This is a genomic window from Mycobacterium sp. UNC410CL29Cvi84 (assembly GCF_000686745.1).
GTDB classification, from domain to species: Bacteria; Actinomycetota; Actinomycetes; order Mycobacteriales; family Mycobacteriaceae; genus Mycobacterium; species Mycobacterium mucogenicum_B.
Genome location: NZ_JMLM01000013.1, coordinates 1 through 55,394, shown reverse-complemented (window position 1 = coordinate 55,394; position 55,394 = coordinate 1). Strand labels below are relative to the sequence as shown.

Annotated in this window: 60 protein-coding genes (1 of these 60 running past the window's edge); 40 read left to right on the top strand and 20 right to left on the bottom strand. The window is 68.8% G+C overall.

Annotated features, from left to right (window positions below; genetic code table 11):
* A protein-coding gene (locus BR47_RS30890) for a DUF5994 family protein (protein WP_020101216.1) crosses the window boundary here: on the top strand, positions 1-437 show its 3' portion. 115 nt of this gene lie to the left of the window's left edge; only the last 437 of its 552 coding nucleotides appear in the window; the start codon falls outside the window, past its left edge; its stop codon occupies positions 435-437.
* 36 nt (positions 438-473) lie between these two features.
* On the opposite strand, the gene BR47_RS0119045 is transcribed toward BR47_RS30890, so the two are convergent.
* Entirely contained in the window at positions 474-2,105 is a 1,632-nt protein-coding gene (locus tag BR47_RS0119045; RefSeq protein WP_029120484.1) for a monocarboxylic acid transporter, read from the bottom strand.
* Positions 2,102-2,446 (bottom strand): DUF485 domain-containing protein, encoded by a 345-nt coding sequence (locus BR47_RS0119040; RefSeq protein WP_029120483.1) that lies wholly within the window; start codon positions 2,444-2,446, stop codon positions 2,102-2,104. Before BR47_RS0119040 ends, BR47_RS0119045 begins: the two co-directional genes overlap by 4 nt.
* A 155-nt stretch (positions 2,447-2,601) precedes the next feature.
* Here BR47_RS0119040 and BR47_RS0119035 point away from each other — a divergent pair, with 155 nt between their 5' ends.
* Complete coding sequence (locus BR47_RS0119035; protein WP_029120482.1) at positions 2,602-2,994, top strand: carboxymuconolactone decarboxylase family protein; 393 nt, start codon at positions 2,602-2,604, stop codon at positions 2,992-2,994.
* Here the strand turns inward: BR47_RS0119035 and BR47_RS0119030 are convergent.
* On the bottom strand, positions 2,991-3,371 hold the full coding sequence (locus BR47_RS0119030) for a nitroreductase family deazaflavin-dependent oxidoreductase (protein ID WP_029105164.1): 381 nt from the start codon (positions 3,369-3,371) through the stop codon (positions 2,991-2,993). The genes BR47_RS0119035 and BR47_RS0119030 overlap by 4 nt on opposite strands.
* A 127-nt stretch (positions 3,372-3,498) precedes the next feature.
* Here BR47_RS0119030 and BR47_RS0119025 point away from each other — a divergent pair, with 127 nt between their 5' ends.
* The 9 genes from BR47_RS0119025 (at position 3,499) to BR47_RS0118985 (ending at position 12,417) form a co-directional block, all read left to right on the top strand.
* Positions 3,499-4,827 carry an aspartate aminotransferase family protein gene (locus tag BR47_RS0119025; protein ID WP_051634887.1) on the top strand — a complete coding sequence of 443 codons (1,329 nt, stop codon included), beginning with the start codon at positions 3,499-3,501 and terminating at the stop codon, positions 4,825-4,827.
* 16 nt (positions 4,828-4,843) lie between these two features.
* Positions 4,844-5,230, top strand: a complete 387-nt coding sequence (locus tag BR47_RS0119020; protein ID WP_029120480.1) for a pyridoxamine 5'-phosphate oxidase family protein — start codon at positions 4,844-4,846, stop codon at positions 5,228-5,230.
* Positions 5,231-5,475: 245 nt separating this feature from the next.
* The gene (hemL, locus tag BR47_RS0119015; protein ID WP_029120479.1) at positions 5,476-6,780 is read left to right on the top strand and encodes a glutamate-1-semialdehyde 2,1-aminomutase; all 1,305 of its coding nucleotides are present in this window, start codon (positions 5,476-5,478) and stop codon (positions 6,778-6,780) included.
* A complete protein-coding gene (locus tag BR47_RS0119010) occupies positions 6,777-7,385 on the top strand; it encodes a histidine phosphatase family protein (protein ID WP_020101224.1) in 609 nt (202 codons plus the stop codon). Before hemL ends, BR47_RS0119010 begins: the two co-directional genes overlap by 4 nt.
* A gap of 29 nt (positions 7,386-7,414) precedes the next feature.
* Positions 7,415-7,993, top strand: a complete 579-nt coding sequence (locus tag BR47_RS0119005; protein WP_036420539.1) for a TlpA disulfide reductase family protein — start codon at positions 7,415-7,417, stop codon at positions 7,991-7,993.
* A complete protein-coding gene (locus BR47_RS0119000) occupies positions 7,990-8,760 on the top strand; it encodes a cytochrome c biogenesis CcdA family protein (protein WP_029120478.1) in 771 nt (256 codons plus the stop codon). The genes BR47_RS0119005 and BR47_RS0119000 overlap by 4 nt, the downstream gene beginning before the upstream one ends.
* A 107-nt stretch (positions 8,761-8,867) precedes the next feature.
* Positions 8,868-10,364, top strand: a complete 1,497-nt coding sequence (locus BR47_RS0118995) for a cytochrome c biogenesis protein ResB (RefSeq protein WP_051634895.1) — start codon at positions 8,868-8,870, stop codon at positions 10,362-10,364.
* Positions 10,361-11,353, top strand: coding sequence for a c-type cytochrome biogenesis protein CcsB (gene ccsB / locus BR47_RS0118990; protein ID WP_029120476.1), 993 nt, complete (start codon positions 10,361-10,363; stop codon positions 11,351-11,353). The genes BR47_RS0118995 and ccsB overlap by 4 nt, the downstream gene beginning before the upstream one ends.
* On the top strand, positions 11,350-12,417 hold the full coding sequence (locus BR47_RS0118985) for a nucleotide-binding protein (protein ID WP_141772269.1): 1,068 nt from the start codon (positions 11,350-11,352) through the stop codon (positions 12,415-12,417). The genes ccsB and BR47_RS0118985 overlap by 4 nt, the downstream gene beginning before the upstream one ends.
* A gap of 7 nt (positions 12,418-12,424) precedes the next feature.
* Here BR47_RS0118985 and BR47_RS33550 read toward each other — a convergent pair whose 3' ends face one another.
* Positions 12,425-12,568 carry a hypothetical protein gene (locus BR47_RS33550; protein WP_020101230.1) on the bottom strand — a complete coding sequence of 48 codons (144 nt, stop codon included), beginning with the start codon at positions 12,566-12,568 and terminating at the stop codon, positions 12,425-12,427.
* A gap of 76 nt (positions 12,569-12,644) precedes the next feature.
* Between BR47_RS33550 and BR47_RS0118975 the strand changes: the two genes are divergently transcribed.
* Positions 12,645-12,935: a DUF4229 domain-containing protein gene (locus tag BR47_RS0118975; protein ID WP_020101231.1), complete on the top strand. Its 291-nt coding sequence runs from the start codon at positions 12,645-12,647 to the stop codon at positions 12,933-12,935.
* A 13-nt stretch (positions 12,936-12,948) separates the two neighbouring features.
* Here the strand turns inward: BR47_RS0118975 and BR47_RS0118970 are convergent, their stop codons facing one another.
* The gene (locus tag BR47_RS0118970) at positions 12,949-13,824 is read right to left on the bottom strand and encodes a 1,4-dihydroxy-2-naphthoate polyprenyltransferase (protein ID WP_029105166.1); all 876 of its coding nucleotides are present in this window, start codon (positions 13,822-13,824) and stop codon (positions 12,949-12,951) included.
* A gap of 35 nt (positions 13,825-13,859) precedes the next feature.
* Here BR47_RS0118970 and BR47_RS30885 point away from each other — a divergent pair, with 35 nt between their 5' ends.
* From BR47_RS30885 to BR47_RS0118955, 3 genes are read left to right on the top strand one after another with little or no spacing between them, the layout of a single operon-like run.
* Positions 13,860-14,168 carry a hypothetical protein gene (locus tag BR47_RS30885; protein WP_020101233.1) on the top strand — a complete coding sequence of 103 codons (309 nt, stop codon included), beginning with the start codon at positions 13,860-13,862 and terminating at the stop codon, positions 14,166-14,168.
* Positions 14,169-14,175: 7 nt separating this feature from the next.
* Positions 14,176-14,952, top strand: a complete 777-nt coding sequence (locus BR47_RS0118960) for an S-methyl-5'-thioadenosine phosphorylase (RefSeq protein ID WP_020101234.1) — start codon at positions 14,176-14,178, stop codon at positions 14,950-14,952.
* 49 nt (positions 14,953-15,001) lie between these two features.
* A complete protein-coding gene (locus tag BR47_RS0118955) occupies positions 15,002-16,117 on the top strand; it encodes an NAD(P)H-dependent flavin oxidoreductase (protein WP_020101235.1) in 1,116 nt (371 codons plus the stop codon).
* Positions 16,118-16,173: 56 nt separating this feature from the next.
* Here the strand turns inward: BR47_RS0118955 and BR47_RS30880 are convergent, their stop codons facing one another.
* The 3 genes from BR47_RS30880 to BR47_RS0118940 form a co-directional block, all read right to left on the bottom strand.
* Positions 16,174-17,868, bottom strand: coding sequence for a DUF4407 domain-containing protein (locus BR47_RS30880; RefSeq protein WP_051634886.1), 1,695 nt, complete (start codon positions 17,866-17,868; stop codon positions 16,174-16,176).
* A gap of 133 nt (positions 17,869-18,001) precedes the next feature.
* Positions 18,002-19,099: an o-succinylbenzoate--CoA ligase gene (gene menE, locus BR47_RS0118945; protein ID WP_218137127.1), complete on the bottom strand. Its 1,098-nt coding sequence runs from the start codon at positions 19,097-19,099 to the stop codon at positions 18,002-18,004.
* A 47-nt stretch (positions 19,100-19,146) separates the two neighbouring features.
* The gene (locus BR47_RS0118940; protein WP_020101238.1) at positions 19,147-19,470 is read right to left on the bottom strand and encodes a DUF3349 domain-containing protein; all 324 of its coding nucleotides are present in this window, start codon (positions 19,468-19,470) and stop codon (positions 19,147-19,149) included.
* Positions 19,471-19,740: 270 nt separating this feature from the next.
* On the opposite strand from BR47_RS0118940, the gene BR47_RS0118935 reads away from it, so the two are divergent.
* Genes BR47_RS0118935 through BR47_RS0118925 form a run of 3 tightly spaced genes read left to right on the top strand, consistent with a single transcriptional unit; the run spans position 19,741 to position 21,621 of the window.
* Positions 19,741-20,988, top strand: coding sequence for an inorganic phosphate transporter (locus tag BR47_RS0118935; RefSeq protein WP_029120474.1), 1,248 nt, complete (start codon positions 19,741-19,743; stop codon positions 20,986-20,988).
* A 32-nt stretch (positions 20,989-21,020) separates the two neighbouring features.
* Entirely contained in the window at positions 21,021-21,302 is a 282-nt protein-coding gene (locus BR47_RS0118930) for a hypothetical protein (protein ID WP_020101240.1), read from the top strand.
* 10 nt (positions 21,303-21,312) lie between these two features.
* The gene (locus BR47_RS0118925) at positions 21,313-21,621 is read left to right on the top strand and encodes a DUF3349 domain-containing protein (RefSeq protein WP_020101241.1); all 309 of its coding nucleotides are present in this window, start codon (positions 21,313-21,315) and stop codon (positions 21,619-21,621) included.
* Positions 21,622-21,658: 37 nt separating this feature from the next.
* On the opposite strand, the gene BR47_RS0118920 is transcribed toward BR47_RS0118925, so the two are convergent.
* The 5 genes from BR47_RS0118920 to BR47_RS0118900 all read right to left on the bottom strand — a co-directional run bounded on the left by BR47_RS0118920 (position 21,659) and on the right by BR47_RS0118900 (position 25,143).
* On the bottom strand, positions 21,659-22,048 hold the full coding sequence (locus tag BR47_RS0118920) for a VOC family protein (protein WP_029120473.1): 390 nt from the start codon (positions 22,046-22,048) through the stop codon (positions 21,659-21,661).
* 4 nt (positions 22,049-22,052) lie between these two features.
* The gene (locus BR47_RS0118915; protein WP_029120472.1) at positions 22,053-22,925 is read right to left on the bottom strand and encodes an SDR family oxidoreductase; all 873 of its coding nucleotides are present in this window, start codon (positions 22,923-22,925) and stop codon (positions 22,053-22,055) included.
* A gap of 23 nt (positions 22,926-22,948) precedes the next feature.
* Positions 22,949-23,608 carry a 5,6-dimethylbenzimidazole synthase gene (gene bluB, locus BR47_RS0118910; RefSeq protein WP_029120471.1) on the bottom strand — a complete coding sequence of 220 codons (660 nt, stop codon included), beginning with the start codon at positions 23,606-23,608 and terminating at the stop codon, positions 22,949-22,951.
* Positions 23,609-23,627: 19 nt separating this feature from the next.
* Positions 23,628-24,095: a hypothetical protein gene (locus BR47_RS0118905; protein WP_020101245.1), complete on the bottom strand. Its 468-nt coding sequence runs from the start codon at positions 24,093-24,095 to the stop codon at positions 23,628-23,630.
* Between the two features lie 130 nt (positions 24,096-24,225).
* Positions 24,226-25,143: a 1,4-dihydroxy-2-naphthoyl-CoA synthase gene (locus BR47_RS0118900; RefSeq protein ID WP_029120470.1), complete on the bottom strand. Its 918-nt coding sequence runs from the start codon at positions 25,141-25,143 to the stop codon at positions 24,226-24,228.
* Between the two features lie 101 nt (positions 25,144-25,244).
* Here BR47_RS0118900 and BR47_RS0118895 point away from each other — a divergent pair, with 101 nt between their 5' ends.
* Entirely contained in the window at positions 25,245-25,520 is a 276-nt protein-coding gene (locus tag BR47_RS0118895) for a hypothetical protein (protein ID WP_029105169.1), read from the top strand.
* Between the two features lie 73 nt (positions 25,521-25,593).
* Here BR47_RS0118895 and BR47_RS0118890 read toward each other — a convergent pair whose 3' ends face one another.
* Positions 25,594-26,046, bottom strand: a complete 453-nt coding sequence (locus BR47_RS0118890; protein ID WP_020101248.1) for a nitroreductase family deazaflavin-dependent oxidoreductase — start codon at positions 26,044-26,046, stop codon at positions 25,594-25,596.
* Positions 26,047-26,116: 70 nt separating this feature from the next.
* Between BR47_RS0118890 and BR47_RS0118885 the strand changes: the two genes are divergently transcribed.
* Positions 26,117-26,845: a hypothetical protein gene (locus BR47_RS0118885; RefSeq protein WP_141772267.1), complete on the top strand. Its 729-nt coding sequence runs from the start codon at positions 26,117-26,119 to the stop codon at positions 26,843-26,845.
* Here the strand turns inward: BR47_RS0118885 and BR47_RS0118880 are convergent, their stop codons facing one another.
* Positions 26,846-28,114, bottom strand: a complete 1,269-nt coding sequence (locus BR47_RS0118880; protein WP_029120469.1) for a CynX/NimT family MFS transporter — start codon at positions 28,112-28,114, stop codon at positions 26,846-26,848.
* Between the two features lie 47 nt (positions 28,115-28,161).
* Between BR47_RS0118880 and BR47_RS0118875 the strand changes: the two genes are divergently transcribed.
* A complete protein-coding gene (locus BR47_RS0118875; protein WP_020101251.1) occupies positions 28,162-28,833 on the top strand; it encodes a FadR/GntR family transcriptional regulator in 672 nt (223 codons plus the stop codon).
* A 401-nt stretch (positions 28,834-29,234) separates the two neighbouring features.
* Here the strand turns inward: BR47_RS0118875 and fadD8 are convergent, their stop codons facing one another.
* Entirely contained in the window at positions 29,235-30,836 is a 1,602-nt protein-coding gene (gene fadD8, locus BR47_RS0118870; RefSeq protein WP_029120468.1) for a fatty-acid--CoA ligase FadD8, read from the bottom strand.
* A gap of 61 nt (positions 30,837-30,897) precedes the next feature.
* On the opposite strand from fadD8, the gene BR47_RS0118865 reads away from it, so the two are divergent.
* Genes BR47_RS0118865 through BR47_RS0118855 form a run of 3 tightly spaced genes read left to right on the top strand, consistent with a single transcriptional unit; the run spans position 30,898 to position 35,110 of the window.
* Positions 30,898-32,508: an amidohydrolase gene (locus tag BR47_RS0118865; RefSeq protein ID WP_020101253.1), complete on the top strand. Its 1,611-nt coding sequence runs from the start codon at positions 30,898-30,900 to the stop codon at positions 32,506-32,508.
* Positions 32,509-32,537: 29 nt separating this feature from the next.
* Positions 32,538-34,112, top strand: coding sequence for a long-chain-fatty-acid--CoA ligase (locus tag BR47_RS0118860; protein ID WP_029120467.1), 1,575 nt, complete (start codon positions 32,538-32,540; stop codon positions 34,110-34,112).
* 14 nt (positions 34,113-34,126) lie between these two features.
* Positions 34,127-35,110, top strand: a complete 984-nt coding sequence (locus BR47_RS0118855; protein ID WP_029120466.1) for an o-succinylbenzoate synthase — start codon at positions 34,127-34,129, stop codon at positions 35,108-35,110.
* On the opposite strand, the gene BR47_RS0118850 is transcribed toward BR47_RS0118855, so the two are convergent.
* Positions 35,103-35,912, bottom strand: a complete 810-nt coding sequence (locus BR47_RS0118850; RefSeq protein WP_029120465.1) for a class I SAM-dependent methyltransferase — start codon at positions 35,910-35,912, stop codon at positions 35,103-35,105. The two genes, BR47_RS0118855 and BR47_RS0118850, sit on opposite strands and share 8 nt — an antisense overlap.
* Positions 35,913-36,071: 159 nt before the next feature.
* Between BR47_RS0118850 and BR47_RS0118845 the strand changes: the two genes are divergently transcribed.
* The 12 genes from BR47_RS0118845 (at position 36,072) to BR47_RS0118790 (ending at position 50,064) form a co-directional block, all read left to right on the top strand.
* Positions 36,072-37,511, top strand: a complete 1,440-nt coding sequence (locus BR47_RS0118845) for a PPE domain-containing protein (protein ID WP_036427596.1) — start codon at positions 36,072-36,074, stop codon at positions 37,509-37,511.
* Positions 37,512-37,659: 148 nt separating this feature from the next.
* Entirely contained in the window at positions 37,660-38,529 is an 870-nt protein-coding gene (gene scoE / locus BR47_RS0118840) for a (3R)-3-[(carboxymethyl)amino]fatty acid oxygenase/decarboxylase (RefSeq protein WP_029120463.1), read from the top strand.
* Positions 38,526-39,071 carry an FcoT family thioesterase gene (locus BR47_RS0118835; RefSeq protein WP_029120462.1) on the top strand — a complete coding sequence of 182 codons (546 nt, stop codon included), beginning with the start codon at positions 38,526-38,528 and terminating at the stop codon, positions 39,069-39,071. Before scoE ends, BR47_RS0118835 begins: the two co-directional genes overlap by 4 nt.
* On the top strand, positions 39,068-40,576 hold the full coding sequence (gene fadD10, locus BR47_RS0118830; protein WP_029120461.1) for a fatty acid--CoA ligase FadD10: 1,509 nt from the start codon (positions 39,068-39,070) through the stop codon (positions 40,574-40,576). Before BR47_RS0118835 ends, fadD10 begins: the two co-directional genes overlap by 4 nt.
* A complete protein-coding gene (gene mmaB / locus BR47_RS0118825) occupies positions 40,569-40,814 on the top strand; it encodes an acyl carrier protein MmaB (RefSeq protein ID WP_020101261.1) in 246 nt (81 codons plus the stop codon). Before fadD10 ends, mmaB begins: the two co-directional genes overlap by 8 nt.
* A complete protein-coding gene (locus BR47_RS0118820) occupies positions 40,801-44,919 on the top strand; it encodes an AMP-binding protein (protein WP_036427587.1) in 4,119 nt (1,372 codons plus the stop codon). Before mmaB ends, BR47_RS0118820 begins: the two co-directional genes overlap by 14 nt.
* Positions 44,916-45,242 (top strand): heavy-metal-associated domain-containing protein, encoded by a 327-nt coding sequence (locus BR47_RS0118815; RefSeq protein WP_081831343.1) that lies wholly within the window; start codon positions 44,916-44,918, stop codon positions 45,240-45,242. Before BR47_RS0118820 ends, BR47_RS0118815 begins: the two co-directional genes overlap by 4 nt.
* Positions 45,243-45,319: 77 nt before the next feature.
* A complete protein-coding gene (locus tag BR47_RS0118810; RefSeq protein WP_029120458.1) occupies positions 45,320-46,288 on the top strand; it encodes a GlxA family transcriptional regulator in 969 nt (322 codons plus the stop codon).
* A gap of 9 nt (positions 46,289-46,297) precedes the next feature.
* On the top strand, positions 46,298-47,011 hold the full coding sequence (locus tag BR47_RS0118805) for a DJ-1/PfpI family protein (protein WP_029120457.1): 714 nt from the start codon (positions 46,298-46,300) through the stop codon (positions 47,009-47,011).
* Positions 47,012-47,089: 78 nt separating this feature from the next.
* Positions 47,090-47,893, top strand: coding sequence for an alpha/beta fold hydrolase (locus BR47_RS0118800; RefSeq protein WP_029120456.1), 804 nt, complete (start codon positions 47,090-47,092; stop codon positions 47,891-47,893).
* A gap of 21 nt (positions 47,894-47,914) precedes the next feature.
* A complete protein-coding gene (gene menD / locus BR47_RS0118795) occupies positions 47,915-49,564 on the top strand; it encodes a 2-succinyl-5-enolpyruvyl-6-hydroxy-3-cyclohexene-1-carboxylic-acid synthase (RefSeq protein WP_029120455.1) in 1,650 nt (549 codons plus the stop codon).
* Positions 49,561-50,064: a DUF3592 domain-containing protein gene (locus tag BR47_RS0118790; protein ID WP_051634885.1), complete on the top strand. Its 504-nt coding sequence runs from the start codon at positions 49,561-49,563 to the stop codon at positions 50,062-50,064. Before menD ends, BR47_RS0118790 begins: the two co-directional genes overlap by 4 nt.
* On the opposite strand, the gene BR47_RS0118785 is transcribed toward BR47_RS0118790, so the two are convergent.
* Positions 50,061-50,744, bottom strand: a complete 684-nt coding sequence (locus BR47_RS0118785; RefSeq protein WP_029120453.1) for a DsbA family protein — start codon at positions 50,742-50,744, stop codon at positions 50,061-50,063. The two genes, BR47_RS0118790 and BR47_RS0118785, sit on opposite strands and share 4 nt — an antisense overlap.
* A gap of 122 nt (positions 50,745-50,866) precedes the next feature.
* Here BR47_RS0118785 and BR47_RS0118780 point away from each other — a divergent pair, with 122 nt between their 5' ends.
* Positions 50,867-51,994, top strand: coding sequence for a glycosyltransferase family 4 protein (locus tag BR47_RS0118780; protein ID WP_029105176.1), 1,128 nt, complete (start codon positions 50,867-50,869; stop codon positions 51,992-51,994).
* 172 nt (positions 51,995-52,166) lie between these two features.
* Here BR47_RS0118780 and BR47_RS0118775 read toward each other — a convergent pair whose 3' ends face one another.
* Together BR47_RS0118775 and BR47_RS0118770 are read right to left on the bottom strand one after the other, a co-directional pair.
* On the bottom strand, positions 52,167-52,442 hold the full coding sequence (locus BR47_RS0118775; RefSeq protein WP_020101271.1) for a hypothetical protein: 276 nt from the start codon (positions 52,440-52,442) through the stop codon (positions 52,167-52,169).
* 14 nt (positions 52,443-52,456) lie between these two features.
* Positions 52,457-53,281: an SDR family oxidoreductase gene (locus tag BR47_RS0118770; protein WP_029120452.1), complete on the bottom strand. Its 825-nt coding sequence runs from the start codon at positions 53,279-53,281 to the stop codon at positions 52,457-52,459.
* Between the two features lie 84 nt (positions 53,282-53,365).
* Between BR47_RS0118770 and BR47_RS0118765 the strand changes: the two genes are divergently transcribed.
* The 3 genes from BR47_RS0118765 to BR47_RS30875 all read left to right on the top strand — a co-directional run.
* Positions 53,366-54,052, top strand: coding sequence for a demethylmenaquinone methyltransferase (locus BR47_RS0118765; protein WP_029120451.1), 687 nt, complete (start codon positions 53,366-53,368; stop codon positions 54,050-54,052).
* A complete protein-coding gene (locus tag BR47_RS0118760; protein WP_029120450.1) occupies positions 54,049-54,981 on the top strand; it encodes a CobW family GTP-binding protein in 933 nt (310 codons plus the stop codon). Before BR47_RS0118765 ends, BR47_RS0118760 begins: the two co-directional genes overlap by 4 nt.
* A 189-nt stretch (positions 54,982-55,170) precedes the next feature.
* A partial coding sequence (locus tag BR47_RS30875; protein ID WP_036427585.1) for a transposase family protein occupies positions 55,171-55,394 on the top strand: 224 nt, incomplete at its 3' end.

Here is a 55,394-nt window from a genome sequence, read left to right as displayed (position 1 = left end):
GGCCGCGCAGCGATGACCTGACCCACGAGCTGCCGGATTTGTTGGCGGTGCTGTCGGTGCGGCTGGGCCGCATTGACCGCGTGTCCTATCGCCTGAACTCCTGGGCGAATGCGCCTCGCAAGCTCACCACCGGTGGCCGCGCGGTACGTCTGGACGGGTACCGGCTTCAGCCGCGCAACACCATCGAAGTTCGCGGCCTCGACGACGACCGCGATCGGCTGATACTGCTGGTGATCCCGCCGCGCACCGACCCCGGCGACGCCCACGCCACCATGATGACCGCAGCCCAATCCGGCAACGCCGGCACGGTCGACGGGCTGCTCATGATCAGCCCACGAGACCGCGCCACGCGGACACAGGCGTCCAACGCTCAAGAGCGTTGGGAGTCAGAAGGCGGAACGACGACATCTCCGCGGTCCCAGCGGGCCCTCGCCTGACACCTGAACCATCAGTCCGTGAGCGGCGGTCGAAGGTCAGTGCGCGACGGGCTTCTCCGCGCCCACCCCGGTCAGTGACCGCACTTCCATCTCGGCGGCCAGTTCGGGATCCCCGGTGTCCGACGATGTCAGCGTGCCGATGATGCCGAGCACGAATGCCAGCGGGATGGACACGATGCCCGGGTTGGCCAGCGGGAAATACGCGAAGTCCGCACCCGGGATCATCGCGGTCTTGCTGCCCGACACGGCGGGGGAGAACACGATCAGCACGATGGTCGAGATCAGGCCGCCGTACATGCTCCACAGCGCACCGCGGGTGTTGAACCGCTTCCAGTACAGCGAGTACAGGATCGTCGGCAGGTTGGCCGCGGCCGCCACGGCGAACGCCAGGGCCACCAGGAACGCCACGTTCTGACCGTTGGCGAGGATGCCGAGCCCGATCGCGAACACGCCCAGCACCACTGCGGTGATCCGGGAGACCCGGACCTGCTCCTCCTCGGTCACCTTGTGGGACTTGAGAACTGACGCGTAGATGTCATGCGCGAAGGATGCCGAAGCCGTGATGGTCAGGCCCGCCACGACCGCGAGGATCGTCGCGAACGCCACCGCCGAGATGACGCCCAGCAGGATCACCCCGCCGAGTTCGAATGCCAGCAGCGGCGCCGCGGAGTTCACGCCGCCGGCTGCCTTGAGGATGCGGTCCGGGCCGACGAGGGCGGCGGCGCCATAGCCGAGCACCAACGTGAACAGGTAGAAGGCGCCGATCAGCGCGATGGCCCAAACGACCGACCGCCGCGCCTCTTTCGCGGTCGGCACGGTGTAGAAGCGCATCAGCACGTGCGGCAGGCCCGCGGTGCCCAGCACCAGCGCCAGCGCCAGTGAGACGAAGTTGATCTTCGAGGTGAGCGAACCGCCGTACTGCGCGCCGGGCGCCAGGACGTCGCGGCTGGAGACGCCTTTGGTGGTGGCGTGCGAGATGGCCGACTGCGCCGAACCGAGGATGTCGGAGAAATTGAACCCGAACTTGCCGAGCACCATGACCGTCATCAGGGCGGCGCCGGTGATCAGCAGCACGGCCTTGATGATCTGCACCCACGTGGTGCCCTTCATACCGCCGACCAGCACGTAGACAATCATCAGCACGCCGACGACGGCGATGACGATCGATTGGCCGCCCCGGCTCTTCACGTCGAGCAGCAGCGCGACCAGACCGCCCGCCCCCGCCATCTGGGCCAGCAGGTAGAACAGCGACACCGTCAGCGTCGAGGTGGCTGCGGCCAACCGGACCGGCCGCTGCTTGAGCCGGAAGCTCAGCACGTCGGCCATGGTGAATCTGCCGGTGTTGCGCAGCAATTCGGCGACCAGCAGCAGCGCGACGAGCCAGGCGACCAGGAAGCCGATGGAGTACAGGAAGCCGTCATAGCCGTAGACGGCGATGGCGCCGGCGATGCCGAGGAAGCTCGCGGCCGACAGGTAATCGCCGGCGATGGCGATGCCGTTCTGCGGGCCGGAGAAGCCGCGGCCGCCGGTGAAGAACTCGTCGGCGGTGGCGTTGCGCTTGCTGGCCTTGATGACCACGACCATCGTGACGACGACGAACACGCTGAAGATGCCGATGTTGGCGACGGGGTTGCCGACGGTGGCGGCGGCGAGCACGGTGGTGTTCATCGGGCGCCCTCGAGTTCTTCACGGATGGCGGCAGCGCGCGGGTCGAGCTCGCGGTTGGCGAAGCGCACGTACAGCCCGGTGATCACGAACGTCGTCAGGAACTGGCCCAACCCGATCAGCAGCCCGATGTTGATGTTGCCGAACACCCGGATGGCCATGAAGTCATGCGCGAAGGCGCCGAGCGCGACGTAGAGGCCGTACCACACCAGGAAGAACGCGGTCATCGGAAACACGAAGCGGCGCAGTCTGGTTCGCAGTTCCTGGAACTCGGGGCTGGCCTGCATGGCGAGGAACTGCTCCCCGGTGGGGGCAACCCTCTCGGGACGGTCGGTTTCGGGCACCGAGGGCACTCCTGACAATTGACTGTGAGCAGATAGCGCAGAACCTAATTGAGAGCTGGGTCACTCGCGAGCGGTATCGCGTTCTGTTCACCGAATTCGGTCCCGGCGGCGCTGCGCTACGGTCTGCCGCAGCCATATCGAGAGAAAGGCCAGAGATGACCAGCGAGCCTGCTTCGGCATTCGACGCCGGAATCACCACCCGCCGTCAGGTGATGGGCGACGAGTTCGTCGACCGCGCCCTGGCCCGCACCAGTGGCACCGAGTCGGAGCCGATCCAGCGCTTCGTCACCGAGCATGTCTGGGATGCCGTGTGGAACCGGCCGGGCCTGAGCCGTCGCGACCGCAGCCTGCTCAACCTCGGCATGCTGACGGCCCTGCGCGTCCACGAGGAGCTGGCAGGCCACGTCCGGGGCGGCCTCAACAACGGCCTCACCCGTGACGAGATCGTCGAGGCTATCATCCACGCCACGGGTTACTGCGGCGCGCCCGCGGCGCTGAGCGCGATGCGCGTGGTGCAGCAGGTGCTCGACGAGACGCGGCCGGACTAAGCCCGGCGCAACAGCACGGCCTGCTCAAAAGGCAAGCGCGGAAACACTTTACGCAGCGCTCCGGTGATGAGCGGGGCGGCTTCTTCCTTGCTCACCACGCGCGGGTCGACGACGTCGTACGTCTGGCCGCGCCGGATCAGTTTGCCGCCGCCGGCCTTGGTGATGTTCTTGAGCCAGTCGCGGTCGGGGCCGTAGGTCAGCAGGACGGCGAAGCCCTCGTCGGTGGTGAACACCGTCAGCGGCGTGCGGAACGGCTTGCCGGACTTACGTCCGACGTGCTCGAGGATGCCGAACGTCGGCGCGCGGCCGGCCCACAGCCGTTGGATGGGGTTCGTGACCCGGCGGTTGAAGCGCGCGACCGACTGCGGAATCTGCATGTCCCCATCGTGCGCCATCGTGGTTGGGGTGGCCAGGGGAGCGAGTAAAGTTACCGACCGGTAGCGGCGACGATGCGGTGTCGCACACCAGCCTGTAACCCGCTGATTCATCTTCGAGGAGGAATGCATGCCTGCGCCCGCCAACGCTGACGCCCGCCGGATCTATGACCTGGAGCGCAGCCGCGTATTCCACTCGTGGTCGGCCCAGGGAAAGCTCGACCCGATGGTCTTCACCGGCGCCGAGGGCAGCTACCTCATCGACGGTGACGGCAACCGTCTCCTCGATTTCTCGAGCCAGCTCGTCTACACCAACATCGGCCACCAGCACCCCAAGGTCGTCGCCGCCATCGCCGAGCAGGCCGCCAAGCTGTGCACCATCGCGCCGCAGCACGCCAACGAGGCCCGCGCCACGGCTGCCGACCTGATCTGCCAGGTCGCGCCCGAGGGCTTCAACCGGGTGTTCTTCACCAACGGCGGCGCCGACGCCGTCGAGCACGCCATCCGCATGGCGCGCGTGTACACCGGCCGCTACAAGACGCTGTCGACGTACCGCAGCTACCACGGCGGCACCGCGCTGACGGTCAACCTGACCGGCGACGTCCGCCGCTGGGGCAACGACTACGGCACCGAAGGCACTACCCACTTCTTCGGGCCCTTCCTGTACCGCAGCCAGTTCAATTCGCTGACGCAGGAGGAAGAGTCCGAGCGCGCCCTGGCGCACCTGCGGTCCGTCATCGAGTTCGAGGGCCCGTCGGCGTTCGCCGCGATCATCCTCGAGTCGGTGCCCGGCACCGTCGGCATCATGCCGCCGCCGCCCGGCTACCTGCAGGGCGTGCGCGAGCTGTGCGACCAGTACGGCATCGTGATGATCCTCGACGAGGTCATGGCCGGCTTCGGCCGCACCGGCAAGTGGTTCGCGCTGGACAACTATGGCGTCACCCCCGACCTCATCACCTTCGCCAAGGGCGTCAACTCCGGCTACGTCCCGCTCGGCGGCGTCATCGTCAGCGACAAGATCCTCGAGCGCTTCCTGGAGCAGCCGTACGGCGGCGGGCTCACCTACTCGGGCCACCCGCTGGCGTGTGCGGCATCCGTCGCGACCATCACCGCGATGCACGACGAGAAGATCGTCGAGAACGCCGAACTGATCGGCACCGATGTCTTCGGTCCGGGCCTGGCGGCGCTGGCCGAGAAGCACGACATCATCGGCGACGTCCGTGGTCTGGGCGTGTTCTGGGCGGTCGAGCTGGTCAAGGACCGCGCCACCAAGGAGCCCCTGGCTCCGTACGGCGGGTCGTCGCCCGAGATGGGTGCCATCAACGCGCGGGCCAAGCAGAACGGCCTGCTGCTGTTCATGAATTACAACCGCTTCCACCTGGTGCCGCCGTGCAACATCAGCATCGACGACGCCAAGCGCGGGCTGGACATTCTGGACGATGCGCTGAGTGCCGTATAGCCATACGCTTTGGCGCATGGCCTACCTCAAGCCGCCGTGGTTCGTCGTCCATGTCTTCAACCCGATTGCGCGGCTGACCGGCATCGGCGGGAGCCAGACCCTGACGGTCACCCGCAGCTCCAACCATGTGCCGCAGCGCATCCCGGTCGTCGTACCGGAGGTGGACAGGGTGAAGTACCTGGTGTCGACGCGCGGTGAGTCGGCGTGGGTGAAGAACGTCCGGGAGAACCCGGTGGTGGCGCTCGGCAAGGCGAACTACCTGGCCAGCGAGATTCCGGTCGCGGACCGGGCGCCGATCATCGCGGCGTACCGGCCGCTTGCCGGCAAGGTCGTCGAGCAGTACTGGCGCGAGCTGCCCGACGACGCCGACCACCCGGTCTTCAAGCTGACGCCGCAGAACTAGGGCGGGTGCTGGGCCTCTCCGGACATGTTCGATCCGAAGCCGTCAGCTTTCCTTGACGTCAAGGAAAGTTGACGACTCCTGGCGAAAGGTGTCGGGGGAGAGCCGCGCGGACGTGACGGATGTGGTTCGTGAGGTCTCGTGGGCCTACCCACGGCCGGGGATTGGCGCGACCTCCCACCGCCGCGTGAGCCGGCTCCTACACCCTGTAGTTGGTCCATTCGCGCGCGGCTGGGACACTGGTGGCCATGCGCTCTACCGACGTCTCCGCGAAACTGTTCGCCGATGCGTCGACCGTGATCCCCGGCGGGGTCAACTCGCCTGTGCGGGCCTTCAGCTCGGTCGGCGGTACCCCTCGCTTCATCACCTCGGCCAACGGCTACTGGCTCACCGACGCCGACGGCAACCGGTATGTCGACCTGGTGTGCTCGTGGGGCCCGATGATCCTGGGCCACGCCCACCCCGCCGTGGTCGAGGCCGTGCAGACCACCGCGGTCAACGGCTTGTCGTTCGGCGCCCCGACGCCCGCCGAGACGGAGCTGGCGCGCGAGATCATCGACCGCGTCGCGCCCGTCGAGCGCATCCGCTTCGTGAACTCCGGCACCGAAGCCACCATGAGCGCCATCCGGCTGGCCCGCGGCTTCACCGGCCGGCCCAAGATCATCAAGTTCTCCGGCTGCTACCACGGTCACAGCGACGCGCTGCTGGCCGACGCCGGCTCCGGCGTCGCGACGCTGGGCCTGCCGTCTTCGCCGGGCGTCACCGGGGCGGCCGCCGCCGACACCATCGTGCTGCCCTACAACGACCTCGACGCAGTCCGTGAGGCGTTCGCCGCGGCCGGCAATGAGATCGCCTGCGTGATCACCGAGGCCAGCCCCGGCAACATGGGCACCGTCCCGCCGGCCGCGGGCTACAACGCCGCGCTGCGGCAGATCACCGCCGAGCACGGCGCGCTGCTCATCATCGACGAGGTGATGACGGGCTTCCGCGTGAGCCGTGGCGGCTGGTACGGCCTCGATCCGGTCGATGCCGACCTGTTCACCTTCGGCAAGGTGATGAGCGGCGGCCTGCCCGCCGCCGCGTTCGGTGGTCGCGCCGAGGTGATGGAACGGCTGGCTCCGCTCGGCCCGGTGTACCAGGCCGGGACGCTGTCCGGGAACCCGGTCGCGATGGCCGCGGGTCTGGCCACGCTGCGCGCCGCCGACGACGCCGTCTACCGCGCCCTCGACGTCAACGCCGACCGGCTGTCCGGGCTGCTGACCGGCGCGCTCACCGAAGCCTCTGTCGCGCACCGCATTTCGCGCGCAGGGAACTTCCTGACGGTGTTCTTCGGCGATGCGCCCGTCAGCGACTTCGCATCGGCCAAGGCCACCGAGACCTGGCGCTACCCGGCGTTCTTCCACGCCCTGCTGGACGCCGGGGTCTACCCGCCGTGCAGTGCCTTCGAAACCTGGTTCGTCTCGGCCGCACTCGACGACGCTGCGTTCGACCGGATCGCCGACGCGCTGCCCGCCGCCGCGCAGGCCGCCGCCCAAGCTCAGGAGCCCGCATGACCGACAAGACGATCGTGCACGTGATGCGTCACGGCGAGGTCCACAACCCCGACAAGATCCTGTACGGCCGCAAGCCTGATTTCCACCTCTCCGAGCGTGGGCAGGCGCAGGCCGCGGCGGTCGCCGGTTGGCTGGCCGAGCGCGACATCGTCTACGTCGTCGCGTCGCCGCTGGAGCGCGCGCAGGAGACCGCGACGCCCATCGCGGCCCGGCACGGCCTGCCCATCGACACCGATCCCGAGCTCATCGAGTCGACGAATGTGTTTGAGGGACAGCGGGTCTCGCCGGGTGACGGCGCGCTGCGCGACCCGCGCAATTGGTGGCATCTGCGCGACCCGAAGACCCCGTCGTGGGGCGAGCCGTACAAGCACATCGCGGCGCGCATGACGGCCGCCGTGGACCGGGCGCGGGTCAAGGGCATGGGGCACGAGGCGGTGTGCGTCAGCCATCAGCTGCCGGTGGAGACGCTGCGTCGCGCCATGCTCGGCAAGAACCTGCACCACTTCCCGACCAAGCGCATGTGCAACCTGGCGTCGGTGACGTCGTTCTACTTCCATGGCGACCAGATGGTCGGCTGGGGATACTCGGAGCTGGCCGGACAGTGACTTCGCTGGTGGCCCGCGCCGGGGCAGTGATGGCGGCCGTCCTGACGACGGCCGTGCTGCTCGTCGGCTGCTCCACCGGTGACGACGCCGTCGCGCAGGGCGGCACCTTCGAGTTCGTGGCGCCGGGCGGCAAGACCGACATCTTCTACGACCCGCCGGCGAGCCGTGGCAAGCCGGGCGCGGTGCGCGGTCCGTCGCTGACGGATCCGTCGAAAACCCTGTCCCTGGATGACTTTTCAGATCAGGTCGTGGTGATCAACGTCTGGGGTCAGTGGTGTGGCCCGTGCCGCTCGGAGATCGCCGAGCTCGAGAAGGTGTACGAGCAGACCAAGGCGCAGGGCGTCGCGTTCCTCGGCATCGACGTGCGTGACAACAACCGACAGGCCGCCGTCGACTTCGTCGTCGACCACAAGGTGACGTTCCCGTCCATCTATGACCCGGCGATGCGCACCATGATCGCGTTCGGCGGCAAGTACCCGACGACGGTCATCCCGTCGACGCTGGTGCTGGACCGTCAGCACCGGGTGGCCGCCGTGTTCCTGCGGGAACTGCTGGCCGACGACCTCAAGCCTGTCGTCGAGCGGCTTGCCAAAGAGGGCAGGGCATGACCTCCTTCGCCGAAACCGCAGCGGCCGGACCGCTTTTGGTGGCCCTCGGGGTGAGCGTGCTGGCCGGGCTGGTGTCCTTCGCCTCGCCGTGCGTGGTGCCGCTGGTGCCCGGGTACCTGTCGTATCTGGCCGCGGTGGTCGGTGTCGACGATGCGGAGGGGACGACCAAGGTCCGCACCGCCCGCTGGCGGGTGGCCGGCGCGGCGGCGTTGTTCGTCGCTGGCTTCACCGTGGTGTTCCTTCTGGGGGCGGTCGCGGTGCTCGGTCTGACCACGACCCTCATCGCCAATCAGCTTCTGCTGCAACGCATCGGCGGCGTCATCACGGTGCTGATGGGCCTGGTGTTCATCGGGCTGGTGCCCGCCCTGCAGCGTCAGGTGCGGTTCACGCCGCGCCAGGTGTCGACGGTCGTCGGCGCCCCCTTGCTGGGCGCGGTGTTCGGGCTGGGCTGGACCCCGTGCCTGGGGCCGACGCTGACGGGCGTCATCGCGGTGGCCTCGGCCAGTGACGGCGCCAGCGTCGCCCGTGGCATCGCGCTGGTGATCGCGTACTGCCTGGGTCTCGGAATTCCGTTCGTGCTCTTGGCGTTCGGGTCGGCCCGCGCCGTGCAGGGTCTGGGCTGGCTGCGCCGGCACACCCGCGCCATTCAGATCTTCGGCGGTCTGCTGCTGATCGTCGTCGGCACCGCGCTGGTCACCGGCGTGTGGAACGACTTCACGTCCTGGGTGCGCGACGCCTTCGTCAGCAACGTGAGGCTCCCGATATGACCGACGTTTCCGCGCCCGACGCCGTGTCGGGCGGCGAGACCCGCCGCCCCGGCCCGATCTCTCGGGTGGTCGCGCTGTTCCGCAACACCTGGCGGACGCTGACGTCGATGGGCACCGCCCTGGTGCTGCTGTTCCTGCTGGCCCTCGGCGCCATCCCGGGCGCGCTGCTACCGCAGCGTTCGCTCAACGCCGGAAAGGTCGACGAATACCTGGCGCAGCACCCGACGATCGGGCCGTGGCTCGACAAGGTGCAGGCCTTCTCGGTGTTCTCGAGCTTCTGGTTCACCTCGATCTACGTGCTGCTGTTCATCTCGCTCGTGGGCTGCCTGACGCCGCGCATGATCGAGCACATCCGCAGCCTGCGTGCCGTGCCGGTGCCCGCGCCGCGGAACCTGGCGCGGCTGCCCAAGCACGCAGAAGCCACCGTGCCGGGTGAGCTGGACGCCGTCGCCGACCGGATGGCGGGGCGGCTCAAGGGCTGGCGCCAGACCACCCGAACGCTCGACGACGGCACTCGCGAGATTTCGGCCGAGAAGGGCTACCTGCGCGAGTTCGGCAACATCGTCTTTCACTTCTCGCTGCTGGGCCTGCTGGTGGCCATCGCGTTCGGCAAGATGTTCGGCTACGAGGGCAACGTCATCGTCATCGCCGACGGCGGGCCGGGGTTCTGCTCGGCCTCACCGGCCGCGTTCGACTCGTTCCGCGCCGGCAACGTCGTCGACGGCACCTCGCTGCACCCCAGCTGCCTGCGGGTCCACGACTTCGACGCCCGGTACCTGCCGAGCGGGCAGGCCACGGCGTTCGCCGCGAACATCGATTACCAGGACGGCGCCGACCTGGTCAGCGGTACCTGGCGGCCGTACCGGCTGGAGGTCAACCACCCGCTGCGGATCGGCGGCGAGCGCATCTACCTGCAGGGCCACGGCTACGCGCCGACCTTCACCGTCACGTTCCCGAACGGCCAGACCCGCACCTCGACGGTGCAGTGGAAGCCCGAGAACGCGCTGACGCTGCTGTCGTCGGGCGTCGCACGCATCGACCCGCCGGGCGGCAGCTACCCCGACGACCGCGAGCGGCGCAAGCACCAGATCGCCATCCAGGGCCTGTTCGCGCCGACCGCCGAACTCGACGGCAAGCTGCTGTCCTCGAGCTTCCCGGCGATGAACGCGCCCGCCGTGGCCATCGACATCTACCGCGGCGACACCGGGCTCGACAGCGGCCGCCCGCAGTCGCTGTTCTCGCTCGACCCCCGGCTGATCGACCAGAAGCGGCTCACCAAGCAGGCCCGTGTCAACCTCAAGGCCGGCGAGCAGACCAAGCTGGACGACGGCACCGTCATCAAGTTCGACGGCGCGGTGCCGTTCATCAACGTGCAGGTGTCGCATGACCCGGCGCAGGTGTGGGTGCTGGTGTTCGCGCTGACCATGATGGCCGGCCTGTTGGTGTCGCTGGTGGTGCGCCGGCGCCGCGTTTGGATTCGGATCGTGTCGGCCGGGCCGGGTACCGTCAACGTCGAGCTCGGCGGCCTGGCCCGCACGGACAACTCGGGGTGGGGCGACGAGTTCGAAAAGCTCACAGAGCGGTTGATTGAGGACAAGCGATGAATACAGAGCACATCGACATCGACCTGGCCCGGTACTCGGACTGGGCATTCACCACGTCGGTGGTCGTGCTGGTCGGTGCGCTGCTGCTGCTCGCGGTCGAGCTGGCGTACAGCCGCGGCCGCAAGGCCGATGAGCGCTCGCGCGAAGAGCAGATGGTGGGGGCAGCGGTCCGCAGTGCTGTCGGCGCCGACAGCATGACGCCGGGCGTCGTGGTCGAGGACCCGACGCGCACCACGGACGAGCGCATCGGCCGGGTCGGTCTGGCCCTCGTGTACGTCGGCATCGCGATGCTGTTCGCGTGCATCGTGCTGCGCGGCCTGGCCACCACGCGCGTGCCGTGGGGCAACATGTACGAGTTCATCAACCTGACCAGCTTCTGCGGGTTGATCGCGGCCGCGGTCGTGCTGCGCAAGCCGCAGTTCCGCGCGCTGTGGGTGTTCGTCCTGGTGCCCGAGCTGATCCTGCTGTCGGTGTCGGGGAAGTGGCTGTACACCAACGCCGCGCCGGTGATGCCCGCACTGCAGTCGTACTGGCTGCCCATCCACGTCTCGGTGGTCAGCCTCGGTTCCGGCGTCTTCCTGGTCGCCGGTGTCGCCAGCATCCTGTTCCTGCTGAAGATGTCGCCGCTGGCGCATCAGGACAACGGTTTCGGCCGGATGATCGAGCGCCTGCCGGATGCCCAGACCCTGGACCGCATCGCCTACCGGACCACCATCTTCGCGTTCCCGATCTTCGGGTTCGGCGTCATCTTCGGGGCCATCTGGGCCGAGGAGGCGTGGGGCCGTTATTGGGGCTGGGACCCCAAGGAGACGGTGTCGTTCGTCGCGTGGGTCGTCTACGCCGCGTATCTGCACGCCCGGTCCACCGCCGGCTGGCGTGACAAGAAGGCCGCGTGGATCAACGTCGTCGGCTTCGTCGCGATGGTGTTCAACCTGTTCTTCATCAACCTGGTGACCGTCGGCCTGCACTCGTACGCAGGGGTCGGTTGAGTTTGACCTCGTTCCGCGCCCAGGGCCGGTTCAAGGACCCGGCTGATCCCGTCGCTGTCGCCACGCCCACCGCGGCGCCGGAGGCCCGCATCGTCATCGCACATGCGGTGACACCTGTTCTGGCGCCGACACCCGCGAAGCCGCGGAGCCTGGACCCCGCCACGGTCGCGCTGCTGAGCCGCCCGAGCCGCGCACCGTCGACCGGCTGGCGCAAGGCGCTGTACTACGCGACGGGAACCCTGCTCAATCCCGGCGACAGCCCCAAGACCCTGCACCGCAACCGGTTGACCGCACAGATCAACCGACCGCTGCGGGACTGCTACCGGATCGCGGTGCTGTCCCTCAAGGGCGGCGTCGGGAAGACGACCATCACCGCGACGCTGGGGGCGACGTTCGCGTCGATCCGCGGCGACCGCGTCATCGCGGTGGATGCCAACCCGGACCGCGGCACGCTCAGCCAGAAGGTGCCGCTGGAGACGCCGGCGACGGTCCGTCATCTCCTGCGGGACGCCGAGGGCATCTCCAGCTACAGTGACGTCCGCAACTACACCTCGCGGGGTGAGAGCCAGCTCGAGGTGCTGGCGTCGGAGAGTGATCCGGCGGTGTCGGAGGCGTTCAGCTCCGAGGATTACGCCCGCACGCTGGCGGTGCTGGAGCCGTACTACCGCCTGGTGCTGACGGACTGCGGCACCGGCATGCTGCATTCGGCGATGGGCGCGGTGCTCACGCATGCCGACGTGCTGGTCGTGATCAGCTCAGGCTCGGTCGACGGCGCACGCAGCGCCGCGGCGACCCTCGACTGGCTCGATGCCCACGGTCATCAGGAGTTGGTGCGCAACGCCGTCGCGGTGGTCAACGCGGTGCGTCCGCGCTCCGGCAAGGTCGATCTGCGCAAGGTGGTCGACCATTTCGGTCGCCGCTGCCGCGCCGTGCAGGTGGTGCCGTTCGATCCGCACCTGGAGGAGGGTGCCGAGATCAGTCTGGACCGGCTCCGGCCGGACACCAGGGATGCGTTGCTGGAATTGGCCGTGGCAGTCGCCGACGGATTTCCGCTGTCGCTGTAGAGAGTCGCTACGAGCCGAGCCGGCGCAGGAATTCCGGATCGTCGTCCGGGCCGATGACACGCGTGGTCGGCCGCGCGGCCGTCGCGCGAGTGGCACGCCAGCCGACGTAGGCCAACAGAGCCAGCAGCGTGATCAGGAGCAGGAACTGCACGTAAAACCTCCTTTATTCGAATATACGCGTCCGTCGGTAAACTCGTGCGGTGTCTGATGCGCCAGCTACCCCGTCCATGCCACGTTTGCTGCTCGACGTCTTTCTCTACGCGCTCGCCCGGCTGCTGCTGGTAGCGGTGATTGCCGGCGCGATCTTCGGCGTCGTCGCGTTGCTGGGTATCCGTGATTTCCCGGCCATGGTGGCGCTGCTGTTCGCGCTGGTTCTCGGCATGCCGCTGGGCATCTGGCTGTTCGCTCCGCTGCGCCGCCGGGCCACCGCCGGGATCGCCGCCGTCGACGAGCGTCGCCGCGCCGAGCGCGAGCAGTTGCAGGCTCGGCTGCACGGCGAGGATTCCGCCGGCGACTGACGCCGCCCGGGCGCTAGGGCTTGATCGCCACCAGCACCGCGGTGATCAGGGCGGACCACACCAGCATCGTCAGCCCGGTGTCCTTGAGCACGGGGATCAGCTCGCGGCCGCCGAGGCCTGAGCGCACCGGCTTGGCCGCGCGGACCGCCAGCGGCGCCGCCGCGAAGCCGACGAGGCACCACGGGGTCGCGAGCGTCAGGACCGCGGTCAGCACGAACGGCAGCAACGTCAGCACCTGGAACAGCTTTCGGGTGCGGGCATCGCCGAGCCGCACCGCCAGCGTGATCTTGCCCGACACCTGATCGGTCGGGATGTCGCGAAGGTTGTTGGCCACCAATACCGCCGACGACAGCGCCCCGACTGCGATGGCGAGGACGAGCCCGATCCAGTCGACCCGCAGGGCCTGCGTGTACTGCGTGCCGAGCACAGCGACCAGCCCGAAGAACACGAACACCGCGACCTCGCCGAGCCCGCGATAGCCGTACGGGTTGGTGCCGCCGGTGTAGAGCCAGGCGCCGGCGATGCACGCCGCGCCGACGGCGATCAGCCACGGCTGGCTGACCAGGGCCAGCGCCAGGCCGGCACCGGCGCCGATCGACAGGCTGATCACGGCCGCCGCCAGCACCGCCTGTGGGGAGGCCAACTTGGCGCCGACCAGGCGGACCGGCCCGGACCGGTCGTCATCGGTGCCGCGGATGCCGTCGGAGTAGTCGTTGGCGTAGTTGACGCCGATGATCAGCGAGATCGAAACCACAAGGGCCAGAGCCGCTTTCCACCACACCTCACCGCCGACCCACGCGGCGGCGCCGGTGCCTGCCAGCACGGGAGCGACGGCATTCGGGAGGGTGCGCGGTCGGGCGCCCTCTATCCACTGCGAAAGACTGGCCACGCGCGCAATCGTCCCACGCCCCTACACTTATCGGCATGAAGGATCGGCTCAGCAAGAACGAGATTCGCAAAGATGTCGTGCAGGAATCCGTCGAAGCCGTCGCAGGCACCGTCGGCGAGGTCATGAACATCGTCGTCACCGCCGTCAAGGACGTGGCGAGCTCCATCGGTGCCCTGGCCACCGACGCATTCGAGATCCGTGACGGCGCCCGGCGGGCCCGCGCGCAGCTGGAACAGGACGAGGCCGAGGATATCGAGGACGACGACGTGGCGGCGCCCGCGCCGACGCCCGTCACGGCCGTGACGCCGGAGACGACGGAAGCTCCCAAGACCGACGCCGAATAGTCGTTGGATGCTGGGAGTCATCGGCGGTAGCGGTTTCTACACGTTCTTCGGGGACGACGCGCGCACCGTCACCGTCGACACGCCCTACGGCGCGCCGAGCGCGCCGGTGACCATCGGGGCCGTCGGCGGACACGAGGTGGCGTTCCTGCCACGGCACGGGCTCAAGCACGAGTACTCGCCGCACACGGTGCCGTACCGGGCCAACATGTGGGCGCTGCGCAAGCTCGGGGTGCGCCGGATTTTCGCCCCGTGCGCCGTCGGCAGCCTCACCGCGGACCTCGGACCCGGTGCCGTGGTCGTGCCGGACCAGCTGGTGGACCGCACCCGCAGCCGTGAGGACACCTACTTCGACGCCGGCGGCATCCACGTCGGCTTCGCCGATCCGTACTGCCCGACGCTGCGCGCCGTCGCGGCCGAGCAACCGGGCGTCATCGACGGCGGCACCATGGTGGTCATCCAGGGGCCCCGGTTCTCCACCCGCGCCGAGAGCCAGTGGTTCGCGACCCAGGGGTTCACGCTGGTGAACATGACCGGCTACCCCGAGGCCGTGCTGGCCCGGGAACTCGAGATGTGTTATGCGGCAATCGCTTTGGTGACCGATCTGGACGCGGGCATCGAGGCCGGGGCCGGCGTCACCACCGTCGACGTGTTCGCGGAGTTCGAGCGGAACACCCCGATGTTCAAGGCCCTGGTGCAGCAGGCCCTCGCGACCGTCCCGGCCGAACGGACCTGCACTCACTGTCTGGCCCACGCCGGGGTGAAGCTGCCGTTTGAGCTGCCCTGACCGGGTCGGCTATTGACACCCGTCAAGTCGGGGTGGCAAAACTGACGGGGTGACTTCCCGCATCTGCGAACAGCTCGGCATCGACTTTCCGCTCTTCGCCTTCAGCCATTGCCGCGACGTGGTCGCCGCCGTCACCAACGCCGGTGGTTTCGGCGTGCTGGGCGCGACGGCGTACACCCCCGAGCAGCTCGACCGGGAACTCGCCTGGATCGACGATCACGTCGGCGGCCGGCCCTACGGTGCGGACATCATCGTCCCGGCGAAATTCGAGGGCAAGGGCGAGAACCTGTCCGACGGCCAGCTGGCCGACCGAATCCCTTCGGAATACCGGGAATTCGTCACCCAACTGCTGATCGACCATGGCATCGAGCCCGAGGGACGGGTCCGTACCGGCGGGTCGGTGCTGTCCGGCAACACCGGGCACGACCTGCTCGACGTGGCGTTGAGCCACCCCATCAAACTGATCGCCAATGCCCTTGGGGTGCCGCCGGATTACATGATCGAGGCGGGCCGCGAGCGGGGGATTCCGGTGGCCGCGCTGGTCGGTGCCAAGGAGCACGCCGTCAAGCAGGTGGCAGCCGGGGTCGACCTCATCGTCGCGCAGGGCACCGAGGCCGGTGGGCACTGCGGTGAGGTCTCGACGCTTGTCGTGGTACCGGAAGTGATTGAGGCCATTGATGATTCGGTTCCCGTGCTGGCGGCGGGCGGCATCGTCACCGGTCGGCAGATGGCCGCGGCGGTCGCGCTGGGCGCCGCTGGGGCCTGGACCGGTTCGGTGTGGCTGACCACCGAGGAGGCCGAGACCGCGCCGGCCACCAAGCAGAAGATGCTGGCCGCCACGTCACGTGACACCGTGCGGTCGGCGGGCCGCACCGGAAAGCCCGCACGCCAGCTGGTTTCGGATTGGACGGATGCCTGGGCGCCGAAAGACGGTGGCCGCAAGCCACTTCCGCTGCCGCTGCAGAACATGCTGAGCGAGCCGGTGATCCGGCGCATCGACCGACTGGCCGCCCAAGGGCATCCGGGCGCCCAGCAGCTGGCGACCTACTTCGTCGGCCAGGGCGTCGGCCTGATGAACAAGGTCAAGCCCGCCCGCGAGGTAGTCCGCGAGTTCATCGAGGACTACCTCGCCGCCACCGAGCGCCTGAACCGCTCGCTGCCCTAGGGATTTGTGCACGATTTTCCGCGCGAGGCGCGGAAAATCGTGCACAAATCCCCGGGTTACGGCTCGATGGCGCGGCGGCCTTCCTTGAGCTGACGGCGCTCGTCGGCGGCGTCGATGATCGTGGTGTCGGTGCCGTCGAGCGCGGTGTACGGGTCGGCGCTCCGCAGCGGCGTGGTCGGTGCGAACGTCGCGTTCATCTGCGGTGCGGCCCACTGGGGTTCGACGCGCGGGTGGACGCCCTGGCCCGCTCCGAGCGCCTGGCCCTGGTCCGCGGCGCGCGGGCCCGACGACTGCTCGTGCTCGTTCTCGGTCACCGTCGTCCGGGACGTCCGGCGCAGCGTGAAGGTGATCTCCTCGAACTCTTCGATGACCTTCTGCGCCGAGCGCAGCTGCTGCACCGACGTGTCGATGACGCGGTCCACCACCGGTGCGACGGGCGCCATCAGCGGACGCAGCAGGCGAGCGGCGACCTTGGTGAGGTCGGGCAGTTGCGGCAGCGCCAGGCCGCCGGCGGGCTGGGAGGTCGCCTGCACCGGCAGGTTGTCGGCCGGCTGGTCGGCGATCGGGACCAGTTCGGCCGTGGCGGCCGGTTCGGCCGGAGCGTCGGCCGCTTCGGGCTCCGGCGCGGGGCCGGCGTTCAAGGAACGTCGCTGCGGGTCCGGGAACGCCATGAGTTCGTCCCAGTCCGAGTACATGGGCTGCGGCTGCGAATCGGACGGCCGCAGCACCTCGGCGGTGGGGGCCGCGAGCGCGGGCTGCGCCGGCTCACCGGTAAGGGCCTCCGCCACGCGCTGGCGGTGGTATTCGCGATTGATCTCGGCGTCGGTTTCGAGCGCGAGCTTCATAGCGGCCAACTGGTGTTCGGCCTTCAGAATCTCGGCTTCGGCCCGCACCTCGGCCTGCTTGACGGCGATGGCGGTCTCGGCGCGCAGCTCGGCCCGCAGCCGGGACTCGTCGTGACGCTCGCGCAGCGTCCGGTCCTGCCGGGCATGCAGCAGCATCGGCAGCAGGTACAGCAGGACGCAGACGCCGACGACGGCGATGCGCGCCACCAGCGCGGCGGGCGTCTCGATGGTGTAGCCGTTCATCGCGACCCACCGCGCGCCGAAGCCACGGTCCGCGTCGGCGCCGGCCGCATCGCGTGCCGCTGAGACGGCGTGCTCGGCGCCGGCGATCCGCGCGTCGAGAGTCGGGGCCTGCTCGCCCCGGGCCGCCAGCGCGGCATCGAGCTCACGCTGGTCGTGCTCGAGGATGTCCTGGGTGTTCTGGGTGATCTGGCCGTCGCCGGGCACGCCGGTGACCGGCTGCTGGGCGCACGACGGCGTCGGGTGGTATTCGCAGCGGGCCACGACCTGGGCGTCGTCACGACGCTGCCGGGCGGAGTCGACGGCCGCGTCGAGCGCGCCGCGACCGGCACGCAGCGCGTCCAGCTGGCCCTGCGCGGTGGCCACCGCGGGCGTGGCCGCGGCGCGGGCTGCGGCCTGGGCGTCCATGCGCTGGGTGATGGCATTGCTGAACAGCGTCATCGCGGCGAGTTCGCCGACCAGGAGGCCGATCGCGACGGCCAGGGCGACCCGGACGGCGGTGCCGCGGGCGCTGGCGACGGTGCTGCGGATGGCCACGACCACCAGCGCACCGAAAATCAGGGTCACGGGCAGCACGACGGCCAGTGGCAGACCGGTGGACGGGGTTGCGACGGCGGCGGCCACGAGCCAGGCCAGCACGCCTCCTGACCAGGTCAGGGCGGTCACCGCAGGATGGTTGTCAGACTGTCTGTGGGCAGGCATGGAAACTCCAACTCTTCCGGTCCGCGTTCCAGGGTCCCAGAGAGCCGGGCCCGCCACCGAATCAAGCGCCGATGCTGTGACCGGCATCACGGGCCGATCAGGCGTTTTTCTGGTACTGCAGCGTCAGCGCCCGCCGATCCAGCTTGCCGATCCCGCGGCGGGGGAGTTCGGCGACCACGTGCACCTCACGTGGGGCGGCGGTGGCGGCCAGCGTGGCGCTGACGTGTTCTCGCAGGTCAGCGACGGTGGGTGCGTCCGCGCCTGGGTGGAGTACGACGGCGACGGCCACCCGTTGGCCCAGCCGTTCGTCGGGCACGCCGAACACGGCGCATTCGGCGATGGCCGGATGGCCGGCCAGGGCCGACTCGACGAGCGCGGGCAGCACCTTCAGGCCACCGGTGGCGATGGCGTCGTCGATGCGGCCCAGTACCCGCAGCACGCCCGAATCATCCACTGCGCCAATGTCATCGGTGACGAACCAGCCATCCACAAACGGCGACGGGTCGACGGGGTTTCGGTAACCCGACGCTAGCGTGGGACCGCCCAACGAGATTCGGCCGGTGTCGTCGATGCGCAGCCGGACGCCGTTCAGTGGTGTGCCGTCATAGACGCAGCCGCCGCTGGTTTCGCTCATCCCGTAGGTGCGGACCACGGAAATGCCTGCGGCCGTGGCTTTTTCGCCGAGCCCCGGCGGCATGGGGCCGCCGCCGATCAAGACGGCGTCCAGTTCGGCCAGCGCCTCGGTCGCGGCGGGATCGGCCAGGATCTTCGCCAGCTGTACTGAAACCAGGGACGTGTAGCGCCGGCCGGGACCCAAAGCGTTTACGGCAGAAGGTAGTTCACTGACATCGAAGCCCGGGTCCAGCGCGATGGGCGTGGTGCCGGCCCGCAGGCTGCGCACCAGGACCTGCACTCCGGCGACGTGGTAGGCGGGCAGGGCCAGCAGCCAGCGGCCGGGGCCGCCGAGCCGGTCGTGCGTGGCGTCGGCGCTGGCATGCAGCGCGGCGGCGGAAAGCAAGGCGCCCTTGGGGATTCCGGTGGAACCCGACGTCGAGACCACCAGGGCCACGTCGTCGTCGACGGACTCTCCGGCCCGCAACGTTTCCGTCAGCAACGTGGCCTGGCGGTCATCGTCGGCCGGCACCGGCAGCAGCGTGCCGCGGCCGTCGAGGGCCTGGGCCAGCGCGGGGATCAAGGCGAGGGCCGCGTCGCCGGATCCGACGGCGACCGGGTGCAGAACAGCTATGCCACGCCTCCGTCGCCGGGCTCGCCTTCGGCCGGGTCGCGGGGGTCGTCGAGGGGCCAGCCTTTGGCGGCCAGCCGCGCACGCACGCGCTCGACGTCCTCGCCGCGGGGGAGTTCATCGGTGATGCGCGTGATCAGTACGCCGATGTCGATGTCATCGAATTCGCCACGATTCATCAGCCCGCGTGCGACAGACTTGACCTCGTCGTTGGTCAGGCGCCGCGACAGCAGCGCCAACAGCGGCACGCGGTCGGTGGCGGGGATGCCGTCGGGGTATCCGGCCTGCAGCCACGCCACGATCTTGGTGAGAAAAATGTTCATGACGTCACCTCCTCCAGGTCCGGGACGTCCAGCGTCGTCCCTATCGATTGCCGCAATCCTGCGCCCCGAAACGGTAGACGCGGGCCGCGGGCACACCGACACGGTAGTCCTCACGTCCTTGAACAGCGCGTTGGCGGTGGAACCGCGCCTCACGAGCCGATGAACACTCAGTGAACACATTGAACAGAACTGGAAAGAGCCAGGTCGTCATCAGATTTCGGGGTGGCTGTAACTCGCAAAAAACGGCGCTGTTACACCAGAATGAGCGCCATGAGCGCAGAGCTAGTCATCCTGGTGCTGTTGATCGCAACAGCACTGGCATTTGACTTCACGAATGGATTTCACGATACCGGTAATGCCATGGCGACCTCGATCGCCACAGGCGCGCTGAAGCCCAAGACCGCCGTGCTGCTGGCCGGCGTCCTGAACTTGGTCGGCGCGTTCCTGTCAGTCGAGGTCGCCGTCACCGTCACCACCTCGGTGCTGAAGATTCAGGACAGTAAGTCCGGGCACCTACTGAAGTCCATCGACGCATCGACCGGACTCACCATCATCTTCGCCGGCCTCATCGGCGGCATCCTGTGGAACCTCCTCACCTGGCTGTTCGGCATCCCTTCCAGCTCGTCGCACGCGCTCTTCGGCGGACTGATCGGTGCCGGCCTGGCCGCGCTCGGCACCGCGGGCATCAACTGGACCGGTGTCATCCAGAAGGTGCTGATCCCCGCCGTCGCCGCCCCGTTCATCGCGGGCCTCGTGGCCGCCGTCGGAACCTGGCTGGTCTACCGGATCACGCGCAACGTCATCAAGAAGCGCCGGGAAGAAGGCTTCCGTTGGGGCCAGATCGCGACCGCATCGCTCGTCGCGCTGTCCCACGGCACCAACGACGCGCAGAAGACCATGGGTGTCATCGCCCTGGCCCTCATCACCACCGGCCACCTGACCGGCGACGTGAAGAAGGACGGCCTGCCGTTCTGGATCATCGCCTCCTGCGCCCTGGCCATCGGTCTGGGCACCTACATCGGCGGCTGGCGCGTCATCCGCACCCTGGGCAAGGGCCTCGTCGAGATCGAGTCCCCGCAGGGCCTGGCCGCCGAGGCGTCCTCGGCCGCGATCATCCTGAGCTCCAGCGCCGCCGGCATGGCGCTGTCGACCACCCACGTCGCCACCGGTTCGATCCTGGGCAGTGGCGTCGGCAAGCCGGGAGCCTCGGTCCGCTGGGCCGTCGCCGGACGTATGGCCATGGCCTGGCTGATCACGCTGCCGGCCGCGGCGCTGGTCGGTGCGCTGTCGTACTGGCTGTCCTACGGACTGAAGTCCGCCACCGGTTCCGCGCTGGTCGGCGACGGCACGATCTTCGTCATCCTGGTCGCGCTGTCGGGCTTCATGTACTGGCGTGCGCAGCAGCAGAAGGTCGACCACAACAACGTCAACGCCGACTGGGACGCGTCGACCAACTCCGTGGTGCCCGCCGACGTCCGTGACGCCGCTGCCAAGTCGCCCGAATCCGCCGGCGTCTGATTCCCCGCGAACCGAACCAGAAGGAATCACTGATGAATTACGTGGAAGCCATCTTCAAGGTGCTCGTCGTGGGGCTGGTCCTCGGCGCCGGCCTGCCCGCGATCTTCGCGACTGGTCTGGTCGCCTACTCCAACGGAGCCGGCGGCGAGCACTCCGACGGGACGGTCGCGGCGCCCAACCCGGTCCTCAAGTACCTCGGTCTGGCGCTGTTCGTGTTGGTCGGAGCAGTGGTCCTGGCCGCGATCCTGTGGATCACCCGGTCGACGATCATCCACCACACCGGCGTCGACCTGTTCCCCTTCCTGAAGAAGTGAGCCCCCGAAAATGACCGAATCCAACGGATTGTTCGAAAACGTCCTGAAGTGGCTGCGGGCGGGATATCCCGACGGCGTGCCGCCGAAGGACTACTACCCGGTGCTCGCCCTGCTGAAGCGGTCGCTCACGGAGGACGAGGTCGTCGAGGCGGCGCGGTCCATCCTGCGCACCAACGACGGCGAGAGCCCCGTCACCGAGGCCGAGATTCAGGCCGCGATCGCGAACGTCACCAACCAGGAACCCAGCGCTGACGACATCCACCAGGTATCCGCGCGGCTGGCCTCGGTTGGCTGGCCGCTGGCGACGCCGGCTCGCTGACGCGCCGCAGCACACCCCACCCGCGACACCCGGAGTGCTAACTCCGGGTGTCGCGTCGTAGTGGGTGGGTGTCGGGCACCTGGACGAAGATCAAGGTGACCTGATCGGGATCGGTGACATGCAGTTCGTGCAGGCCCCACGGCTCCTGTTGTGCCGCACGGGAGATCGGCACCCCGCGGGCCTCGAGCTCGGCCTGCGTCTGGTAGACATCCCGCACCTGCAGCCACAGCGCCCCCGGGAACGGCGCCGTCGGGCCGTCGTCGGGACGGCCGTGGCCGGCGAGCTCGATGAGTGACTGCCCGGCGTAAAACACTGTGCCGGCACCGTATTCGCGGGCGATGGCCAGGCCGATGGCGTCGCGGTAGAAGGCCACCGACTTCGCGTAGTCGACGGGCCGGATCAGGATGCGGCTGGCGAGGATCTCCATCGCGTCACCCGATCGATTGCGCGCGTCGGCGTTTCATCATCTGGTCGACCACGCCGGGTACGAAACTGTTGAGCGCGTGCGACGTCACCGCGATCCGGGGCGCGATCCGCACCGGACGGGTCTTGGCCGCCGTGATCATCCAGTCGGCGGCCTCGTCGGCCGACAGGCCGGGCATCCCGTCGAAGGCGCGGGTCGGCGCGATCATCGGCGTCTTGACCAATGGATAGAACAGCGTCGAGGAGTGCACTCCGCTTGCGCCCCACTCGGTTTCGATCACCCGGCTCACCGCGGTCAGCGCCGATTTGGAAGCGTTGTAGACCGCGAACAGCGGCGACGACTCGTTCATGACACCCCACGTGGACACGTTGATGATGTGCCCGTCGCCGCGCTCGATCATGCCGGGGGCGAAGCCGCGGATGAGGCGCAGCGGCGAGTAGTAGTTGAGCGTCATGGTGCGTTCGACGTCGTGCCAGCGGTCCAGGGACTCGGCGAGCGGGCGGCGGATCGACCGGCCGGCGTTGTTGATCAGGATGTCGACGCCGCCCAGCTCGGCTTTCACGTCGGTGACCAGTTTGTCGATGGCGTCCATGTCAGACAGGTCGCACGGCCGCGCGATGGCGTCGCCACCGCTGTGGGTGATCCGGGCGGCCACCTTGTCCAGCAGGTCGGCCCGGCGGGCGACGATGACGACCGTCGCTCCGAGGCGCGCGAACTTGGCGGCGGCCGCCTCTCCGATGCCCGACGACGCTCCCGTCAGCACGATGCGTTTCCCGGCCAGGTCGACCTCGCCGTGGCCCGACAACCGTTCGATCAGGGGCGGCCGCATGCCGGCGAGCAGCAGGCTCTCGGCGACGCGCTGTAGCGGACTCTTGCTCACACCCTGAGCTTAGGGCCGGGGCGTCAGCTCGCTCCGGTGACAGGCCAGACGTTGGTGTACACGAGTTCGTCGAGCGGGCGCGCCGTCGTCCAGCCGACGATCTCGAGTTCGGGACGGTCGGGGAACTCCGGTACCGGCCCGACGCACAGCACCGCGATCGGGTCGGCACCCTCGGGCATACCCAGCAGGGCGGCCAGCTCGGCCGGGTCGAACAGCGAAACCCAGCCCAGTCCAAGGCCTTCCGCGCGGGCCGCCAGCCACATGTTCTGAATGGCGCAGGACACCGACGCCAGGTCCATGTAGGGCATGGTGCGGCGGCCGAAGATGTGGCGTTCGCGATCGTCACCGAGGGCCACCACGAAGAGCTCGGCGCAGTCGCCGATGCCCTCGACCTTCAGCGCCAGGAACTCCGCCTCGCGCGGTCCGAGGGCCTCGCCGGTCTGGATGCGCTCGGCATCGACGAGCTTCTTGATCGCCGTGCGGACGGCCGGGTCGGTGATGCGCAGGAAACGCCACGGCTGCATCAGCCCGACACTCGGCGCCGTGTGCGCGGCCTCCAGGATGCGGCGCAGAACCTCTTCGGGCACTGTGGAATTCGGCGTGAAGTGCCGCATGTCCCGACGCTCGGACATGACGCGGTAGACGGCTGCGCGTTCGGCGTCGGAGTAACTCGGCTCGCTCACCCCGGGAGGCTAACAGGGATCAGCGGGATCCGATCGCGTCTGAGTGACGACGGTGGAACCGGCGCGGTGGCTGCTCGACGGGCTTGGTTCGTTTGGGGAAGGCGAACCACGCCGCGAGCGCCACGTTGTAGCCGGTGAGGATCGCGTACAGCACGGTGTCACGTGAGTCGAAACCCAGAGGTCCCGGGCTGTGACTCGAGGTTGCCACCACACACACCGCCGTCACGATGAACCAGCCGACGGCGGCGATGCGGTTGAACAGCGCCGCGCTGCGGCCGAACGCGGCGAAGACGGTCAGCACGCCGACGACGAGCAGCAGCGAGCAGTGCAGCGGCGTCACCCGCAGCCACATGATCGGCGCCCCGGCGGCACCGAAATGCGGGTTCGCCATGGACCAGGCCAGGCCGGCGCCGCCGAAGACGCCCAGCGCGAAACCCTCGACCCCCAGCGCCCACTGGCCGATTCGCGCTCGCGTCCCGACGTCCACGCCCCAAGTGTGACGCGCGGTGCCCGCCGTCGACGCGCGCCTAAGCGGATACACAGCGCACTCATGGGAAAGCACACAGCGGGCTGTCGTCCGTATGGCGGACAGCACCGCGGCAGGACCCCGGCGAACCTCAGAAGTAGCGCGGGAACTCGCTCCAGTCCGGGTCGCGCTTCTGGAGGAACGCGTCCCGGCCCTCGACGGCTTCGTCGGTCATGTAGGCCAGTCGGGTGGCCTCGCCGGCGAAGATCTGCTGGCCCACCAGGCCGTCGTCGAGCAGGTTGAACGCGAACTTCAGCATCCGGATGGCCTGCGGCGACTTGCCGTTGATCTCGGTGGCCCATTGCAGCGCAACGGTTTCCAGGTCCTTGTGGTCCACGACCTCGTTGACGGCGCCCATCTTGTGCATGGTCTCGGCGTCGTAGGCGCGGCCCAGGAAGAAGATCTCGCGGGCGAACTTCTGCCCGGTCTGCCGCGCCAGGTACGCGCTGCCGTAGCCGCCGTCGAAGCTGCCGACGTCGGCGTCGGTCTGCTTGAAGCGGGCGTGTTCGCGGCTGGCCAGGGTCAGGTCGCAGACCACGTGCAGGCTGTGGCCGCCGCCGGCCGCCCAGCCGTTGACGAGGCAGATCACGGGCTTGGGCATGAACCGGATGAGCCGCTGCACCTCGAGGATGTGCAGCCGCCCGGCGCGGGCCGGGTCGACGGACTCGGCGGTCTCGCCGGACGCGTACTGGTAACCGCTGCGGCCGCGGATGCGCTGGTCGCCACCGGAGCAGAAGGCCCAGCCGCCGTCCTTCGGCGACGGTCCGTTGCCGGTGAGCAGGATGACGCCGACGTCGGGGCTCATTCGGGCGTGGTCGAGGGCGCGGTACAGCTCGTCGACGGTGTGCGGCCGGAAGGCGTTGCGGACCTCGGGCCGGTCGAAGGCGATCCGGACCGTCGGCTGCGGCTTACCGTCCAGCACGTGGCGGTGGTAGGTGATGTCGGTGAGTTCACCGAGGTCGGTCACCGGCTGCCAGAGCTGCGGGTCAAACGGATTGTCTGCGTTCACGCCTCGACCTTAGAGCCGACGGTGTTTGGCCCGCGCCACCCAGGGGTACTAGATCGGACACAAACAGCGGCCGTTCGCGGCCCGAATACAGGAGGACCTTGATGAAGCGGTCAGCAGGCGTGGTGGTGTCGAGTGTCATTGCCGGACTGATGCTGGTCGGATGCTCGCCGGCCGTGCAGGGCGGCGACACCAAGTGCAAGGACTTCGTCGGCGCCGACGAGAAGACGCAGAACGAAGCGGTCAACAAGATGATCAAGGACCGCAAGGGCGCCGATCCGTCGTCGCTGGAGGTGTCGGGGACGCGCGCGTCGGCGCTGGCCTGGTGTCAGACGGTCGGCCAGCAGGACGCCCCGATCAAGAACGCGCCGCACATCTAGCCGGCTACCGAGCGTGGGGGCTGACGCGGAAATTCGTCCAGAATTTCGCGTCAGCCCCCACGCTCGTCGGTGTCTAGACGGGGTCGAACCGGAACACCGCGCAGCGGCCGGCGAGCGCTTCGAATTCGTCGGGGTTGGGCCCGGTCACGAGGCCGGCGTTCTTCATGAAGCCGACGCCCGTCGGCACCAGGATGGGGAACTGCCGCAACAGCGGGCGGGCTTCTTCGGCGGGCACCTCGAACAGCCGGACCTCTTCGTGGTGCCGGCCCTGGGTCACGGTCGCGGTGGCGGCGGCGCGCGCGTTGCGCACCCAGTCGGCGTTCGGGAACCCGCCCACCACGTAGCGCCGGCCGTCGACCTCGAACGGGGTGATGGGCGTCGACCGCGGTTCACCGGACTTGCGGCCGGGCACGGTCAGCACCACGGGGCCCTTGATCGGGACCACCCGCATGACCGCCATCATCACCTTGTTCATGGGCTTGAGCCACCAGGGTGGCTTGAGATTCGCGTCGCTGTCCGGGGCCATGACCCGAGGCTAGACGAGGCGCCGAAACCGCGCTGGCGTGCTATGTTCGCCCAGCTGAAGGAGGGTTTCGATGTCGAATCAGTGGCCCCCCGGGCAATTCGGGCCTGGGCAGTTCGGACCCGGCCAACCACCGGGTCAACCGTATGGGCCCAACCCGTACGGCGCTCCCGGTGTGCCGCCGAACGTGCCCTATCCGCAGTACCCGCAGCCGCAGTACCCCCAGCCCGCGGGTTACGGCGCACCCATGCCCGCCGGACCCGCCGGCCCATCCGGCGTCACGGCGATCATCGCCGCGGTGCTCAGCATGCTCGGCGCCGTGTCGACAGCGTTCCAGGCGTTCTCCAGCTGGTACGCGGTCGCGACGCTCGGCGCGTTGACCAGTTCCTACGCGAGCGAAGTGAAATCCAGCCTGATGAGCCTGACCACCGGCATGGCGTTCGTGCAGACGGTCGTGGCGATCGCGCTGCTCGTCGGCGGCGTGCTGCTGATTCTCGGGCGTGGGGTGGGCCGCTGGATCGTCATGGGCGGTTGCACCGTCGTGGTGCTGTCGAACGTCATCGGTGTGTTCGCCGCACTCACGATCCTCAAGCGGCTCGACACGACGCTCGGTGGTGGCTACGAAGGACTGCCGGGGATGGCGGGCGTATCGGTGTTGAGCGCCGCGATACCGATCGTGTTCGCGGTCGCCACCGGCGTGCTGGCCGCGCTGAATTCGACGCAGCAGTGGTGCCGGTGGAAGAGCGGGCAGGCGGCGCCCGTCGCTCCCACCGGCTACCCGGGCTATCCGCCGCAGTACTAGCTAGACGTAGCGGTTGCGTCCGGCGAACCAGCCGGCCGTCAACTGCACCGCGTAGACGGTGAAGAACAACACGAACGGGACGTGCCAGTCGCCGGACATGTCGTGCAGCAGCCCGAACAGGAACGGGCCGGTGCTGGCGAACAGGTAGCCGAAGCCCTGCGCCATCCCCGAGAGCTGTGCGGTGTCCTCGGCGTTGCGGGCGCGCAGCGCGATGATGGTCAGCGCCAGCGAGAACGCGCTCAACCCGATGCCGATCATCGTGCTCCACAGCACCGGAGCTGCCATCGGCGCGATCAGCAGGCCGATGGTGCCGGATACACCCAGCACACCGAGGCCGACGTTCCACAGGCTCTGGTGTGTCGTGCGGGCGGCCAGCGGCGAGATCAGGAGCGCGATCGGGACGCCGATCAGGGACATCACCCCGGACATCACGCCGGCACTGGTCTTGTCCATGCCGTTGTCGATGAAAATCTGTGGGAGCCAACCCATCATGACGTAGGCCAGGAACGACTGGCTGCCCATGTAGACCGTCACCGTCCACGCGAGCGGGTTGCGCAACAGCGAGCGGCGTCTGGTGGCCTGTGCCGCGGTGGCGGCCCAGTCGGTGCGGTGGCGCCGGGCCGCGGGGACCCACAGCAGCAGCGCGGCCAGCGCGAGGGCCGCCCAGATGACCAGCGACGGACGCCAGCCGCCGACGCTCTGTTCGACGGCCGGGGTGACCGCGGCACCGAAGGCGCCGCCGGCCTGCAGTGCGCTGGTGTAGATGCCCGTCATCAGGCCGACGCGGGCGGGGAACGAACTCTTGATGACCACCGGGATCAGCACGTTCGCCAGCGCGATGCCCGACGAGGCGAGCAGGGTGGCGCCGAGCATGAGGCCGCCGTCGCCGAACGGTCGCACCATCAGTCCGACGGCCAGTGCCAGCAGTGCGAGCGTGACGGTCCGGCCCAGGCCGAGTCGTTTGGACAGCAATGGCGCGGTGGCGCCGGCGGCCGAGAAGCACAGCACGGGCAGGGTGGTCAGGATGCCGGCCCAGACCGATGACACCCCGAGTGCGGTGCGCATCTCGCCGAGCAGGGGAGCGACGCTGGTGACCGACGGCCGCAGATTCAGCGCGGTGACGACGACGGCGAGGGCCAGCAGGACGCCGCTGGCGAGACGCGTGTTCGGGCTTGCCGGGATGTCGGTGATCTCGATGGCACCATCGAGCTCGAGTGCCAATTCATCTTCGTAACGGGCGTGTGGGGTTCCGTTCACGGCAGCACTCATCCTGCTAGGATGCCATACATCCTATGATTGGTTGAAAGGATGATTGCGTGGCGCTGAACACAGCCCGCCGGGCCGGCTTGGTCGAGCAGGTCATCGAACAGCTCCGGGGCTCGGTCGCGGACGGGGAATGGCCCGTTGGACATCGCATCCCGAACGAGACCGATCTCGTCGAAGCCCTCGGGGTCGGCCGCAACACCGTGCGCGAGGCCGTGCGGGCACTGGCGCATGCCGGACTGTTCGAGGTGCGGCAGGGCGACGGCACGTACGTCCGCGCCACCAGCGAGGTGTCGGGCGCGCTGCGCCGGCTGTGCAGCGACGAGCTGCGCGATGTGCTGCAGGTGCGCCGCGGGCTGGAAGTGGAAGGCGCGCGCCTCGCCGCCACCAACCGGACCGACGACGATCTCGCCACCCTGCGCCGGCTGCTGGACGGCCGCGACGATGAGCAGCGGGCCGGTCATCACGACGAATTCGTCCACGCCGACACCGAATTCCACTGCGCCGTCATGCGCGCGTCGGGCAACACCATGCTCATCGATCTGTACCTCGGGCTCATCGAGGTCATCACCGCGAGCGTGTCCGTCATGAACGAGACGCCCGTCGAGACCGAGTTCGAGGACCATCACCGGCTGCTCGACCGCATCGTCGCCGCCGACCCGGACGGCGCGGCCGCCGCGGCAGCGGTGCTCTTCGACCGCCTCCTGGCGGGATTGCCCACCTAGCGCGAGCAGTCCCCGCAAGCGGGCGGAACCCCGTGGGTGGGTTGTGCTGAGGATTGGTGCCAGTATCGGGCAGTAATCCTCAGCGTAGTTGCATGGGTGATGCCCTGTGGCCCTCGTGGCGCAAACCATCGGGTAAACGGCGCCCGCAGTTCAAGGATCAACTGCAACAGCCGCTTAACCCTCGGATCCCAGTCACCAGGTGACTGGGATCCGAGGGTTAAGCCAGTCGAGTTCGCTCAGGCGGACATCGGCGACGGGAAGCGCAGAATCGCCCGGCAGCCCATCCACCCATGGACGCATCGTCGACTGACACCCGACGCGACGGCCGGTAGGCGACCCACGGAAAACGTTGGTAGAGCGCCTTTTCCGCCGGAAACGACAGTTTTACGTCTCGGTAGGGGCTAGCCGACAGAGCGTTCCGAGCCGGCCCAGAACTGCGCCCGGACGGCCTTCTTGTCGGGCTTGCCGAGGGCCGTCACCGGCACGGCGTCGGCGATGACGACCTGCTTCGGCGACTGCACCGAGCCCTTGCGTTCCTTGACCGCGGCCTGAATCTCGGCCGTCATCTTCGCGATGGCCTCCTCGGAGCGGTCGGCGTCGGGACGCAGCACGACGACGGCCGTCACCGCCTCGCCCCACTTCTCGTCCGGGGTGCCGACGACGCAGACCTGGGCGATCGAAGGATGTTCGGCGACAACGTCTTCCACCTCACGCGGGAACACGTTGAAGCCGCCGGTGACGATCATGTCCTTGGTCCGGTCGACGATGAACCAGAACCCGTCCTCGTCCTCGCGGGCCAGGTCGCCGGTGTGCATCCAGCCGTCCTTGAAGGTGTCGGCGGTGGCCTCCGGCAGATTCCAGTAGCCACCCGACAGCAGTGGGCCGGACACGCAGATCTCGCCGACCTCGCCCTGCTTGACGGGTTGGCCGTCGTCGCCGAGCAGCGCGGTCCGCGCGAACAGCGTCGGCCGACCGCAGGACGTCAGCCGCTTCTCGTCGTGCTCGCCCTTGGCCAGGTAGGTGATGACCATGGGGGCCTCGGACTGGCCGTAGTACTGCGCGAAGATCGGGCCGAACCGGCGGATGGCCTCGGAGAGGCGCACCGGGTTCATGGCGGAGGCGCCGTAGTAGACGGTCTCCAGCGACGACAGGTCGCGCGTGTGCGAATCGGGGTGGTCCATCAGCGCGTAGATCATCGACGGCACGAGCATGGTCGCGGTGATCTTCTGCTCTTCGATGACCCGCAGCACTTCGGCGGGATCGAACTTCTTGAGCACGATCAGCTCGCCGCCCTTGACGATGGTCGGGGTGAAGAACGCGGCGCCGGCATGCGACAGGGGAGTGCACATCAGGAAGCGGGGATGCTCGGGCCACTCCCATTCGGCCAGCTGGATGGTCGTCATGGTGCTGATGGACTGCGTCGTGCCGATGACGCCCTTGGGCTTGCCGGTGGTGCCACCGGTGTAGGTCAGTCCGCCGACGTGATCAGGCGCCAGGTCGGCGGCCTTCAGCGGCTGTGGCTCGTACTTCGCGGCTTCGGCGGCCAGGTCGATGGCCGAGCCGATCAGCTCGTCCGGCACCGGGCCGATGGTCAGGATCTGCTTGAGCGACGGGACCTTCTCGAGCAGGCCGATGGCCCGTTCCACGAACGCCTCGGTGGGGTCGATGATCAGGGTCGTGACGCCGGCGTCGGTCAGGACGTAGGCGTGATCGTCCAGCGAGCCGAGAGGGTGTAGTGCGGTGCGCCGGTAGCCCTGGGTCTGGCTGGCGCCGATGATCATCAGCACCTCGGGCCGGTTGAGGGACAGCAGGCCGCTGCTGGCGCCCGAGCCGGCGCCGAGCGCCTCGAAGGCCTGAATGTACTGGCTGATGCGGTCGGCGAGCTGGCCGCCGGTCAGTGTGGTGTCGCCGAGGAACAGGACCGGCTTGTCTTTGTTGCGCTTGAGGGCGCCCACCGTCAAGTGCCCGGAATGCAGGGGATGGCGCAGCAGCTCGTCACTCATGACCTAAGACTAGAACGTGTTCTAGTCCGTAGGTCAAGCCCTGCGGTCTAGCATCCACCTCATGGCCAGCCCTGCCGACCTCGTCATCGCCGGAAACATCGTGACCGTCGACCCCGGCCGACCCACCGCCGAGGCGCTCGCCGTCACCGACGGCCGGATCGTGGCCATCGGATCGCGCGACGACGTGCAGCCGTGGATCGGTGCCGACACCGAGGTCCGGGAGGTCGCCGGGTGCGTACTGCCCGGGTTCGTCGAGGCGCACGGCCACCCGCTGATGGAGGCCGTGGTGCTCGGCGGCCGCATCGTCGACATCCGGCCGGTGACGATGCCGAACGCCGACGACGTCGTCGCCGCGATCCATGCCGAGGTCGCCGCCCGCGGCGCCGATGGCGCCTACCTGAACGGCTGGGACCCGCTGCTGCAACAGGGGCTGCCCGAGCTGACCCTGGCCTGGCTGAACGCGGCGGCACCCGACACCCCGCTGGTGATCGTGCACAACTCCGGACACAAGGCGTACTTCAATTCTGCCGCCGCGGCGAAATCCGGCCTGACCCGCGACACCCCGGACCCGCACGGCGCCAAGTACGGCCGCGACGCCGACGGTGAGCTCGACGGCACCGCGGTGGAGACCGCCGCCGTCTTCCCGCTCGTGACGGGCGTGATGTCGCCGACCGACTATCCGGCGTTGCTGCTCGCCGAATGCGCGCGGCTGAACCAGGCCGGTCTGACGACGTGCTCGGAGATGGCGTTCGACCCGATGTTCCGGCCGGTCCTGGAGCAGATGCGCGACAAGCTCACCGTGCGGCTGCGCACCTACGAGATGTCCACCGCGGCGCTGCACACCGACGCGTCGCCCGACAACGGCGACGACATGGTCCGGCAGGCCGGCATCAAGATCTGGGTCGACGGGTCCCCGTGGGTCGGCAACATCGACCTGACGTTCCCGTACCTGGACACCGAGGCCACCCGCACCATCGGCGTCGTGCCCGGGTCATGCGGCCACGCCAACTACACCCGCGAGCAGCTCGCCGAGATCGTCGGCACCTTCTTCCCGCAGGGCTGGCAGATGGCGTGTCACGTGCACGGCGACCACGGTGTCGACACCATCCTCGATGTGTATGAAGAAGCGCTGCAACGCTGGCCGCGCGACGATCACCGGCTGCGGCTCGAGCACGTCGGCGCCATCACGCCGGCGCAGCTGCAGCGCGCCCATGATCTCGGCGTCACGTGCAGCGTGTTCGTCGACCAGCTCCACTACTGGGGCGACGTCATCGTCGACGGCCTCTTCGGCCCGGAAAAGGGCGACGTGTGGATGCCGGCCGGGTCCGCGGTCGCGACCGGCATGCGGATCTCGCTGCACAACGACCCGCCCGTGACGCCCGAGGAGCCGCTGCGCAACATCAGCGTCGCGGCCACCCGGACCGCCCCCAGCGGACGCGTGCTGGCGCCGCAGGAACGGCTGACCGTCGACCAGGCGATCCGGGCGCAGACCATCGACGCGGCCTGGCAGCTGTTCTCCGACGACGTCATCGGTTCGCTGGAAGTCGGCAAGTACGCAGACCTGGTGGTGCTGTCCGGCGATCCGCGCACGGTGCCACCGGAAGACGTCGCTGACCTGGAAGTCCTCGCGACTTACCTGGCAGGACAACAGGTTCACGCCAAAGCCGACTGAGCGCGCGGCAGACGTGGCAGGCTCAGCACATGACTGAACTGTCGGCACCCCGATTCCTCGATGAACGTGTTGCCCACTGGGCCGCGACCAAGCCAGACGAAGAAGCGATCACCTACCTGGGCCGGACCTGGACGTGGTCGCAGTGGAACGACCGGATCCGCCGCCTCGCCGGTGCGCTGCAGGCCTGGGGCATCAAACGCGGGGACGTCGTGGCGTTCCTGGACAAGAACCACCCGGCGTGTGTCGAGCTGACGCTGGCCGCGGCGTCGCTGGGCGCCGCCAACGCCATCATCAACTTCCGCCTGGCCGCCGACGAGCTGGACTTCGTGCTGAACGACTGCGGCGCAAAGGTTCTCATCGTGGGCGCCGAATTGCGGCCGGCGGTCGACGCCATCACGGACAAGCTGACGGCCGTCGAGCACATCGTCAGCGTGACGCCCGAGGGCGGCGACGGTGACGAGTACGAGGCGCTGCTCGCCGGTGCGACCCCGGTGGATCGGTCGCCCGACGTCCAGCCCGACGACGTCAGCATCATCATGTACTCCTCGGGCACGACGGGCCGCCCGAAGGGCGTCGCGCTCACGCAGGCCAACATGATCGCGCACACCATCAACGCCTTCGAGGGCTGGACGGCGGAAGCCGGTGACAAGAACCTGGTGGCGATGCCGCTGTTCCACGTCGGTGGTTCGTCCTACGTGCAGTACGGGTTGCACAACGGCGTGCCGAGCTACATGACGCGCGACGCCGACGGTGCGTCGCTCGCCGGCGGCATCCTGAACGGTGCCAACCGCACGTTCCTCGTGCCGGCGGTGCTGGCCAAGGTGCTCGAGTCCGGTCCGGACGCGGTGAAGTTGTTCAGCGCGCTGAAGACGTACGCCTACGGCGCCTCGCCGATGCCGCTGCCGCTGCTGCGCCAGGCCTTGACGGCGTGGCCCGAGACCGAGTTCATCCAGGTGTACGGCCTGACCGAGGTCTGCGGCGTCGTCAGCCGGCTGATGCCCGAGGACCACCGCGCCGACAACGAGGAGCGACTGGTCAGCGCCGGCGTGCTGATTCCACAAGCCGAGGTCCGCGTGGTGAACCCGGAGACCCTGGACGACGCGCCCGCTGGTGAACAGGGCGAATTGTGGTTCCGCACACCGACATTGATGAAGGAATACCTGAACCGGCCCGACGCGACGGCCGAGGCCATCACGGCCGACGGCTGGTTCCGCACCGGCGACATCGGCCGCGTCGACGCCGACGGCTACATCTTCGTCGAGGACCGGCTCAAGGACATGATCATCTCCGGCGGCGAGAACATCTACTCCATCGAGGTGGAGCGGGTGCTCGCCGAGCACCCGGCGGTGTCCGAGGTCGCGATCATCGGCGTGCCCGACGAGAAGTGGGGCGAGTCGGTGAAAGCCGTTGTGACGCTGGAGGGTTCGGGAGACGGGGTGTCGGATGCCGACCTCATCGCCTTCGCCCGCGAACGCCTCGCCGCCTACAAGTGTCCGAAGACCATCGACTTCGTCGACGACATGCCGCGCAACCCCACCGGCAAGATCCTCAAGAAGGAACTCCGCAAGCCGTACTGGGACGGTCGGGACCGCGCCACCGTGTGAGGCACGATGGAGGGGTGCTACCCGCTCCGCCCACACTCGACGAACTGCTCGAGCGCCTGTACGTCGTCTCACTGCCGATGCGGGTCCGGTTCCGTGGCATCGACGTTCGTGAAGTCGCGCTGATCGAAGGGCCGTGTGGCTGGGGTGAATTCGGCGCGTTCGTCGAGTACGGCGCAGCGGAGGCGGCGCACTGGCTCGCGTCCGGCATCGAGGCGGCCTACCGGCCGTCACCGGCGCCGGTGCGCGACCGCATCCCGATCAACGCCACCGTGCCCGCCGTCGACGCGGCGCGGGTGCCCGGGGTGCTGGCCCGCTTCCCGGGTGCCCGGACCGCCAAGGTGAAGGTGGCCGAACCGGGGCAGACGCTGGCCGACGACGTGGCCCGCGTCGAGGCCGTCCGTGCCCTGGTGCCGGTGGTGCGGGTGGACGCCAACGGCGGCTGGACCGTTCGTGAAGCGGAGGCGGCGGCACGGGCACTGACCGCTTCGGGGCCTCTCGAGTACCTGGAACAACCCTGCGCCACGGTGGCGGAACTGGCCGAACTGCGGCGTCTGGTCGACGTGCCCGTGGCCGCCGACGAATCCATCCGCAAGGCCTCCGACCCGTTGCGCGTCGTACGCGAGCGCGCGGCCGACATCGCGGTGGTCAAGGTGGCGCCGCTGGGCGGGGTCTCCCGGTTGTTGGACGTGGCCGCGCAGATCGACATCCCGATCGTGGTGTCGAGTGCGCTGGATTCCGCGGTCGGCATGACGCGCGGGCTCCTGGCCGCCGGCTGCCTGCCGACGCTGCAACATGCGTGCGGCTTGGGCACCGGAGGGTTGTTCGTCGACGACGTCGCGGACGTGGCACCGCCGGTCGACGGGTTCCTGCCCGTCGGCCCGGTGGCGCCGGACCCGGCCCGGTTGACCGGCCTGGCGGCCGCCCCCGCGCGCCGGGACTGGTGGATCGAGCGCGTCCGCGCGTGCTACCCGCTGCTGGGGTCTTTGTCCGTCAATTGAATTCGACGAGCGTCACCGGTGCGCGGAAGCGCGCCAGTGCCGGCAAGCGGTAGGACTGCCGGGTGACCCACGGCACGAGCGTGCCGCGGCCGGCCGGGTAGCGCAGTTCGCGTAGCGCGCGGACTCCGGGGATGACCTGCAACCGTGGGTACTGGTCGGCGGTGAACCAGAAGGGCATCGCGGGTGCGGTGTAGTTCGCACTGAGCCGGAAGCCGCGGCGCTGTGAATACGCGCTCAGGAACCGCGGCACGCTGTCAAAGGCCAACTGCCCGTGGGGAAACCGTTCGGCACAGGCGGCGATGAGGCTGAAGACGACGTCCTCGGTCAGATACTGGAACAGGCCTTCGGCGGTGATCAGCACACCGTCGGTAGCGTCGACGGCGTCCAACCAGGAGTGGTCCAGCGCGGACTGCGCGCGATGGCCCAGCCGCTCGGACGCCGGGAGCAACTGCTGCCGGAGTGCGATGATCGGCGCCAAATCGACTGACAACCAGGTCATTTCACCGTTGTCCACGCGCCAGAAGCTGGTCTGCAGACCCTCCGCCAATGCCACGACGGTCGCGCGCGGGTGGACGGCCAGATAGTCGCGGGTGACATCGTCGAACACGAGGGCCCGCAGTGCGGTGGCCTGATGGGTGCGGCCGAAATCCTGGTAGTCGTAGTCGAGGCCGTCGCGCAGCGTGATCGCCATCGGGTCGTCGATGATGCCGTCGGGGCGGGCGGCCTCGGTGGCGCGCTGGTGCAAGGTGAGGAGCGCGGTTTCGGATACGCCGTCGAGATGACGGGCGTCGATGACTGACATGGCCCCACCGTACGTCCGGCGATCACGTCGGCAGCACCGGCCCCGGGAACGGCATTTCCGGAGCATCGCGATATCCGGCTGCGGCATAGGAGATTTCGATGGGTCGGGAACTTTCTCGAAGCGCCGCCCGACTAGCTGACAGTGACCGCACCGATTTGGCTGGCGCTACCGCCGGAAGTGCATTCGGCGCTCCTGGCAGCCGGCCCGGGGCCGGGTTCGCTGCTGGCTGCCGCCGCGCAATGGCACCAGCTCAGCGTGCAGTACGGCGAGGCGGCCGCCGAGTTGTCGGCCATCCTGGCCGACGTGCACGCGGGCAGCTGGGAGGGACCCAGCGCCGTTCAGTACGTCGCCGCGCACGTGCCCTATCTGGCCTGGCTGGAGGAGTCCGCCGCGGCGTCGGCCGCCACGGCGGCGCAGCACGAGACCGTGGCCGCTGCCTACGGCACCGCTGTCGCGACCATGCCGACATTGGTCGAATTGGCGGCCAATCATGTGACCAACGCCGCACTGGTGGCGACGAACTTCTTCGGTATCAACACAATTCCCATCGCGATCAACGAAGCCGACTACGCGCGCATGTGGGTGCAGGCGGCCGACACCATGATCGTCTACCAGGCGGTCAGCGAATCGGCGACGGCCGCGGTGCCGCCTCCGCAGCCGGCGCCGTCGATCGTGGCGCCCGGTGGTGAGGCCCGGCAGCCGATGCCGAACACGCCCGCCGCACCCAGCCAACCGCTGAGCGACCTCTGGAAATTCCTGTCGCAACTGGGTACGGCCGGTCAGATCGACCAGATGCTCGAGAACTTCACGCGCTTCTTCCAGCAGCTGGGCTTCAATCCCGCCACGTCCGCGGTGCTGGCCCTGGTGGCGCTGACGCTCTATGACATGCTCTGGTACCCCTACTACGCCTCCTATGGGTTGCTGCTGGCCCCGTTCTTCGCGCCGGCACTCAGTGCGCTCGCGGCGCTGGCGCTGGTGAAATCGCCGCTGCCGCCGGCCATGGACGCGGCGCCGGTGCCTGCCGAACCTGCTGTCGCCCAGCCTGTGTCCGCCGCGCCGCGCGCTCAGGGTGTGCCCGTCGTCCCCGGTATTCACGTCGGTGTGCCGCAGGCTTCCGGCCCGTCCGCGCCGGCGCCGACCACCGCCGGCACCGGCAGTGCCGTACCCGCACCCAACCTGGTCTACGCCGTGCCCGGGCTGCCGCGACAGGGGGTGGGCCCGGGGCCGGAGTCCGGCAGTGAATCGCCCGATGTCAGCACTGATACCGTCAGTGCCGCGGCGCCCGCTCGTGCCGTGGCCGGCGTCCGCGACCGGGCCAAACGGGTGGGTCGTGCCCGGCGCGGTGCACGTGGCTATCGCGATGAGCTTCCGGAGATGAAAGCCGATCTGCCTGGTGGCGGCGACAATTCGCCGAGCGCGCCCGCCATCACCGCGAGTGTGCGCGGTGCCGGTCCGGTGGGGTTCACCGGTGCGGTGACCACAGCGAGCACTGCGCCCACCGGAATGGTGGAGCGGATGCCGGCAGATGCGGACCCGTCGGCGCCCCTGCTTCCTGGCACCTGGGACTCCGGCACGGCGGATGGGTCTCAGCAGCGCTGACGCGAATTGTGAAGCGGCGCGGAACTTTTCTCGGTGCTCCGACGACTACATCAATTGAAGACAACATCAGAACGACTTTCTGCGTTGTGGGGCAATGGATTTCGATGCCATCGCGACGCGGTGCAGCAAACTTGGGGAGGCAGCGTCGATGACGCTCAATGTGCAGGGACGAGGGCTCGGAGCGCAGGTCGTCGGAATCGATCCGAACGATCTGAGCAACATCTCGACCGACGAGCTCCGCGAAATCGTCTACGAGAACAAGCTTGTCGTCCTGAAGGGGGTCAAGCCTTCGCCCGCGCAGTTCATCGAGCTCGGCCGCATTCTCGGTGAGATCGTCACGTACTACGAGCCCGTGTACCACCACAACGACTACCCGGAGATCTTCGTCTCCTCCACGGAGGAGGGGCAGGGCGTGCCGCGCACGGGTGCGTTCTGGCACATCGACTACATGTTCATGCCGGAGCCGTTCGCGTTCTCCATGGTGATGCCGCTGACGGTGCCGGGCGCCGACCGCGGAACGTACTTCATCGATCTCAACAAGGTGTGGGAATCCCTGCCGCCGGCGCAGCAGGAGCCGGTGCGGGGCACCTTCAGCACGCATGATCCGCGGCGCCACATCAAGATTCGCCCCAGCGACGTCTACAAGCCGATCGGCGAGGTGTGGGACGAGATCAACCGCGCCACGCCACCGATCAAGTGGCCTACGGTGATCCGGCACCCGCACACCGGCCAGGAAATCCTCTACATCTGCTCCACCGGCACCAGCAAGATCGAAGACGGCGACGGCGAGGTACTGGACCCCTCGGTACTGCACGAACTCCTCACCGCCACCGGCCAGCTCGACGCCGACTTCGCGTCACCGTTCATCCACACGCAGCACTACGAGGTCGGTGACATCATCCTGTGGGACAACAGGGCCCTGATTCACCGGGCGAAGCACGGCACCGCGACGGGCACGCTGACGACGTATCGGCTGACCATGCTCGACGGCCTGGCGACGCCGGGGTTTGCGGCATGAGCGCCACCGAGCTGACCTCACCCGTTGCGGAATGGGTTGATACCGAGCAGATTCCGGAGGAACTGCTGGCCCGGGTGCTGGAGCCCTACTCCTACAAGGGCTGCCGATATCTCACGGATGCGACGTACCGGGCCACCGGCGATTCGATGTTCGCGACGGGCAACTTCAGCATCCCGGAGTCGGTGTACATCCGTAGCACCGGGCATTTCAATGCCGTCGAACTGGTGTTGTGCTTCAACCAGCTCGCCTACTCCGCGTTCGCGCCGGCCGTCCGCCACGGCGAGATCGACGGGTTCCGGGGCTGGTCGCTCGACGACTATTTCGAGAACCAGTTGTCCAGCATGCTGATCCGGTCCACCGCATCGCGCTACAAGCGGCAGATCGATGCGCGCAAGTTCTCCGCCCGGCTGACGTGCGAAGGTATCGAGGTCGTCGAACGGAGCTGGCGGTACCTGAAAGTCCCGTGCGCCATCGAGTTCCACGACGACGACGGCGGGTCCGCGTTCGGTGAGTTCGAACTCGCGATCCTCAACATCCCGTGAGCACCGTACTGGGGCGGCTGCTCACGCAGGCGCAGCTGCAGCCGCAGGCCGTCGCGTTGCGCCGCTGCGACGGAACCAGCAGTGTCACGTACGGCCGGCTGCCCGCCTTGGTGAACCATCTGGCCGGCGAGCTCCGGGAGCACGGGGTTTCTCGCGGCGACCGGGCATTCGTGATGTCCGACAACGGTCCCGAGACCTATGTCGCGGTGCTGGCGTGTGCGCAACTCGGTGCCATCGCGGTGCTGGTGGATCGTGCTGTCCCGACCGCGACGGTTGCGCGCTTCGGTGAGATCACCGGCCCCAGTGCGGTTATCCTGACCCCGGGAGCCGCGGCGGCGGCACTGCCGGAGGCGCTGAGCGCCGTCCCGGTGATCGCCGTCGACGTCACCGACGGCACCGCCGAGCATCGTGAGGCCGTGCCCGCCGTCGCACCACCGGACTTGGGCGCCGACGATCCGCTGGCGATGATCTTCACCAGCGGGACCACCGGTGAACCGAAAGCCGTACTGCTGCCTAATCGAACGTTCTTCGCCGTGGCCGACATCCTGGCGCGCGAGAACCTGACCTGGATCAGCTGGGTGGCCGGCGAAGCCACGTACTCGCCGCTGCCGGCCAGCCACATCGGCGGACTGTGGTGGATCCTGAACTGCCTGCTGCACGGCAGCGAATGTGTCACCGGCGGTGAGAATTCCACGTCGCTGGCCGAGATTCTCAACGCCAACCAGATCGCCTCGACCTGTTTGGTGCCCACTCTGCTGACGCGCCTGGTGTCTGAGGTCAAGGCCGGTGCGGCGCTGCCGCCGCTGCGGATGATCGGCTACGGCGGATCGCGTGCCATCGCGGCCGACGTGCAATTCGTCGAGGCGGCAGGCGTGCACACCGCGCAGGTTTTCGGTCTGAGCGAAACCGGTTGTACGGCCTTGTGTCTGCCGACATCGGCGGGGTCAATCGCCCGGATCGAGGCGGGCGCTGTGGGGCAGCCCTACCCCGGAGTCGAGGTCCGTCTGGCAGGCGGCGACAACGCCGAGTCGGGCACCCTGTGGATCAAGTCACCGGCAAACATGTTGGGGTACTGGAACAATCCCGAGCGCACCGGTGAGATCCTGGTCGACGGCTGGGTGAACACCGGTGACATCTTCGAGCGCGGCGCGGACGGTTACTTCTACATCAAGGGCCGGTCCTCGGAGATGATCATCTCCGGCGGCGTCAACGTCGCACCCGACGAGGTGGACCGCATCGCCGAGAGTGTCCCCGGCGTTGGCGCGGCGGCCTGCTTCGAGATTCCCGATCCCGAATTCGGTGCCCTGATCGGCCTGGCGGTGATCCCGTCCGGAGAACTCGACGAAGGCCAGGCCCGCAGGCTCAAGCAGGCCATCGCGGCGCGCTACCGGGCGGAGTCGGAATCGATGGCCCGGCCGTCGACCATCACGCTGGTGCCCGAGATACCGAGGACGCAGTCCGGCAAGGTCATTCGGGCGGCACTGGCAGCGACGGTCCATGGCTGACGGGCTCCGCGACCGTGTCCTGGCCGCCGTCGCCGACGTGCTCTACATCGACGAATCCGACCTGTTCGACGGCGACGCCACCGATCTGCGCGAACTCGGGCTGGACTCGGTGCGGTTCGTCCTGCTCATGAAACGTCTTGGGGTGGACCGGGAATCGGACCTGCTGAAGCGGCTGGCGCAGGAGTTGACGATCGACGGCTGGGTCCGGGAATTGGCGGGCGTCCGTGGTGGCGTCTGACGAGGGCCGGATTCCGCTGAGTGTCTCTCAGCAGAACATCTACCACGGCGTGCTGCAGGACCCTGATCCCGCGCTGTACCTGATCGGCAAGAGTTACCGGTTCCGGCCCGTGGCGCTCGCGACATTCCTGTCCGCGCTGGAAGCGGCGGTGCGGGACAACCCCATTCCGCTGTGCGTGCTGGATCCGTCGACAGCCGGTGACGGGTATCCGGATCTGGTTGCCCGCCTGCAGGTTCAGGACATCATCCGGGTGCGAGTGCCGACCGACCCCGTCGGCGGCGCGTTGGAAGCGTCATGGGCGGACGGCATTCTCGAAACCCCGCTGGTGCGCTATGTCGTGCACACCGACGTCGACGGCCGGGTGGTGGGCATGGACGCGCAGACCCACCACATCCTGCTCGACGGCGCGGCCACCGCAATCATCGAAGCCGACCTGGCGCGGCATCTGGGTGACGCCGAGCAGAAGCCCAGCACCACAGCAGGTTTGGCGGCGCTCGCCGCGGCGCACCGCAGCGAACGCGGGAAAGTGGCGGAGTCGACCGAACGCCACGTCGCCGCGGTGCGTCGCGAATTGACCGAAGGCGCCCTGCACGGCAGTTCCGTGCCGGGCACTGCCGAAGCGGGGCTCGGCACCGCCGGCCGCGGCGTGCTGCGCGAATCGCGTCGAGTCGCCGGCCGGGGCTATGACGAGATCGTGGCGCTCAGCGAGGCCAGACAGGTGCCGCTGAACATCCTGGTCGCCGCCGCCGCGACGGCGGTGCACGCCGGCCTGCGCCACAGCACCGAGGCTCTCCTCGTGCACCCGGTGGACAACCGCTTCGGTGCGCCGGAGCTGAATGTCGCCACCTGCCTGGTGAACTCGGTGGCCCACCCGGTTCGGTTCGCACCCTTCGCCGCGGTCCGGGATGTCGTCACCGCGATCGACCGCGGCTACGTCAAAGCACTGCGCCGCCGATGGTTTCGGGAAGAGCGCTACCGCCGCATGCATCTGGCGATCACCCGCGGTGCACCCGTCGACGCGCTGACCGTGAACTACATGCGCGGCCGGTCCGCCCCGGAGCTGGGCCCGTACCTGTCCGAACCCCCGGTGGTCACCGATATCGGCCCGGTGGAAGGGATGACGGTCGCCTGCGTCCACGATGAAGCGCGGCGCACCATCGACTTCGCCATCTGGACCCGGCGCGATCACCCCGAACCCGCCGACGTCGCCGGTCGCATCGTCGCGGCACTGCGATCGATGGATGCGTACTGGGACCTGCCGATCGCGTTGACCGTCGGCGAGTGGTCAGGGCTCGGCGCCGACGGCCGGCTCGAGGCCGGCGCCGAACTGCCCGCGCAGGCACCGGACGGTGTGCGCGCCTGGTTCCTGGACGTCGATCTCGACCAGTGCCGCGGCCCCGGCGTCGACCAGTGGATCGCCGAGATCGTCCGCCGTGGTGTCGATCCCGGCGACGTCCTGGTCTTCGTCGACGACGACTCCCAGCGCGCGGTGGAGCTGCTGATCGCGTGCCACCTGGCGGGCTGCGGCTACAGCGTCTGCGCGACATCCGGCGAGGTGGCGTCGCGAGTCAGCGCCATTGCCGAGCATTGCGGCACCGGTGCGCACGCGGTCGACCTCACCGCGCCGGTTGCCGAGGTGGACGGCGCGACAAGACAACTCGTCGACGACCGCATCGGCCAGGTCCTGCTAGACCAGGGGCTGGGCTCCCGGCTCGCGTATGTGATGCCCACGTCGGGCTCGACGGGACAACCCAAACTTGTTCCGGTGACGCACGGTTCGCTGGCGATCTTCTGCGCCGCGGTGCGGGACGCCTACGGTTGGGGGCCGGCCGACACCATCCTGCAGTGCGCTCCGCTGACGTCGGACATCAGCGTGGAGGAGGTGTTCGGCGCCCTGTCCTGCGGCGCGCGCGTGGTCCGGTCGGCCGCGATGCGCGCCGGTGACCTGCCCGCGCTGACCCGCGATGTCGCGGCGCACATCGCCACCGTTCTCGACCTGCCCACCGCGATCTGGCATCTGCTGTGCGAGGACGACGCGGCATTGACTGCGCTGGGTGGCTCGGCGCTGCGCCAGGTGATCATCGGCGGCGAGGCCGTCCGGCCTTCCGCCGTCGACAAGTGGCGGGATGCGGTTGCCGGCCAGGGCATCTCGCTGGTCTCGACGTACGGCCCGACCGAGACGACGGTGGTCGTCACGCAACTGCCGATCGGTGCCGAGGAGCCCGCGCCGGCCACGGCCAGGCTGGGCCGCCCGCTGGTGCCGGGCTCGGTGTTCGTCGCGTTCGGGGAAGTGGTCGTTGTCGGGGAGCTGGTGTCGGCGGGATACCTGGGTCTGGACGGCCCGAGCTTCGGCACGGTACAGACGCCCGACGGCTCCTGGCAGCGGGTGTTCGCCACCGGCGACCGCGTGACGACAGACGCCGCCGGTTATCCCGTGCTGGCCGGACGTCGGGACGCCGTGGTCAAGATCGCCGGTAAGCGGTTCGACATCGCCGAACTGCTGCGCCGGTTGTCGGCGGTCCCCGAGATATCCGATGTGGCAGTGGAACTGGCGGGCAACGGCCTGGGCATCTGGTTCCAAACCCCACAGACCCGTGCCGGGAACGACGATCCGGCCGCCCGCGTCAGGATTGGGGACCTGGCGAAAGCACAAGGGGCACCGGCATTTCACATCGTCGGCGTCCCGCGCATCCCACGACAGTCCAACGGGAAAGTCGACCGCGCGAAACTGGCTGTGGAGACTGAGGTTCCGCGCGCCGGCACCGAGGTGGATCCGCGGGCAGCCGCCCTCGCCGCGATGTGGAGCCGCCGGCTCGGCCGCCCGATCGGTCCGGAAGCGTCTCTGTTGGACGAGGGCATCGGGTCACTGGACCTGATCCGTATCCTGCCGGAGACGCGACGGTTCCTCGACTGGCAGCTGTCGATTCTCGATCTGATCGGCGCGGACTCCGCCGCCGGCATCGTCGGCCGCAGACCTGACGTCAACACCTGGATGGACGAGGAGACCGCGGCCCAGATCGCCGACGACCTGGCGGCGGTGCGCCGGGGCTGCGCGCCGGCGACCCGCGGGTCCGTAGGCGGCGCATCGACCATCGTAGTCCTGGGTGCGTCGGGCATTCTGGGCACCGGGTTCGCGCAGGCGATCCTCGACCGCAAAGACGCCGGGCTCGACTGCCCCAACGTGGTGTTCGCCGCGAGATCGCCACTGCCCGAGCATGACCCGTGGTCGAGACTGCGCGCAGTGGGTGGGGTCGACATCGTCCGGGTACCTGAGCGTCTGGGCCCCGCAGAACTCGGTGCCCTTTTCGACGGCGTCGGCGCCCACACCGTGGTGAACTGCATCGGCAACACCAACGTGTTGGTGCCCTACCGGCGGCTGCGGGCGGCCAACGTATCCGCGGTGGCGTCGATCGCCGAGGCGTGTGCGGGGCGCGGCGTCGGGTTGGTGCAACTTTCGACATTCGTGGTGAACGCCGACGTGACGGCGCCCCGCGTGACCGACCCCCGCCATGCGCCGTACCCCTACGCCGCGTCGAAGTCGTTGGCGGAGATAGCTGTCTCGCGTGCCGCGAGCGACCTGGACTTCTCGGTGGTACGGCTGCCCAGGGTGCTCGGTGACGCCCACCAACTCGCGCGGTCGTCGGACATCCTGGTCGCGATGGTCGATGCCTGCGCCTCGCTGGGGGTCTGCCCGGTGCTGCCCGTCATCGAAGAGGTCACCACCGGGGTGGCCGCCGCACACAGCATTCTCGGGCTGCTTCCCGGGCTGTCGCATGCGGTGGGGCTGGGTCGTGGCATGACGGTACTGCGCGGCGAAAAGCTGCCCTACACAGCGTTTCTCGGCAGCCTCGGAGCTGAGGTCATCGAACTCGCGGAGTGGAAGGACCGGCTGGATCGCAGTGCGTGGGCCGCCCGGAATCCGCAGCGCTGGGCGGTGCTCGACGCGTGGGTCGGGTTGGGGGCGAGGTTGCGGGGCCGCACGTATGCCGAGTACCTCGCCGAATATCCCACTGTCGACATCGATTTCGAATCCATCGCGGAGTGCATCAGCACGCCGCAGCCGCTTGACGGTGTCTTCGGCGCCGATCAGATTGTGAGGACATGACCTTGACAGATGTGACCGAACCCCGCAGCGACGCACCGGCCACCGGAGCGATCTATCTCGACATCACCGGAATGTCGTGCGGCATGTGTTCCCGGCGCGTGCAGAAAGGTCTCAACAAGATCGACGGTGTGCACGCATCGGTCAGCTTTGCCACCAAGACCGCCACCGTCGAGACCGACCGTGACATCAGCCCGGCCGAGCTGTGCGACGCCGTGGTGGCAGCGGGCTACGGCGCCGCACCGCGCGCCGGCGCGCCCGTGGTGGACAGCTCGCCGCGCGGCCCGCTGCAGCGGCTCGTCGGGGGAATTCTCGGCCGGACCTGATGCCGCTGACCGGCGTGTCCTAATTTGTGGGGTCCGTGGCGTAGACGCCATGGGCCACGGCGTCGCACGATAGAGGCGTGACGCGATCTGTGGTGCTGCTCGGCTTCCGTGGGGTGCAGGCCCTCGACGTGGTCGGCCCCTTCGACGTGTTCATGGGAGCGACGCTGCAACTGGCCGCGATGGGGCGGGCCGGCGAGGGCTACGCGCCGGTCCTGGCCGCGGCCGACGGCGGTCCCGTCACCACCTTGACCGGGCTCGAGTTCGTCGCCAAACCGCCGCCCGACCCCAACGAGCCGATCGACACCATCGTGCTGCCCGGCGGCATGGGGGTCGACGAGGCCCGGACCAACCCGGCCGTCATCGACTGGATTCGCACCGCCGCACCGAACGCGCGCCGGATCGTCAGCGTCTGCAACGGCGCGTTCCTCGCGGCGGAGGCCGGCCTGCTCGACGGCTGCTCGGCGACCACACACTGGGCCTCGGCGGACAAGCTCGCCCGCGAATTCCCCTGCATCGCCGTCGATCCCGACCCGATCTTCGTCCGCAGCTCCGAGCAGGTGTGGACGGCGGCCGGCGTCACCGCGGGCATCGATCTGGCGCTGGCGCTCGTCGAAGACGACTACGGCACCGACGTCGCGCAGGACGTGGCCCGCTGGCTGGTGCTGTACCTGCGCCGGCCCGGTGGGCAGACGCAGTTCGCGCCGCCGGTGTGGATGCCGCGCGCCAAGCGAGAACCGATCCGCGACGTGCAGGAGCTCATCGAAGCCGAACCCGCCGGGGCGCACAGTGTTCCGGAGCTGGCACGCGCCGCCGCGATGAGCCCGCGGCACTTCACCCGCACCTTCACCGCCGAGGTGGGGGAGCCGCCGGCGGCCTACGTCGAGCGCGTCCGTACCGACGCGGCCCGTCGGCAACTCACCGAGACCGACGACACCGTCACCGCCATCGCCGCCCGCTGCGGCTTCGGCAGCGCCGAGACGCTGCGCCGCAGTTTCGTTCGGCGCGTTGGGGTTTCACCAGACCAGTACCGCAAGACGTTCGCGTAGGGAGAGATCATGCAAGTTGCCATCGTCCTGTACCCGGGGTTCACGGCCCTCGACTTCATCGGGCCGTACGAGTCGTTGCGCTGGCTGCCCGACACCGAGGTCCGTTTCGTCTGGCATGAGCCGGGCCCGATCGTCGCCGACTCCGCGGTGCTGCTGGTGGGCGCCACCCACTCGTTCGACGAGACCCCGTCGCCCGACATCATCCTGATCCCGGGCGGGTTCAGCACCCTGGAGCACGCGCGCGACGAGAAACTGCTGGAGTGGCTGCGGCGCGCCCACGAGACCACCACGTGGACGGCGTCGGTGTGCTCGGGCTCGGTGATCCTGGCCGCCTCCGGACTGTTGAAGGGCAAGCGCGCGACGTCGCACTGGGCGGCCGTACAGCTGCTGCGCACGTTCGGCGTCGAACCCGTCACCGACGAGCGGATCGTGCAGTCGGCCGACCGCATCGTCACCTGCGCGGGTGTCTCGGCCGGCATCGACCTCGGCCTGTGGCTGGCCGCGCAGATCGGCGGTGAGGACAAGGCCAAGGCCATCCAGCTGTCCATGGAATACGACCCGCAACCCCCGTTCGACTCCGGGCACATGTCGAAGGCCTCGGCCGCCACCAAGGCCAGTGCGACGGCCCTGATGTCCCGCGAGCTGCTCAAGCCGACGGCACTCAAGGCCACCACGGCGCTGCTGTGGGACCAGGCCGTCAAAAAGGTCCGATCCCGCCGCTGACCGAGGGATTTGTGCACGATTTTCCGCGCCGGCCGCGGAAAATCGTGCACAAATCCCGGGTCCAGTAACCTCGGCCGGGTGAATCTGGCATATGACGAGCGCGGTAATGGCGAGCCGGTGCTGTTCATCGCGGGCCGCGGCGGCGCGGGCCGCACGTGGCACCTGCACCAGGTACCGGCGTTCCAGCGGGCCGGCTTCCGCTGCATCACGTTCGACAACCGCGGTATCGGCGCGACCGAGAACGCCATCGGCTTCTCCACCGACCAGGCGGTCGCGGACACGGCGTCGTTGATCAACAAGGTCGTCGGCGGCCCGGTGCGCGTCGTCGGGGTGTCGATGGGGTCGTTCATCGCCCAGGAGCTCATGGTCGCCCGGCCCGAGCTGGTGTCTTCCGCAGTGCTGATGGCCACGCGCGGCCGCGAAGACCGGGCCCGCAAGTTCTTCCGTGAGGCCGAGCGCGCGCTGCTCGCCGCCGGCATCGAGCTGCCCCCTGAGGTGGACGCGAAAAACCGTCTGCTGGAGAACTTTTCACCCAAGACCCTGAACGACGATCGCGCCGTCCAGGACTGGATCGAGATGTTCACCATGTGGCCGACGAAGCCCACTCCGGGGCTGCGGGCGCAACTGGCCGTCGCGCCCGAGACGAACCGGCTGCCGGCCTACCAGCAGATCGCGGTGCCCGTGCAGGTGATCGGGTTCGCCGACGACGTCGTGCTGCCGCCGCACCTGTCGAAAGAGGTGGCCGACGCGATCCCGCTGGGCCGATACCTGGAAATCCCCGACGCCGGGCACCTCGGCTTCATCGAGCGTCCCGATGCGGTGAACGCCGCCATGTTGGAATTCTTCGCTGCCAACCCGACGTCGGCGGGGCTGACCGGTTAGGCACTGTGACACGCTGTAGCAATGAACCCGTCGACGATTCAGGCGCGGGTCGTCGTCGACGAACTGATTCGCGGCGGCGTCCGCGATGTGGTGCTGTGCCCCGGTTCGCGTAACGCGCCGCTGGCGTTCGCGCTGGCCGACGCCGACCGTGCCGGCCGCTTGCGGCTGCATGTCCGTATCGACGAGCGCACCGCGGGCTACCTGGCGGTCGGCCTCGCAGTGTCGGCCGGCTCGCCGGTGTGCATCGCGATGACGTCGGGCACCGCGGTGGCGAACCTCGGTCCGGCGGTCATCGAGGCCAACTACGCCCGCGTGCCGCTGATCGTGCTGAGCGCCAACCGGCCCTACGAACTGCTGGGCACCGGCGCCAACCAGACCATGGAGCAGCTCGGCTACTTCGGCAACCAGGTGCGGGCCACCATCAGCCTCGGCCTGGCCGAGCCGACGGCCGACGTCGCCGCGGCCAATGCCCAGTGGCGGTCGGCGACGTGCCGGGTCCTGGTGGCCGCCAAGGGTTCTCGCTCGGCCAACGCCGGACCCGTGCAGTTCGACATCCCGCTGCGGGAGCCGCTGGTCCCGGACACCAAAGAGGGAACGGTCGACGGCTCCACTTATTGCCCGGAGGGACGCCCCGACGGCCGGCCGTGGACGTACACGCCGCCCGTCACGTTCGACCAGCCCCTCGAGATCGACCTGACGCCCGACACCATCGTCATTGCGGGCCACGGCGCGGGGCGGCACGAGAACCTCGCGCACCTGCCGACCGTCGCCGAACCGACCGCGCCCCCGGCGGACAACCCGCTGCACCCGCTGGCACTGTCGCTGGTCCGGCCGCAGCAGGTGATCATGCTGGGCCGGCCCACGTTGCACCGGCCGGTGTCGGCGCTGCTCGCAGACCCGTCGGTGCCCGTCTATGCGCTGACCACCGGCCCGCGCTGGCCCGACGTGTCCGGCAACTCGCAGGCCACCGGCACGCGGGCCATCACGTCCGGCACGCCGGATCCGTCGTGGCTCGCGAAGTGCGCCGACGCCAACGCCCGCGCCGAGCACGCGGTGCGTGACCAGCTCGCGGCCTACGAACTGACCACCGGCCTGCACGTGGCGGCCGCCGTCGCCGACGGCCTGCAGCCCGGCGACCAGTTGGTGCTCGGCGCCTCCAACCCGGTGCGTGACGCCGCGCTCGTCGGGCTGAACTCGCACGGCATCTCGGTGCGGTCCAACCGCGGCGTCGCCGGTATCGACGGCACGGTGTCGACGGCGATCGGCGCCGCGCTCGCCCACACCACGGGCCGGACAGTCGCGCTCATCGGTGACCTGACCTTCGTCCACGACAGCTCGGGCCTGCTGATCGGGCCCACCGAGCCGACGCCCAAGGCGCTGACCATCGTGGTCTCCAACGACAACGGCGGCGGCATCTTCGAATTGCTGGAGCAGGGCGATCCCCGGTTCTCCGACGTGTCGTCGCGCATCTTCGGCACCCCGCACGACGTCGACGTCGCGGCGCTGTGCCGGGCCTACCACGTCGAGTGCCGGCAGGTGGAGGCCGACGGACTGGCCGCCGCGCTGCGCGAACCGTTCGAGGGGATGCGCGTGCTGGAGGTCAAGGCCGACCGGTCCACCCTGCGGGCGCTGCACGCATCGATACGGGCGGCGATCAAGGCTGCGCCGTGATCCCCGAATCCCTGCGTTGCAGGTTGAACACGTTGTGGGACAACCTGATTCTGCGGGTCTTCGGCGACGGTAAGGAGACCCGGTCGCAGCGCGTCATCCGGCGGATCCGGATCGGCATCGTCATCATGGGCTGCCTGGTGACCCTGCAGTCGGTGCTGCTGGTGCTCGGTGCGTGGCGCAACGATCAGCAGATCGAGCACAACATGGGCACGGCGGCCGCCGAGGTGCTCTCGGCCGGTCCGCGGCGCTCCACCATCGAGTTCGTGACGCCCGACCGCGTCACCTACCGGCCCGAGCTGGGCGTGCTGTACCCGTCCGAACTCGAGACCGGCATGCGCATCTACGTCGAGTACGACCGCAGCAACCCGGACCTGGTGCGGGTGCAGAACCGCAACGCGTCGCTGGCCGTCATCCCGGCCGGCTCGATCGCAGTGGTGGGCTGGTTGGTCGCGGGCGCGCTGCTCTGGATCGTGAATCTCGTGCAGCGCCGGCTGGGTTAGGTCTGGCGGCCGGCGGTCAGCTTCGCGAGCCACCCGGTTTCCTGGATGTCCACCACGGTGTTGCCGGTGAGGTCGTAGACCGTTGGGGTGCCGGCGTCGCCGTCGCGGATTTCCTGCAGCCGGGTCTCGTTGGTGATGGTCATCTCGTCGGTGTCGACGGCGTGTTCACCGGACTGGATGGTGGTCACGGCCTCGGCGCTGACGCCCGAGTCGGCGGCCCACCCCGCCAGCTGACCGTCCGACGGTGCGGACCCGCCCGGATTCTGGTGGCCCCACAGCGTCGCGACGTACGCCTGCAGCGCCGGCGCGGACGTGCCGTGCTCGGCGGCCAGGAACATCGCGTTGGCGACCTTGGCCGAGTAGCCGTACGCGGTGTCCAGGAACGTCACCGGGCGGTAGGTGACGGTCAGCAGGCCGAGGGCGATCAGGCTCTTCAGCTCCGGCCCGTCGGTGTCCTGCAGGTGGGCGCAGTGAGTGCACTGCGGCTCGGTGTACACCTCGATCTGCGCGGGGGCGTCGGGCCGGCCGGCGATGATGCCGAAGCCGTCCGCGGTGAGGGCGACACCCGGTAGATCCGGGTCGCGCAGTGCCGATCCGGTGACGGTGCGGCCGCAGCCGGTCGATGCGGTGAGAAGCGCCAGCGCGGTGGCCAGAACAAGGATCAGCCGAGGTAGACGCATGCCGGCCCCTTTCTCGCCGCGGTGCGACAGACGATACCGGTGGTACCCGAGTTGTGCGTGTCTTCGCGTCGCGGATCCCTGACGGTCACCTGACGGTCAGGCTGCGCTGCCAGCCTGCAGGTGTGCGAGTTGCGATCGTGGCGGAGTCTTTTCTCCCGAATGTCAACGGCGTCACCAATTCGGTGCTCCGGGTGCTGGAGCACCTCCACCGGAACGGCCATGAGGCGCTGGTCATCGCGCCCGACACGCCTCGGGGTGAAAAGCCCGCGGACACTTTCCACGGCGATGTGCCCGTGCACCGCATCCCGTCCCGGATGTTCCCGAAGGTGACGTCGTTGCCGCTGGGGGTGCCGCGGCCGCGAATGGTGCGGGTACTGCGCGACTTTCGGCCCGACGTCGTGCACCTGGCATCGCCGGCCCTGCTGGGCTACGGCGGCCTGCACGCCGCGCGTTTCCTCGGCATCCCGACCGTCGCGGTGTTCCAGACCGACATCGCCGGTTTCGCGCAGAGCTACGGCGTCGGCATGATGACGAAGACCGCATGGGCCTGGAACCGGCACTTGCACTCGCGCGCCGACCGGACGCTCGCGCCGTCCAGCGCGACGATGGAAGACCTTGTCACCCATCGGATTCCGCGTGTGTACAAGTGGGGTCGGGGCGTCGACGTCACCGGTTTCGCGCCGTCGGCTCGCAGTGCCGCGCTGCGCGCGCAGTGGTCGCCCGAGGGCAAGCCGGTGGTGGGCTTCGTCGGCCGGCTGGCACCGGAGAAGCACGTCGAACGGCTGGCCGCGCTGGCGGGCCGCGACGATCTGCAGCTCGTGGTGGTCGGTGAGGGTATCGATCAACTCAAGCTCGAAAAGCTATTGCCCACAGCCGTTTTCACCGGCGCGCTGTACGGCCGGGAACTGGCCACGGCATACGCCAGCATGGACGTGTTCGTGCACCCGGGGGAGCACGAGACGTTCTGCCAGGCGGTGCAGGAAGCCATGGCGTCGGGTCTGCCGGTCATCGCGCCGGATGCCGGCGGCCCGCGTGACCTGGTGACACCCATGCACACCGGATTGCTCTTGCCGGTAGCGGATTTCGAGGGGGCGCTGCCGGCCGCGGTCGACCACCTGCTCGCTGAGCGGTCCCGCTACTCGCTCGCCGCCCGCCGCAGCGTGCTCGGCCGCACCTGGCCCGCGGTGTGCGACGAACTGCTCGGACATTACGCCGCCGTCCTCGGCGAGCGCCGCGCCCTCGCCGCCTGACGCGCTCCCGCAAGCCGCGCTGTCGCTCCTCCACTCTCCCGCGAGCGTGCGTGTTTGCCTGTGACACGCCGTATTTGGTGTGCACTCAAGTGCCGCTCGCGGCTACCGAGAGTGACGAATCTGCACGTGTCGACCGGCGTGCCGTGCGTAGACACGCACGCTCGGCAGGACTTCAGCTCACGTGGACGAGGTCGTAGATGTACGACCGATCGTCCTTGCGACTCACCCACGTACCCTCGGGCGGCAGGTAGCCGAAACCCGCGTGGTCGAACGGGCGGCTCGACACCGCGCCCAATTCGGTGCACACCACCCACCCGAAGTGCGGCAGTCGCCGGCACCAGATGTCCAGGTCGACCCGCTTGTACGACGGAAACCCGTGCGCCTCGCCGTCTTCGGCGAACTCGTAGGTCAACCCGTCGTCGCGTCGGACGAATTTCAGTCCCGCCATCGGAGTTCCTTCGGTCAGCCCTGCGCCAGCTCGGACACCGGCTGCCACTCTTCCCAAGTGCGCAACCGGTTTTCGTAGTCGGTCTTGGCGATCTGCAGCGGTGCGCTACCGAAAAAGACTCGCAGCGGCGGCTTTTCGGCATCGACGATCTTGAGCACCGCGGCCGCTGACGCCTCCGGGTTGCCCGGCACCGCGTTGCGCTCGCTGCGCCAGCGGGCGACGTCCGCCCGCAGCCCGTCGTACGCCTCGAGTTCGGTGGTCCGCTTGGCCGACGCGCCGCTCCAATCCGTCGAGAATCCGCCGGGCTCGATGAGCGTGACGTGAATCCCGAACCGTTCCACCTCGGCGGCCAGCGACTGCGAGAAACCCTCGAGCGCCCACTTCGACGCGTGGTAGGCGCCGAGGCCCGCGAACGCGCTGATGCCGCCGATCGAGGACACCTGGATGATGTGCCCGCTGCCCTGCGCACGCAGGTACGGCAGTGCGGCCTGCGTGATCCACAGCGCGCCGAAGACGTTCGTTTCGATCTGATCCCGCGCCTCGGCCTCCGACAGCTCCTCGACGAAGCCGAACTGGCCGTAACCCGCGTTGTTGACGACGACGTCCAACCGGCCGAAGTGCTCATGCGCCGTCTTCACCGCGGCGAAGTCGGCGTCGCGGTCGGTGACGTCGAGCGCGATGGGCAGCAGCGCGTCGCCGTACTTGGCCACCAGGTCGTCGAGCGTCGACACGTCCCGCGCCGTCGCGGCCACCTTGTCACCGCGCTCGAGCGCCGCAGCCGTCCACTCGCGACCGAAACCGCGCGATGTACCCGTGATGAACCAGACTTTTGTCCCCATGCGGCTTACAGCTCCCGAAGCGCCCGTTCCATTCCCGCCCCGCCGCAGACGCGGGGCTCTGGAGCAGCCGGTAGCGTCATATCCGTGAGTCGCGCGTCATTGGAGAAGGATCCGCACGAGGTTGCGTCGATGTTCGACGGCGTCGCCCGTCGCTATGACATCACCAACACCGTGCTGTCCCTGGGACAGGACCGGTTCTGGCGGCGGCAGACGCGCGCGGCGCTGGGTATCGGCCCAGGTGACAAGGTTCTGGACCTGGCTGCCGGCACTGCGGTGTCGACCGTCGAGCTCGCGACGTCGGGCGCGTGGTGCGTGGCCTGTGACTTCTCGGTCGGCATGCTGGCCGCGGGCGCGGCCCGCAAGGTCCCGAAGGTGGCCGGTGACGCCACCCGGCTGCCGTTCGACGACGGCGTCTTCGACGCGGTGACCATCAGCTTCGGGCTGCGCAACGTCGTCGACTTCAGCGCCGGCCTGCGCGAGATGGCCCGCGTGACCCGGCCCGGCGGCCGCCTGGTCGTGTGCGAGTTCTCCACGCCGACCAACCGCCTCTTCGCGACGGCCTACAAGGAGTACCTGATGAAGGCGCTCCCGACGATGGCCACCGCGGTGTCGTCCAACCCCGAGGCCTACGTCTACCTCGCCGAGTCCATCCGGGCCTGGCCCGACCAGGACGACCTGGCCCGCAAGATCGAGGCGGCCGGCTGGTCGCAGGTGCGCTGGCGCAACCTGACCGGAGGGATCGTCGCGCTGCACGCTGCCGTCAAGCCGTGAGTATTCCCGTCCTCGCGGTCGCCGGCTTCCTCGGCGCGGGCAAGACCACGCTGCTGAACCACCTGCTGCGTAACGGCCGCGGCGCGCGAATCGGCGTGCTGGTCAACGACTTCGGGTCCGTCAACATCGACGCGATGCTGGTCGCCGGTCAGGTCGACGCCATGGCGTCACTGTCCAACGGGTGCATCTGCTGCGTCGCCGAGGACGGTGAGGTCGCCGAGATGCTGGGCAAGCTGGCCGCCGTCCGCCCGGCACTGGATCTGATCGTGGTGGAGGCCAGTGGCGTCGCCGAGCCGCCCGCGGTGGCGCGCACCATCATGACGGCCGACTCGGAGGACTTCCACTACGCCGGCCTGATCCTGGTGGTCAGCGCGACCGAGCCGGAGTTCGGGCACGGGTTGCCGGTCGCCGACCTCGTGGTGCTGAACCGGGCCTCCGAGGCCACCGACATCGATCACGTGCTGGCCAGCATTCGCGCGCAGAATCCGCGAGTTCCGGTGCAGCCCACCGATTTCGCGCGGATCGACCCGACGCTGCTCATCGACATCCCCGAGCGTGCCCCGCAGGCCCAGCTGTCGTTCGACGAGCTGCTGCACGACGAGCACGACCACGACCATCCCGTCTACCAGTCCGTCGAATACACCACCGGCGACGTGCTGAACCCGCGCCGGTTGCTGGCGCTGCTGCGCGACCGGCCCGAAGGCCTTTACCGGGCAAAGGGTTTCGTCGACTTCGGGGCCGGACACCGGTACCTGCTGCAGCTGGTGGGCGGCTCCCTGCGGCTGCAGAAGCACCGTGGCACCGGCACCCAACTGGTGTGCATCGGCACCGGCATGGACACCGACGAGGTGCGGGCGGCGCTGCACGAGTGCACCACCGAACCGGCCGACGAGAACGCGATCCTCGGAGTCCACAAGTACGTGGTCTGAGCCGCCGGGATCGGCGTGTTCGCCCCGGGCGTGTCGGCTCTTCGGTCACACATTCGATCTGGAGGCGTCAACTTTCCTGGCTCTGTTGACGTATGTGTGGGTGATTTTGGGGTTTGAATAGCCGAACGCCGTTCTCGGTCTAGGTTTCTGGCTTGTCGAAGGTCAGTCACCAATAGAGCGGAGAACGGCGTGCGGGATGCCAGCTTATGGCGGGTCTTGTTGTGCGTCCAGAACACGGTCGTCGAGGACGTCGAGTTCGACGAGATGGCGCAGGTGTTGGTGGCCCATGTCCGGCCGCTGCGCGCCGCGGCGGGGCGGTGTGGCCTGTGCGGTGCGCGGGCCCGCTGGTACGACCAGGGCCGGGGCCGACGACGGTGGCGTTCACTGGATATGGGCACCACTGAGGTGTTCCT

Bases quoted from the DNA above. Each gene is read 5' to 3' on its own strand.
- BR47_RS0118865 (WP_020101253.1), top strand. From the start codon at position 30,898: ATGGCCAGCCCTGCCGACCTCGTCATCGCCGGAAACATCGTGACCGTC.
- BR47_RS0118925 (WP_020101241.1), top strand. From the start codon at position 21,313: ATGACCGAATCCAACGGATTGTTCGAAAACGTCCTGAAGTGGCTGCGG.
- BR47_RS0118805 (WP_029120457.1), top strand. From the start codon at position 46,298: ATGCAAGTTGCCATCGTCCTGTACCCGGGGTTCACGGCCCTCGACTTC.
- BR47_RS0118860 (WP_029120467.1), top strand. From the start codon at position 32,538: ATGACTGAACTGTCGGCACCCCGATTCCTCGATGAACGTGTTGCCCAC.
- BR47_RS0119035 (WP_029120482.1), top strand. From the start codon at position 2,602: ATGACCAGCGAGCCTGCTTCGGCATTCGACGCCGGAATCACCACCCGC.
- mmaB (WP_020101261.1), top strand. From the start codon at position 40,569: ATGGCTGACGGGCTCCGCGACCGTGTCCTGGCCGCCGTCGCCGACGTG.
- BR47_RS0118995 (WP_051634895.1), top strand. From the start codon at position 8,868: ATGGGCACCGCCCTGGTGCTGCTGTTCCTGCTGGCCCTCGGCGCCATC.
- BR47_RS0119045 (WP_029120484.1), bottom strand. From the start codon at position 2,105: ATGAACACCACCGTGCTCGCCGCCGCCACCGTCGGCAACCCCGTCGCC.
- BR47_RS0119030 (WP_029105164.1), bottom strand. From the start codon at position 3,371: ATGCAGATTCCGCAGTCGGTCGCGCGCTTCAACCGCCGGGTCACGAAC.
- BR47_RS0118815 (WP_081831343.1), top strand. From the start codon at position 44,916: ATGACCTTGACAGATGTGACCGAACCCCGCAGCGACGCACCGGCCACC.
- BR47_RS0118960 (WP_020101234.1), top strand. From the start codon at position 14,176: ATGCTGGGAGTCATCGGCGGTAGCGGTTTCTACACGTTCTTCGGGGAC.
- BR47_RS0118930 (WP_020101240.1), top strand. From the start codon at position 21,021: ATGAATTACGTGGAAGCCATCTTCAAGGTGCTCGTCGTGGGGCTGGTC.
- BR47_RS0119000 (WP_029120478.1), top strand. From the start codon at position 7,990: ATGACCTCCTTCGCCGAAACCGCAGCGGCCGGACCGCTTTTGGTGGCC.
- hemL (WP_029120479.1), top strand. From the start codon at position 5,476: ATGCGCTCTACCGACGTCTCCGCGAAACTGTTCGCCGATGCGTCGACC.
- BR47_RS0118885 (WP_141772267.1), top strand. From the start codon at position 26,117: ATGTCGAATCAGTGGCCCCCCGGGCAATTCGGGCCTGGGCAGTTCGGA.
- ccsB (WP_029120476.1), top strand. From the start codon at position 10,361: ATGAATACAGAGCACATCGACATCGACCTGGCCCGGTACTCGGACTGG.
- BR47_RS0118890 (WP_020101248.1), bottom strand. From the start codon at position 26,046: ATGGCCCCGGACAGCGACGCGAATCTCAAGCCACCCTGGTGGCTCAAG.
- BR47_RS0118850 (WP_029120465.1), bottom strand. From the start codon at position 35,912: ATGTCAGTCATCGACGCCCGTCATCTCGACGGCGTATCCGAAACCGCG.
- BR47_RS0118940 (WP_020101238.1), bottom strand. From the start codon at position 19,470: ATGAACATTTTTCTCACCAAGATCGTGGCGTGGCTGCAGGCCGGATAC.
- BR47_RS0118785 (WP_029120453.1), bottom strand. From the start codon at position 50,744: ATGCGTCTACCTCGGCTGATCCTTGTTCTGGCCACCGCGCTGGCGCTT.
- BR47_RS0118895 (WP_029105169.1), top strand. From the start codon at position 25,245: ATGAAGCGGTCAGCAGGCGTGGTGGTGTCGAGTGTCATTGCCGGACTG.
- menD (WP_029120455.1), top strand. From the start codon at position 47,915: ATGAACCCGTCGACGATTCAGGCGCGGGTCGTCGTCGACGAACTGATT.
- BR47_RS0118835 (WP_029120462.1), top strand. From the start codon at position 38,526: ATGAGCGCCACCGAGCTGACCTCACCCGTTGCGGAATGGGTTGATACC.
- BR47_RS0118935 (WP_029120474.1), top strand. From the start codon at position 19,741: ATGAGCGCAGAGCTAGTCATCCTGGTGCTGTTGATCGCAACAGCACTG.
- BR47_RS30885 (WP_020101233.1), top strand. From the start codon at position 13,860: ATGAAGGATCGGCTCAGCAAGAACGAGATTCGCAAAGATGTCGTGCAG.
- BR47_RS0119025 (WP_051634887.1), top strand. From the start codon at position 3,499: ATGCCTGCGCCCGCCAACGCTGACGCCCGCCGGATCTATGACCTGGAG.
- BR47_RS0118880 (WP_029120469.1), bottom strand. From the start codon at position 28,114: ATGAGTGCTGCCGTGAACGGAACCCCACACGCCCGTTACGAAGATGAA.
- BR47_RS0118975 (WP_020101231.1), top strand. From the start codon at position 12,645: ATGCCACGTTTGCTGCTCGACGTCTTTCTCTACGCGCTCGCCCGGCTG.
- BR47_RS0118920 (WP_029120473.1), bottom strand. From the start codon at position 22,048: ATGGAGATCCTCGCCAGCCGCATCCTGATCCGGCCCGTCGACTACGCG.
- BR47_RS0118770 (WP_029120452.1), bottom strand. From the start codon at position 53,281: ATGGGGACAAAAGTCTGGTTCATCACGGGTACATCGCGCGGTTTCGGT.
- BR47_RS0119005 (WP_036420539.1), top strand. From the start codon at position 7,415: ATGGCGGCCGTCCTGACGACGGCCGTGCTGCTCGTCGGCTGCTCCACC.
- BR47_RS0118775 (WP_020101271.1), bottom strand. From the start codon at position 52,442: ATGGCGGGACTGAAATTCGTCCGACGCGACGACGGGTTGACCTACGAG.
- fadD8 (WP_029120468.1), bottom strand. From the start codon at position 30,836: ATGAGTGACGAGCTGCTGCGCCATCCCCTGCATTCCGGGCACTTGACG.
- BR47_RS0119020 (WP_029120480.1), top strand. From the start codon at position 4,844: ATGGCCTACCTCAAGCCGCCGTGGTTCGTCGTCCATGTCTTCAACCCG.
- scoE (WP_029120463.1), top strand. From the start codon at position 37,660: ATGACGCTCAATGTGCAGGGACGAGGGCTCGGAGCGCAGGTCGTCGGA.
- BR47_RS0119010 (WP_020101224.1), top strand. From the start codon at position 6,777: ATGACCGACAAGACGATCGTGCACGTGATGCGTCACGGCGAGGTCCAC.